Source organism: Kitasatospora sp. NPDC101155, from assembly GCF_044768305.1.
In the GTDB taxonomy this organism is placed as follows: Bacteria; Actinomycetota; Actinomycetes; order Streptomycetales; family Streptomycetaceae; genus Kitasatospora.
The window spans coordinates 1-54,897 of sequence record NZ_JBIWPN010000011.1; the positions used below are offsets into that span (position 1 = coordinate 1).

Annotated in this window: 15 protein-coding genes; 2 read left to right on the plus strand and 13 right to left on the minus strand. The window is 74.4% G+C overall.

The genetic code is table 11. From position 1 onward, the window contains the following. The 7 genes from ACIRYZ_RS18370 to ACIRYZ_RS18400 all read right to left on the minus strand — a co-directional run. The coding region (locus ACIRYZ_RS18370) for a type I polyketide synthase (protein ID WP_402945267.1) at window positions 1-4,040 on the minus strand (4,040 nt) is incomplete at its 3' end. Window positions 4,041-4,068: 28 nt separating this feature from the next. Next, window positions 4,069-9,579 carry a type I polyketide synthase gene (locus tag ACIRYZ_RS18375; protein ID WP_402945269.1) on the minus strand — a complete coding sequence of 1,837 codons (5,511 nt, stop codon included), beginning with the start codon at window positions 9,577-9,579 and terminating at the stop codon, window positions 4,069-4,071. A 56-nt stretch (window positions 9,580-9,635) separates the two neighbouring features. Further along, complete coding sequence (locus ACIRYZ_RS18380) at window positions 9,636-25,682, minus strand: type I polyketide synthase (protein WP_402945272.1); 16,047 nt, start codon at window positions 25,680-25,682, stop codon at window positions 9,636-9,638. 99 nt (window positions 25,683-25,781) lie between these two features. Continuing rightward, window positions 25,782-42,746, minus strand: a complete 16,965-nt coding sequence (locus ACIRYZ_RS18385; RefSeq protein ID WP_402945274.1) for a type I polyketide synthase — start codon at window positions 42,744-42,746, stop codon at window positions 25,782-25,784. A 31-nt stretch (window positions 42,747-42,777) separates the two neighbouring features. After that, window positions 42,778-43,971, minus strand: a complete 1,194-nt coding sequence (locus ACIRYZ_RS18390; protein WP_402945277.1) for a cytochrome P450 — start codon at window positions 43,969-43,971, stop codon at window positions 42,778-42,780. Between the two features lie 209 nt (window positions 43,972-44,180). Further along, the gene (locus ACIRYZ_RS18395; RefSeq protein ID WP_393027507.1) at window positions 44,181-44,813 is read right to left on the minus strand and encodes an FMN-dependent NADH-azoreductase; all 633 of its coding nucleotides are present in this window, start codon (window positions 44,811-44,813) and stop codon (window positions 44,181-44,183) included. Between the two features lie 644 nt (window positions 44,814-45,457). Then, complete coding sequence (locus tag ACIRYZ_RS18400) at window positions 45,458-45,613, minus strand: hypothetical protein (protein WP_402945281.1); 156 nt, start codon at window positions 45,611-45,613, stop codon at window positions 45,458-45,460. Window positions 45,614-45,629: 16 nt separating this feature from the next. Between ACIRYZ_RS18400 and ACIRYZ_RS18405 the strand changes: the two genes are divergently transcribed. Next, on the plus strand, window positions 45,630-46,706 hold the full coding sequence (locus ACIRYZ_RS18405; RefSeq protein WP_402945283.1) for a response regulator transcription factor: 1,077 nt from the start codon (window positions 45,630-45,632) through the stop codon (window positions 46,704-46,706). Between the two features lie 134 nt (window positions 46,707-46,840). On the opposite strand, the gene ACIRYZ_RS18410 is transcribed toward ACIRYZ_RS18405, so the two are convergent. The 5 genes from ACIRYZ_RS18410 to ACIRYZ_RS18430 form a co-directional block, all read right to left on the minus strand. Next, window positions 46,841-47,803, minus strand: a complete 963-nt coding sequence (locus ACIRYZ_RS18410; protein WP_402945288.1) for an NAD-dependent epimerase/dehydratase family protein — start codon at window positions 47,801-47,803, stop codon at window positions 46,841-46,843. Further along, window positions 47,800-49,374: a class I adenylate-forming enzyme family protein gene (locus tag ACIRYZ_RS18415; RefSeq protein ID WP_402945291.1), complete on the minus strand. Its 1,575-nt coding sequence runs from the start codon at window positions 49,372-49,374 to the stop codon at window positions 47,800-47,802. Before ACIRYZ_RS18415 ends, ACIRYZ_RS18410 begins: the two co-directional genes overlap by 4 nt. An 80-nt stretch (window positions 49,375-49,454) precedes the next feature. After that, window positions 49,455-50,630: a cytochrome P450 gene (locus ACIRYZ_RS18420; RefSeq protein ID WP_402945294.1), complete on the minus strand. Its 1,176-nt coding sequence runs from the start codon at window positions 50,628-50,630 to the stop codon at window positions 49,455-49,457. Then, window positions 50,627-51,379 carry a glycosyltransferase family 2 protein gene (locus ACIRYZ_RS18425; protein ID WP_402945297.1) on the minus strand — a complete coding sequence of 251 codons (753 nt, stop codon included), beginning with the start codon at window positions 51,377-51,379 and terminating at the stop codon, window positions 50,627-50,629. Before ACIRYZ_RS18425 ends, ACIRYZ_RS18420 begins: the two co-directional genes overlap by 4 nt. Window positions 51,380-51,437: 58 nt before the next feature. Further along, window positions 51,438-52,496 carry a 3-oxoacyl-ACP synthase III family protein gene (locus tag ACIRYZ_RS18430; protein WP_402945300.1) on the minus strand — a complete coding sequence of 353 codons (1,059 nt, stop codon included), beginning with the start codon at window positions 52,494-52,496 and terminating at the stop codon, window positions 51,438-51,440. Window positions 52,497-52,593: 97 nt separating this feature from the next. Here ACIRYZ_RS18430 and ACIRYZ_RS18435 point away from each other — a divergent pair, with 97 nt between their 5' ends. Next, complete coding sequence (locus ACIRYZ_RS18435) at window positions 52,594-53,775, plus strand: cytochrome P450 (RefSeq protein WP_402945303.1); 1,182 nt, start codon at window positions 52,594-52,596, stop codon at window positions 53,773-53,775. A gap of 92 nt (window positions 53,776-53,867) precedes the next feature. Here the strand turns inward: ACIRYZ_RS18435 and ACIRYZ_RS18440 are convergent, their stop codons facing one another. Next, complete coding sequence (locus tag ACIRYZ_RS18440; RefSeq protein ID WP_402945306.1) at window positions 53,868-54,704, minus strand: class I SAM-dependent methyltransferase; 837 nt, start codon at window positions 54,702-54,704, stop codon at window positions 53,868-53,870. Window positions 54,705-54,897 lie beyond the last annotated feature (193 nt).

The window sequence follows — 54,897 nt, forward strand, 5'->3', positions numbered from 1 at the left end:
TGCTCGATCTCCACCTCGTCCGAGTCCACCAGCACGATCCGGTCCGGATTCTCCGCCTGCGCGGCCCGGACCAGGCCCCAGACCGCCGATCCGGCCGGATCGGTCACCGTCCCGTCACCACCGGCCGGCACCGCACCCCGAGTGACCACGACCAACCGGGCGGCCTCCGCGGGTTCCTCGGCCAGCCAGCTCCGGAGCGCCTCCACGACCCGCGAGGTCAGCGCGAGGGGGGTGTCGCCGTCACCGGTGGTGACGGCCTCCAGGACGGTGACTCCGGACGGCGCCGGGGCGGACGGCTGGGCAGCCTGCGCGGGCAGCTCGGTCCACTCGACCGAGAAGAGCGAGTCGCCGCCCGTCGCACCGGCCGCCGCGGCCTCCAACTGCTCGGCGGAGACGGCACGGGAGACCAGGGACTCCAGCGACAGGACCAGCCCGCCCGCCTCGTCCACCGCCTCCAGGTCGAGGGTGTCCGGGGTGAGCTGGACCACCCGCACCCGGATCGAGCCGGCCCCGGCGGCGTGCAGGGTCAGCCCCTTCCACGCGAACGGCAGGCGGATGACCGGCTGGTCATCCGGCGCGGCGGCACCTGACCCGTCGTCCGTTGAGGTGCCGTCCTTCGACGTGCCGTCGGGCAGCTGGTCGCGGAAGGCGGCGGCCGCGTCGAGCATGCTGGAGTGCAGGGCAGCATCCAGCAGTCCCGGGTGGATACCGAACCGGGCGGCGCTCTCCAGCAGCTGGTCGGGCAACGAGACCTCGGCGAAGACCTCCTCGCCGCGCCGCCAGACCGCGCGCACGCACTGGAACGACGTGCCGTACGCGTAACCCGCGCGCTCCAGCAGCTCGTAGCCGCCGTCGATCTCCATCGACCTGGCGCCGGGCGGGGGCCAGGCGCTGAAGTCGAACTTCGGCGTGGAAGCGGCGAGCGGGGTCGGCGAGAGGAGTCCGGTGGCGTGGCGGGTCCACGCCTCGACGGAGTCGGCGTGCGCGTCCTCGCGGGTGGAATAGACGTCCACCGTGCGTGCACCGTTGGCGTCCGGGCCGCCGACCGCCACCTGGACCCGGACACCGCCCTGCTCGGGAACGACCAGGGGCGCCTCGATCACCAGCTCGTCGAGGGTGCCGCAGCCGACCTCGTCACCGGCACGCACAGCCAGCTCCACCAGGCCGGTGCCAGGAACCAGGACCACACCGCCGACCGCGTGATCGGCCAGCCAGGCATGAGTGCGCAGAGAGAGCCGAGAGGTGAAGACCAGACCGTCCGAGTGCGGCAGACGCACCACCGCGCCCAGCATCGGGTGATCCGCCCGGCCCTGGCCCAGCGAGGTCGCGTCGGTGACAGGAGCGGCGGGGAGCCAGTAGTGCTGGTGGTCGAAGGCGTAGGTCGGCAGGTCCACGTGGCCGGTGGCCGGGACGAGTCGGGACCAGTCCACGGTGGCGCCGCGCACGAAGGCCTCGGCAAGTGCGGTCAGCAGAGTCCGGGCCTCGCCGTGGTCGTCGCGCAGCGCCGCCACACAGGTCGCGCGCTCCCCGGCCGACTCCGCGACCACGCCGGACAGCGCGGCACCCGGGCCCAGTTCGACGAAGACGACCTCACCCGTGCCGGCCGCCGCGGCGACACCGTCGGCGAACCGGACCGGGCGGCGCACGTGCTCCACCCAGTAGGAGGGGTTGGTCAGCTCACCGGCCTCAGCGATCCGGCCGGTCACGTTCGAGATCACCGGGAAGCGCGGCTCCGACCAGCTCACGCCCGCCAGGACCGCCGCGAACTCCTCCAGCATCGGCTCCATCAACGCCGAATGGAAAGCATGCGAGACCGTCAGCCGACGGGTCCTGCGGCCCTGCTCGGCCAGCGTCGCCGCCGCCGCCAGCACCGCGTCCTCCACACCGGAGAGCACCACCGCCTGCGGCCCGTTCACCGCCGCCAGGTCCACACCCTCACCCAGCAACGGCACGACCTCGGCCTCGGAAGCCGCCACCGCCACCATCGCACCACCGGACGGCAGCGCCTGCATCAACCGGCCACGAGCCGCCACCACCGCCGCCGCGTCCTCCAACGACAGCACGCCCGCCACATGCGCCGCCACGATCTCACCGATCGAGTGACCCATCACCGCATCGGGCCGCACACCCCACGACTCCACCAACCGGAACAGCGCCGTCTCCACCGCGAACAACCCGGCCTGCGTGAACACCGTCCGACTCAGATCACCCGAGCGCCCCAGCACCACCTCGGCGACCGGGAACTCCACCGACTCCGCGAGTCGGGCATCCAGCGCCGCACACGCGGCATCGAACGCCTCCGCGAACACCGGGAACCGCTCGTACAACTCCCGGCCCATGCCCACCCGCTGCGAACCCTGCCCCGGGAAGACCACCACCGCCCGCACCGGGCCGGCCGATCCCGACGGGCCGTCAGCGATCCCCCGAAGCCCCGCGATCGCCTCCTCCCGCGTCCCGGCCACCACCACCGCACGCTCGCCCAACACCGCACGCCCGGCCACCAACGCCCCGGCGACGCGAATAAGTGACGCTCCGTCAGCTGTTTCCAGTAGCCCGGCCAGGCGCTCCGCCTGCCTCGTCAGCGCACCAGCGGAGGCCGCCGAGACGACCAGCGGCACCACACCGTCTCCGGCGGGTTCCTCCATCGCCTCGGCCTCGGGGGCCTGCTCCACGATCACGTGGGCGTTGGTCCCGCTCACGCCGAAGCCGGAAATGCCGGCTCGGCGCGGGCGGTCGCTCTCGGGCCAGTCGCGTGCCTCGGTCAGCAGCTGGACGGAACCCGCCGTCCAGTCCACCTGCGAGGAGGGCGCATCCACGTGCAGGGTCGGCGGCAGCACGCCGTGCCGCAGCGCCTGCACCATCTTGATCACACCCGCCACACCGGCCGCAGCCTGGGTGTGACCGATGTTCGACTTCAACGAGCCGAGCCACAAGGGCCGTTCGGCAGTCCGCTCCTGACCGTAGGTCGCCAGCAGCGCCTGCGCCTCGATCGGGTCACCCAGCACCGTCCCGGTGCCATGACCCTCCACCGCGTCCACATCCGCCGTGGTCAGGCCCGCGTTGGCCAGCGCCTTGCGGATCACCCGCTGCTGCGAGGGGCCGTTGGGCGCGGTCAGGCCGTTGGACGCACCGTCCTGGTTGACGGCCGTGCCGCGAACGACCGCCAACACCCGGTGGCCGTTGCGCCGCGCCTCGGAGAGGCGCTCCAGCACGACCACGCCCGCGCCCTCGGCCCACCCCGTGCCGTCGGCACCGTTCGCGTACGACTTGCAGCGGCCGTCCGGGGCGAGCCCCCGCTGCCGGGAGAAGTCGATGAAGAGACCGGGGGTGGCCATCACGGTCGCACCGCCGGCCAGCGCCATCGAGCACTCGCCGCGGCGTAGCGCCTGCACGGCCAGGTGGATGGCGACCAGGGAGGAGGAACAGGCGGTGTCGAGCGTGACCGCCGGGCCCTCGAAGCCGAAGACGTAGGAGACCCGGCCGGACGCCACGCTGGCCGCGGCTCCGGTTCCGGTGAAGCCCTCCAGCTCGGGCGGCACGCTGCCGCCCGCGAAGTAGTCGACTCCCATGATGCCGCTGAACACGCCGACGTCGGTGCCCTTCAGCGTACCGGGGTCGATGCCCGCGCGCTCCAGGGCCTCCCAGGAGGTCTCCAGCAGCAGCCGCTGCTGCGGGTCCATCGCCAGCGCCTCGCGCGGCGAGATCCCGAACAGGCCGCCGTCGAACTGGCCGGCCTCGTGCAGGAAGCCGCCCTGGTCGACGTAGGAGGTGCCGGTCGTCTCCGGGTCCTCGTCGAACAGGCCCGCCAGGTCCCAACCCCGGTCGGTCGGGAAGCCGGAGACGCCGTCCCGGCCTTCACTGACCATCCGCCACAGGTCCTCCGGGCTCGCCACCCCGCCCGGCAGACGACACGCCATGCCGACGATCGCGATCGGCTCCCGGGAGGCGTTGAGCAGGCGACGGTTCGCCTTCTTCAGCGAGCCGACCTCTTCGAGCGACTTCCGCAGCGCCTCGACAAGCTTTTCGTACGACGTACTCACTTGACCGTCCTCACCAATGGGTACCGCATCAGCCTTCGAGGTCCTGACTGTCACCGAGTGCCAGTTGGACGAGGTCGTCCACATCAAGATCGGCGAGCGCGCCGATCAACTCCGCACCGTCCGCTCCGTCCGGCTCGGCACCGGGCGTCCCGGTGTCGAGCGCGGCCAACTCGACCAGTGCGTCGAGCAGTCCGGCCTCCCTGAGTCGGGCCAGCGGGAGCGCGGCCAGGGCGTGCCGCAGCCGCTCCTCGTCGATCTCCTGGCCGGTGCCCGGGCCGCTGCCCGGGCCGTCCGGGACGAGCGCGGCGTGCACGTGCCGGGCCAGTTCCAGCGGGGTCGGGTAGTCGAAGACCACCGTCGCCGGCAGGTTGAGGCCGGTGGCCGCGCGGAGCCGGTTGCGCAGCTCGACCGAGGTCAGCGAGTCGAAGCCCGCATCCCGGAAGCGGGTACCGGCGACGACGCCTTCGGGACCGCTGTGTCCGAGCACCAGCGCCACCTGGCCGCGCAGCAGATCGACCAGCACCGCCTCCTGCTCGGTCCGGGTCAGCCCGGCCAGCCGGCGGAGCAGGCCGTCGCCGGAGGCGGCCCGCACCGCCTGGCGCACGTCGCGTACCAGGTTCCGGAAGAGCTGCGGCACGCCGCCGCCCGCCGCCGCCTCCGTGCGCACGGCCCGGAGATCGAGCCCGACCGGTACGGCCAGGGCCCGTCCGCCGCCGATCGCCGCGTCGAACAGGGCCAGGCCCTCCTTGGCGCGGAGCGGCAGGATGCCGCCGCGCCGGTTGGACCGGGTGCGCTGGGCGGCCTCGGCACCGGTGGTCATGCCCGTGGATTGCTCCCACGGACCCCAGGCCAGCGAGGTCGCGGGTAGACCGGCCGCCCGGCGCTGGTGGGCCAGCGCGTCCAGGTAGGCGTTGGCCGCCGCGTAGTTGCCCTGGCCGGCCGAGCCGAAGAGACCGGAGGCGGAGGAGAAGACCGCGAACACCGCCAGGTCGAGACCGCGGGTCAGCTCGTCCAAATGCTGAACGGCGGTCACCTTCGGCTCGAAGACGTGGGCCAGCCGCTCCGGGGTCAGCGCCCCGATCACACCGTCGTCCAAGACGCCGGCCGTGTGCACCACGCCCGTGAGCGGGTGCTCCGCCGGGACCGCTGCCAGCAGCGCCGCGACGTCGTTCCGGTCGGCCACGTCAGCGGCCGCCACCTGCACTGCAGCACCCAACTCGGCGAGCTCGGCGGTCAGTTCGGCAGCGCCCTCGGCTGCCGGGCCGCGCCGGCTGGCCAGCAGCAGGTGCCGCACGCCGTGCTCGACCACCAGGTGCCGGGCGACCAGCACACCCAGCGAACCGGTACCACCGGTCACCAGCACCGTGCCACCGGCGGCCAGTTCGCCGCCCTGCGGCCCCGCCGCGACCCGCACCAGCCGGGGCACCAGCAGCGCGCCGCGCCGGACTGCCGCCTGGGCCTCGCCGGAGGCCAGCACGGCGGCCAACTCCTGCTCCACGGCCTCCGATTCGGTGTCGAGCAGGACGATCCGGTCCGGATTCTCCGCCATCGCGGTCCGCACCAGACCCCACACCGCAGCCGCAGCCGGATCGGTAACGTCACCGTCACCACCCGCCGCGACCGCACCACGGGTGACCACCACCAGCGTGGACTCCTCGAACGCCCCGTCCGCCAGCCACGCCTGGAGCACTCCGAGTACCCGAGCCGTCAGGGCCAGGGCAGCATCGGTCTCCCCGTCCGGGGCCGTCGCCCGCACCACCAGGGCGGCCGGGGCTTCGCCGCTCCCGGCCAGCGCGGCCAGCGCGGCGGCCGTATCGACCGGTGCCCAGGACGGCACGAATGAGGCGTCCCTGGCAGGAACAGCGGACTGCTCGACCCAGTCCACCCCGTACAGCACGTCGCTGTCCGGTGATCCGGCTGCGGCCTCCAACTGCTCGGCGGAGACCTCGCGGAAGACGAGCGAGTCAGTGGTCAGAACGAGTCCGCCGGTCTCGTCGGCCGCCTGCAGTGCCACCGCGTCCGGCCCCGCCGGCACGATCCGCACCCGCAGGTCGGCGGCACCGACGGCGTGCAGGGCCAGGCCGTTCCACGCGAACGGCAGCACCGTCCGGGCCTCGCCCGCGCCGGCCGTGGCGTCGACCTGGCGGCCGAAGCCGTTGGCATGCAGGGCCGCGTCGAGCAGCGCGGGGTGAATGCCGAAGCCGGTGGCGCCCTCGCGCTGCTGATCGGGCAGAGCGACCTCGGCGAACAGCTCCTCGCCGCGCCGCCAGACCGCGCGCAGGCCCTGGAACGCCGGACCGTACGTGTAGCCCACCCGGATCAGTCCGGCGTAGAACTCGTCCAGGTCCACCTCGACCCGCTGGGCGCCGGGCGGGGGCCAGGCGCTGAAGTCGAACTTCGGCGTGGGAGCGGCGAGCGGGGTCGGCGAGAGGAGTCCGGTGGCGTGGCGGGTCCACGCCTCGACGGAGTCGGCGTGCGCGTCCTCGCGGGTGGAATAGACGTCCACCGTGCGTGCACCGTTGGCGTCCGGGCCGCCGACCGCCACCTGGACCCGGACACCGCCCTGCTCGGGAACGACCAGGGGCGCCTCGATCACCAGCTCGTCGAGGGTGCCGCAGCCGGCCTCGTCACCGGCGCGCACGGCCAGCTCCACCAGGGCGGTTCCGGGGAGGAGGACAACACCGCCGACGGCGTGGTCGGCCAGCCAGGGGTGGGTGCGCAGGGAGAGGCGGGAGGTGAAGACCAGGCCGTCGGAGTGCGGCAGGCGGACCACCGCGCCCAGCATCGGGTGGTCGGCGCGGCCCTGGCCGAGCGAGGTCGCGTCGGTGGCGGGGGTGGCGGGGAGCCAGTAGTGCTGGTGGTCGAAGGCGTAGGTCGGCAGGTCCACGTGGCCGGTGGCCGGGACGAGTCGGGACCAGTCCACGGTGGCGCCGCGCACGAAGGCCTCGGCGAGCGCGGTCAGCAGAGTCCGGGCCTCACCGTGGTCGTCACGCAGCGCCGCCACACAGGTCGCGCGCTCCCCGGCCGACTCCGCGACCACACCGGACAGCGCGGCACCCGGGCCCAGTTCGACGAAGACGACCTCACCCGTACCGGCCGCCGCGGCGACACCGTCGGCGAACCGGACCGGGCGGCGCACGTGCTCCACCCAGTAGGAGGGGTTGGCCAGCTCACCGGCCTCAGCGATCCTTCCGGTCACGTTCGAGATCACCGGGAAGCGCGGCTCCAACCAGCTCACGCCCGCCAGGACCGCCGCGAACTCCTCCAGCATCGGCTCCATCAACACCGAATGGAACGCATGCGAGACCGTCAGCCGACGGGTCCTGCGCCCCTGCTCGGCCAGCGTCGCCGCCGCCGCCAGCACCGCGTCCTCCACACCGGAGAGCACCACCGCCGCCGGCCCGTTCACCGCCGCCAGGTCCACACCCCCACCCAGCAACGGCACGACCTCAGCCTCGGAAGCCGCCACCGCCACCATCGCACCACCGGACGGCAGCGCCTGCATCAACCGGCCACGAGCCGCCACCACCGCCGCCGCGTCCTCCAACGACAGCACGCCCGCCACATGCGCCGCCACGATCTCACCGATCGAGTGACCCATCACCGCATCGGGCCGCACCCCCCACGACTCCACCAACCGGAACAGCGCCGTCTCCACCGCGAACAACCCGGCCTGCGTGAACACCGTCCGACTCAGATCACCCGCCCGTCCCAGCACCACCTCGGCCACCGGGAACTCCACCCAGCCAGCGAGCCGGGCATCCAGCGCCGCACACGCGGCATCGAACGCCCCCGCGAACACCGGGAACCGCTCATACAACTCCCGGCCCATGCCCACCCGCTGCGAACCCTGCCCCGGGAAGACCACCACCGCCCGCACCGCACCCGCCGAACCCGACGGGCCGTCAGCGATCCCCCGAAGCCCCGCGATCGCCTCCTCCCGCGACCCCGCCACCACCACCGCACGCTCACCCAACACCGCACGCCCGGCCACCAACGCACCCGCCACCTGAGGCAGCGCCACCTCACCCGCCGCCAGGAACGCCGCCAGCCGCTCCGCCTGACCGGCCAGCGACTCGGTGCCCTTCGCCGACACCACCAGCGGCACCAGGCCGTCCGACTCGGGAGCCACCACCGCCTCGACCTCCGGCGCCTGCTCCAGGATCAGGTGCGCGTTCGTCCCGCTCACACCGAACGACGACACGCCCGCCCGGCGCGGCCGGCCGTCCGCCGCCTCCGGCCACTCGCGGGACTCCGTGAGCAGTTCCACGGCGCCGGCCGTCCAGTCCACCTGCGAGGACGGCTCGTCCACGTGCAGGGTGGCCGGGAGCACAGCGTGCCGCAGCGCCTGCACCATCTTGATCACGCCCGAGACGCCGGCCGCGGCCTGGGTGTGGCCCACGTTCGACTTCAGGGACCCCAGCCACAGCGGCCGTTCGGCGGAGTGCTCCTGACCGTAGGTCGCGAGCAGCGCCTGGGCCTCGATCGGGTCACCGAGCACCGTGCCGGTGCCGTGTCCTTCGACCACGTCCACCTCGGCCGCTGTCAGGCCGGCGGCCGCCAGCGCCTTGCGGATCACTCGCTGCTGCGCGAGTCCGTTCGGCGCGGTGAGGCCGTTCGACGCACCGTCCTGGTTGACGGCCGAGCCCCGGACCACCGCGAGCACCCGGTGCCCGTTGCGCTGGGCCTCCGAGAGCCGCTCCAGCAGCACCACGCCCGCGCCCTCGGCCCACCCCGTGCCGTCGGCGGCGTCCGAGTAGGACTTGCACCGTCCGTCCGAGGCGAGCCCCCGCTGGCGCGAGAACTCGACGAAGGTGTGCGGGGTGGCCATCACGGTCGAGCCGCCGGCCAGCGCCATCGAGCACTCGCCGCGGCGCAGCGCCTGGGACGCCAGGTGAATGGCCACCAGGGAGGAGGAGCAGGCCGTGTCCACGGTCACCGCCGGACCCTCGAAGCCGAACACGTAGGAGACTCGGCCGGACGCCACGCTGCCGGCCGCGCCCGTTCCGGCGAAGCCCTCCAGCTCCGGCGGCACGTTGCCGCCGAAGAAGTAGTCCACGCCCATGATGCCGTTGAAGACGCCGACGTCCTTGCCCTTGAGCGAGCCGGGGTCGATCCCGGCCCGCTCCAGGGCCTCCCAGGAGGTCTCCAGCAGCAGCCGCTGCTGCGGGTCCATCGCCAGCGCCTCGCGCGGCGAGATCCCGAAGAAGGCGGCGTCGAACTCGCCTGCGCCGTGCAGGAATCCGCCCTGGTCGACGTACGAGGTGCCGGCCTTGTCCGGGTCGGCGTCGAACAGGCCGTCCAGCTCCCAGCCCCGGTCGGTGGGGAAGCCGGAGACGCCGTCCCGGCCTTCGCTGACCATCCGCCACAGGTCCTCCGGGCTCGCCACCCCGCCCGGCAGACGACACGCCATGCCGACGATCGCGATCGGCTCGTCCGCGGTGCGCGCGACCTGCTGGCGCAGGTCGTGGAGCTCGGCGGTGACGCGCTTGAGGTACTTGAGGATCTTGTCGTCCGTGGCCATCTTCAGGTTCCTCACCGGGGTTCGGCAGTGGCAGTCAGTGGAGGCGGTGCAGGCGAGGCAGGAGGGGCAGGTCAGGAGATTCCGAGCTCGTCGTTGATGAAGTCGAGGACCTCATCGGCGGAGGCGGATTCCAGTTGCTGTGCCACTGTCGAGCTCTCCGTCTGCTCGGCGGCTCCACTGATCTTGGCGACCAGTGCCTGAAGGCGGAGCATGACGCCGGACTTCTTGGACTCGTCGGACAGCAGTCCGGCCAGCAGCGATTCGGCCAGCAACGACTCGATGTCCTCGATCTTCGTGTTCACCAGGGACAGGGCGTCGTCGGTGGTACCGAGTTCGGCGTGCAGGTAGCGGGCCAGCGCCAGCGGGGTCGGGTAGTCGAAGACCACCGTCGCCGCCAGCTTCAGGCCGCTGGCCGCGCGGAGCCGGTTGCGCAGCTCGACCGCGGTGAGCGAGTCGAAGCCCGCGTCCCGGAAGGCCGTCTCGACGCCGACGCTCTCCACGCCCGCGTGGCCGAGGACGCTCGCCACGTGACCGCGGACCAGGTCGAGCAGCAGCGCCTCCTGCTGCTCCGGGTCCAGGCCGACCAGCTGGCGGGCCAGCCCGCCGCTCTCAGGCGCGGCCGTGCGGGCGGTCTGCCGGCCGGCGTTGACCAGGCCGCGCAGCAGCGGCTGGGTCGGGCGGCCGGCGGCCGCGTCGGTGCGCAGTGCCCGAAGGTCCAGCTTGACCGGCACCGCGAGGGCCGCGCCGCTCCGCAGTGCCGTGTCGAGCAGCCGCATGCCCTCGGCGGGGGCGATCGGCAGGACACCGCCGCGGCTCATTCGGGCCTGGTCGGCTGCGCCCAGGTGGGCGGTCATGCCGTTGACCTGCTCCCAGAGGCCCCAGGCCAGCGAGGTGGCGGGCAGGCCGGCCGCCCGGCGCTGATGGGCCAGCGCGTCCAGGTAGGCGTTGGCCGCCGCGTAGTTGCCCTGGCCGGCCGAGCCGAAGAGACCGGAGGCGGAGGAGAAGACCGCGAACACCGCCAGGTCGAGACCGCGGGTCAGGTCGTCCAGGTGGCCGACGGCGGCGACCTTCGGAGCGAAGACGTATGCCAGACGCTCCGGGGTCAGCGCCCCGATCACACCGTCGTCCAGCACACCGGCCGTGTGCACCACGCCCGTGAGCGGGTGCTCCGCCGGGACTGCTGCCAGCAGCGCCGCGACGTCCTCCCGGTTGGAGACGTCGGCCGCGACCACGTGCGCATTGGCGCCCAACTCGGCAAGCTCGGCGAGCAGTTCAGCGGCTCCCTCGGCCGCCGGGCCGCTCCTGCTGGCCAGCAACAGGTGCCGCACACCGTGCTCGACCACCAGGTGCCGGGCGACCAGCGCACCCAGCGAACCGGTACCACCGGTCACCAGCACCGTGCCACCGGCGGCCAGTTCGCCGCCCTCTGGGCCCGCCGCGACCCGCACCAGGCGGGGCACCCGCAGCGCCCCGCCCCGGACTGCCACCTGGGCCTCGCCGGAGGCCAGCACGACAGCCAACTCCTGCTCCACGGCCTCCGATTCGGTGTCGAGCAGCACGATCCGGTCCGGATTCTCCGCCATCGCGGTCCGCACCAGACCCCACACCGCAGCCGCAGCCGGATCGGTCACGTCACCGTCATCACCCGCCGCGACCGCACCACGGGTGGCCACCACCAGGGTGGACTCCTCGAACGCCTCGTCGGCCAGCCAGGCCTGGACCACCGACAGCGCACTGGCCGTCAGGGCGAGCACCTCGTCCACGCCGCGGTTTCCGCCGCCGTCGGCCCGCAGGACGGCGACGGCCGGTGCCTCGGCGGCCAGCGCGGCGACGTCGGCCGCGGAGGAGACCGGCGCCCAGGCGGGCTCCGGCTCGGCCGCGCTGCGGGGCACGGACGGCAGTTCGGTCCACTCGACCCGGAACAGCGAGTCGCGGTCGTCCTCGGCCGCGAGCGCGGCCGCGGCGTCCAACTGCGCGACGTCCACCGGGCGGAAGGTCACCGAGCTCACCGAGAGGACCGGGCGACCGGTCTCGTCCACGGCGATCACCGAGCGCGCGTCCGGGCCCTCGGGAGCGATCCGCACCCGCAGCGCGGCGGCGCCCCCGGCGTGCAGCACCAGCTGGTTCCAGGCGAACGGGAGCACGTTGTGGCCCTCGTCCGGCTGAGCAAACGCTTCGGTGTGCAGGGCGGCGTCGAGCAGGGCGGGGTGGAGGCCGAAGCGGGCGGCACTGTCTCGCTGCTCCTCCGGCAGGGCGACCTCGGCGAACAGCTCCTCGCCGCGCCGCCAGACCGCGCGCAGGCCCTGGAACGCCGGGCCGTAGGCGTAGCCGTGGCCGAGCAGCTCCTGGTAGAACCCGGCGACGTCGAGCGGCACCCGCTCGGCGCCGGCCGGCGGCCAGACGCTCACGTCGAAGCCGGTCGCGCCCGCCGCGTTCTCCGCCGGGGCGGCACCGAGGGTGCCCGTGGCGTGCCGGTTCCAGGTGTCCGGACCGATCTCGCCACTGGCGTCCTCGCGCGCCGAGTAGACGGCGACGCTGCGGGTGCCGTGCTCGTCCGGGCCACCGACGGCGACCTGGATCCGGACGCCGCCCTGGTCGGGGACGATCAGCGGGGCCTCGATCACCAGCTCGTCCAGCACCCCGGCGGACACCACGTCACCGGCGCGGACGGCCAGCTCCACCAGGCCGGTGCCGGGCAGCAGGACGACGCCGCCGACCGCGTGGTCGGCCAGCCAGGCGTGGGTGCGCAGCGACAGCCGGGAGGTGCACAGCACACCGCCGGTCTCCGGCACCTCCACCACGGCGCCCAGCAGCGGGTGGTCCGCGGTGGCCTGGCCGAGCGAGGCGGCGTCGATGGTCGGGGCCAGCTGGAGCCAGTAGTGACGGTGGTCGAAGGCGTAGGTCGGCAGGTCCACGTGGCCGGTGGTCGGCACGAGTCGGGACCAGTCCACGGTGGCGCCGCGCACGAACACCTCGGCAAGTGCGGTCAGCAGAGTCTGCGCCTCACCATGGTTGTCACGCAGCGCCGCCACACAGGTCGCGCGCTCGCCCGCCGAGTCGGCGACCACACCGGACAGCGCGGCACCCGGACCGAGTTCGACGAAGACGACCTCACCCGTACCGGCCGCCGCGGCGACACCGTCGGCGAACCGGACCGGGCGGCGCACGTGCTCCACCCAGTAGGAGGGGTTGGCCAGCTCACCGGCCTCAGCGATCCTTCCGGTCACGTTCGAGATCACCGGGAAGCGCGGCTCCAACCAGCTCACGCCCGCCAGAACGGCGGCGAACTCCTCCAGCATCGGCTCCATCAACACCGAATGGAACGCATGCGAGACCGTCAGCCGACGGGTCCTACGCCCCTGCTCGGCCAGCGTCGCCGCCGCCGCCAGCACCGCATCCTCCACACCGGAGAGCACCACCGCCGCCGGTCCGTTCACCGCCGCCAGGTCCACACCCTCACCCAGCAACGGCACGACCTCAGCCTCGGAAGCCGCCACCGCCACCATCGCACCACCGGACGGCAGCGCCTGCATCAACCGGCCACGAGCCGCCACCACCGCCGCCGCGTCCTCCAACGACAGCACGCCCGCCACATGCGCCGCCACGATCTCACCGATCGAGTGACCCATCACCGCATCGGGCCGCACACCCCACGACTCCACCAACCGGAACAGCGCCGTCTCCACCGCGAACAACCCGGCCTGCGTGAACACCGTCTGACTCAGATCACCCGAGCGCCCCAGCACCACCTCGGCGACCGGGAACTCCACCGACTCCGCGAGTCGGGCGTCCAGCGCCGCACACGCGGCATCGAACGCCTCCGCGAACACCGGGAACCGCTCGTACAACTCCCGGCCCATGCCCACCCGCTGCGAACCCTGCCCCGGGAAGACCACCACCGTCCGCACCGCACCCACCGAACCCAACGGGCCGTCAGCGATCCCCCGAAGCCCGGCAATCGCCTCCTCCCGCGTCCCGGCCACCACCACCGCACGCTCGCCCAACACCGCACGCCCGGCCAGCAGCGCACCCGCCACCTGAGGCAGCGCCACCTCACCCGCCGCCAGGAACGCCGCCAGCCGCTCCGCCTGACCGGCCAGCGACTCGGTGCTCTTCGCCGACACCACCAGCGGCACCAGGCCATCCGACTCGGGAGCCTCCACCGCCTCGACCTCCGGCGCCTGCTCCAGGATGACGTGCGCGTTCGTCCCGCTCACGCCGAAGGCGGAAACGCCCGCGCGGCGCGGCCGGCCGGTCTCCGGCCAAACCTGTGCCTGCGTCAGCAGTTCGACCGACCCGGCCGTCCAGTCGACCTCGGTGGACGGTTCGGTGACGTGCAGGGTGGGCGGCAGGACGCCGTGCCGCAGCGCCTCGACGATCTTGATGAGACCGGCGACGCCGGCGGCGGCCTGCGCGTGCCCGATGTTCGACTTGACCGAGCCGAGCCACAGCGGCTGGTCGGCGGGCCGGTCCTGACCGTAGGTCGCCAGCAGCGCCTGCGCCTCGATCGGGTCACCCAGCACCGTGCCGGTGCCGTGCGCCTCCACGGCGTCCACGTCGGAGGTGGTCAGGCCGGCGCCGGCCAGCGCCTTGCGGATCACCCGCTGCTGCGAGGGCCCGTTGGGCGCGGTCAGGCCGTTCGACGCTCCGTCCTGGTTGACGGCCGAGCCGCGGATCACGGCGAGCACCCGGTGGCCTCGGCGCTGTGCCTCGGAGAGCCGCTCCAGCACGACCACGCCCGCGCCCTCGGCCCAGCCGGTGCCGTCGGCGGTCGCGGAGAAGGCCTTGCAGCGTCCGTCGGGCGAGAGCGCCTGCTGGCGGGAGAACTCGACGAAGGTGTAGGGGTTCGCCAGCACAGTGGCGCCGCCCGCGAGGGCCATCGAGCACTCGCCCTGGCGCAGCGCCTGGGCGGCCAGGTGGATGGCGACCAGCGAGGAGGAGCAGGCGGTGTCCACGGTCACCGCGGGGCCCTCGAAGCCGAACACGTAGGAGACCCGGCCGGACGCCACGCTGCCCGCGGAACCGGTGGCGGTGAAGCCGCCGAGTTCGGCCGGTACTTCGCCGCCGAAGCCGTAGCCCTGGGTCATCACGCCGGAGAAGACTCCGACATCGGTGCCCTTCAGCGTGCCGGGGTCGATGCCGGACCGCTCCAGCGCCTCCCAGGAGGTCTCCAGCAGCAGCCGCTGCTGCGGGTCCATGGCGAGCGCCTCGCGCGGCGAGATCCCGAAGAACCCGGCGTCGAACAGGCCCGCGTCGTACAGGAATCCGCCCTGGTTGACGTAGGAGGTGCCGACCCGGCCGGGGTCGGAGTCGAAGAGGCCGTCCAGCTCCCAGCCGCGGTCGGTCGGGAAGCCGGACATCGCGTCGCGGCCCTCGGCGACCAGCCGCCACAGGTCCTCCGGGCTCGCCACCCCGCCCGGCAGGCGACAGGCCATGCCGACGATCGCGATCGGCTCGCCGGGGTCGGCCGGGGCCAGGGCCGGGGCGGCCGGTCCGCCGGTGGCGGCGGGCACGTGGCCGAAGCGCTCCTGCAGGTGGCGGGCCAGGGCGAGCGGGGTCGGGTAGTCGAAGACCACGGTGGTGGGCAGGCTGAGTCCGCTGGCCTCGCGGATCCGGTTGCGCAGCTCGACCGAGGTGAGCGAGTCGAAGCCGGAGTCGCGGAAGGCCTTCTCGGGCCGCACGTCCTCGGCGCCGGCGTGGCCGAGCACGGTGGCCACCTGGCCGCGGACCACGTCGAGGAGCAGTGCCTCCTGCTCCTGCGGGGTCAGCCCGGCGAGCCGGTCGGCGAGGCCGCCGGTGCCGCGCTGGGTGGCGGCCGCACGGGCGCTCTGCCGGCCGCTGCGGACCAGGCCGCGCATCAGCGGCTGCACGGTGCCGCCGGCGGCCGCGTCGGCGCGGGCGGCGCGCAGGTCGAGCTTGATCGGCACGACCAGCGCCTGACCGGCAGTCAGGGCGGTGTCGAAGAGCGCGAAGCCCTCGGCGGGGGTGAGGGCCTGGACGCCGCCGCGGCTCATCCGGGCCTGGTCGCGCTCGCTGAGGTGGGCGGTCAGGCCGGTGGTCTGCTCCCACAGGCCCCAGGCCATGGACACGCCGGGGAGGCCGGCCGCCCGGCGGCGGGCCATCAGGCCGTCCAGGAAGGCGTTGGCGGCCGCGTAGTTGCCCTGGCCGGCGGAGCCGAAGAGGCCGGCGCCCGAGGAGAAGACGGCGAACACCGACAGGTCGAGGCCGCGGGTGAGCTCGTCCAGGTGGCCGGCGGCGGCGACCTTCGGGCCGAACACGTAGGCCAGCCGGTCCGTGGTGAGCGCGGGGATCACGCCGTCGTCCAGCACGCCGGCGGTGTGCACCACGCCGGTCAGCGGGTGCTCGGCCGGCACCGCAGCGAGCAGTGCCGCGACGGCGTCCCGGTCGGTGACGTCTGCCGCCACCACCTGTACGGACGCGCCGGACTCGGTGAGTTCGGCAGCCAGTTCGGCGGCGCCGTCGGCCGCCGGGCCGCTCCGGCTGACCAGCAGCAGGTGCCTGACACCGTGGCCGGCGACCATGTGCCGGGCCAGCTGGGCGCCCAGCGAGCCGGTGCCGCCGGTGACCAGCACGGTGCCCTCGGGGTCGAAGACGGTGCCGGCGTCCGGCGCGGCGCTGCTGCTGTCGCGGACCAGCCGGGGTGCGGAGAGCACCGAGCCGCGCACCGCGACCTGCGGCTCACCGGTGGCCAGCACGGCGGCGAGCAGGGGTTCCAGCTCGATGCCGGTGACGTCGAGGTTGGCGTCGGCGGCGATGTCCAGCAGCACGATCCGGTCCGGGTCCTCGGCCTGCGCAGCGCGGATCAGGCCCCAGACGGCGGCGCCGGCCGGGTCGGTGACGTCGACGTCGCCGCCGGCGGGCACCGCGCCCCGGGTGAGGACGACCAGCCGGGAGGCGGCCAGGCCAGGCGCGGCGAGCCAGGCCTGGACCATGGCCAGAGTCCGGTCGGTCAGGGCCAGGGCGTCGCCGCCGGCGGCCTCGGTCACGGCGATGACGGGGGTGCTGACGTTGGCGGCGAGGATCTCCACCTCGTCGGCGTGGAAGAGCGGCACGCACGGCAGCAGGGTCTCGGATCCCGCGGCGGGTGCGGGCAGTTCGGCCCACTCCACTCGGAAGAGCGAGTCCTGGCCGCCGCCGGCGGCGGCCGAGGCGGAGAGTTGCTCGGCGGAGACCGGCAGGAAGGAGAGCGCGTCCAGGGTGAGGACGGGTTCGCCGGTCTCGTCGGCGGCGGTCAGCGTCAGCCGGTCGGGCCCGGCGGGGGCGAGCTTGACCCGCAGCGTCGCGGCGCCGGCCGCGTGCAGGGTCAGACCGGCCCATTCGGCGGGCTGCCAGAGCCGCTGCGCATCCCCGGCGGGGGTGCCGGCCGCGGTGGCCGCGTGGCGCAGGCCCGACTGCAGGGCGGCGTCCAGCAGCGCCGGGTGCAGGCCGAAGCGGTTGGCGTCGGCCCGCGGCCCGTCCGGGAGGGCGACCTCGGCGAAGACCTGCTCGCCGCGCCGCCACAGTGCCCGGACGCCCTGGAAGGCGGGGCCGTAGGCGTGGCCGAGCCCGAGCAGGTCGTCGTAGAGCTCGTCGGCGCCGGCGCTGCGGGCGCCGGTGGGCGGCCAGACGACCAGGTCGGTGTCGGGCGCGGGGCGGTCGGCGCGGGCGGCGGAGAGCCGGCCGGTGGCATTCCGGGTCCAGGCGTCGGCGCCCGCCTCCTCGTCGGCGCCCTCGCGGATCGAGTAGACCTCGACCGTGCGAATGCCGTCCTCGTCGGTGCCGCCGACGGTGATCTGGACCCGGACGCCGCCCTGCTCGGGCAGGACGAGCGGGGCCTCGATCACCAGCTCTTCGAGGGTGCCGCAGCCGACCTCGTCACCGGCCCGGACGGCCAGTTCGACCAGGCCGCTGCCGGGCAGCAGGGCGACGCCGCCGACCACGTGGTCGGCCAGCCAGGGGTGGGTGCGCAGCGACAGCCGGGAGGTGAAGACCAAGCCGTCGGAGTGCGGCAGCGGGACCACGGCGCCGAGCAGCGGGTGGTCGGTGCCGGTCAGGCCCAGCGAGGCGGCGTCGGTCGCGGGGGCGGTCCGCAGCCAGTAGTGGCGGTGGTCGAAGGCGTAGGTGGGCAGGTTCACGCCCGCCGCGGCCGAGTTGGCCGGCAGCACGCCCGTCCAGTCCACCTCGACACCACGCACGAACAGCTCGGCCATCGAGGTCAGCAGGCGGCGCTGGCCGCCGTCCTCGCGGCGGATCGAGCCCGAGACGATGACCGACGTTCCGTCGATCCCGTCCGCGACCTCGCTGACCGGCTGCACCAGCACGGGGTGGGCGCTGGACTCCAGGAAGACCCCGAAGCCGTCGGCGACCAACTCGGCCACCGCGGTGCCGAATCCGACCCGGTTGCGCAGGTTGCGGTACCAGTAGCCGCCGTCCAGCACGTCGGCGTCCCGGACCCACTCCCCCAGCAGCGTGGAGAAGAACGGCACCAGCGGGGCCGCAGCGGACACACCGCCGAGCACCTCGGTCAACTCGTCTTCCACCGCCGCCACGTGGCGGGTGTGCGAGGCGTAGTCCACGGCGATCCGGCGCACCCGGACGCCCTCGGCGCCGAAGACCTCGGCGAGCTCGTCGAGTGCCTCGGCGTCACCGGCCACCACCACGGAGGAGGGGCTGTTCACGGCCGCGATCTCGACCTTGCCGCCCCACCGTTCCAGACGCTCGGCCAGCCGGTCCTCAGGCAGGCCGACGGACGCCATCCCACCGCGCCCCGCCAGCCCGCGGGCGATCACCTGGCTGCGCACCGCCACCACCCGCGCGGCGTCCTCCAGGGACAGCGCCCCGGCCACGTAAGCCGCGGCGATCTCGCCCTGTGAGTGGCCCACCACCGCATCCGGCAGCACACCCGCCGACGCCCACACCGCCGCCAGGCCCACCATCACGGCGAAACTGGCCGGCTGCAGCACATCGACCCGCTCCAGCAACTCGGCCGGGGCCTCGCCGCGCAGCACCTCGATCAGCGACCAGTCGATCCACGGCGCCAACGCCGCCGCACACTCCGCGATCCGCTCCGCGAACACCGGCGAGGAGTCCAGTAGTTCACGCCCCATCCCGGCCCACTGCGAACCCTGGCCGGGGAAGACGAACGCCACCTTGCCCACCGCGCCCGCGCCCGACTCGCCGCCCGTCACCGCGGCGGGGCTGCTCTCGCCCCGGGCCACGGCGGCCAGTGCGGCCAGCGCCTCGTCGCGGGAGCCGGCCAGCACCACGGCGCGGTCGCCCAGCACCGCACGCCCGGCCACCAGGGCGCCCGCCACGGCGCTCAGCGGAGCCGCGTCGGCGGCCGACAGGAACGCGGCGAGCCGCTCCGCCTGGCCGGCCAGCGAGGCCGCGCTCTTCGCCGACACCACCAGCGGCAGCACGCCGCCGTCGCCGTCCACCGCGGGCTGCTCGACCGGCTCGGTCTCCGGTGCCTGCTCCAGGATCAGGTGCGCGTTGGTGCCGCTGATGCCGAACGAGGAGATGCCGGCCCGACGCGGGCGCCCCTCCTCCGGCCAGTCCCGGGCCTCGGTCAGCAGCTCGACCGCGCCGGCGGTCCAGTCCACCTGCGGGGTCGGCTCGGTCACGTTGAGGGTGGGCGGCATGACGCCGTGGCGCAGCGCCTGCACCATCTTGATCACGGCAGCGACGCCGGCCGCGGCCTGGGCGTGGCCGAAGTTGGACTTGATCGAGCCGAGCCAGAGCGGGTGCTCGGGGTCACGGTCCCGGCCGTAGGTGGCCAGCAGTGCCTGGGCCTCGATCGGGTCGCCGAGTTCGGTGCCGGTGCCGTGCGCCTCGACCACGTCGATGTCGGCGGTGGCCAGGCCGGCGTTGGCGAGCGCCTTGCGGATCACCCGCTGCTGCGCCGGGCCGTTGGGCGCGGTGAGCCCGTTGGAGGCGCCGTCCTGGTTGACCGCGGAGCCGCGGACCACCGCGAGCACCTGGTGGCCGTTGCGCCGCGCCTCGGAAAGGCGTTCCAGCACGACGATGCCGACGCCCTCGGAGAGCACGGTGCCGTCGGCTCCGGCGGAGAAGGCCTTGACCCGGCCGTCGGCGGCCAGGCCGCGCTGGCGGGACATGCCGCGCAGGCCGATCGGGGAGCCCATGACGGCGACGCCGCCGGCCAGCGCCAGCGAGCACTCGCCCTGGCGCAGCGCCTGGGTGGCGAGGTGCATGGCGACCAGCGAGGAGGAGCAGGCGGTGTCGACGGTCACCGCCGGGCCCTCGAAGCCGAACACGTAGGAGACCCGGCCGGAGGCGACGCTGCCCGCGGTGGCCGTGGTGACGAAGCCTTCGAGCTCGTCGGGCATGTCGCTGAGGGACTCGACGTAGTCGTGGATGGACATGCCGGAGAAGACGCCGATGTTGCCGCCGCGCGCCTTGTCGGGATCGATGCCCGCGCGCTCCAGGGCCTCCCAGGAGGTTTCCAGGAGCAGCCGCTGCTGCGGGTCCATGGCGAGCGCCTCGCGCGGCGAGATGCCGAAGAAGCCGGCGTCGAACTCGCCTGCGCCCTGCAGGAATCCGCCCTTGTGGACGTAGGCCGTGCCGGCCTTGTCCGGGTCGGTGTCGAAGAGGCCTTCGAGGTCCCAGCCGCGGTCGTCCGGCAGCGGCGACATGCCGTCGCGGCCCTCGACCACCAGGCTCCACAGGCCGTCGGGGTCGGCGACGCCGCCGGGCAGCCGGCAGGCCATGCCGACGATGGCGATCGGCTCGTCCGGATCGGCGGCGACCACGGTGCTGGTGGCGGCCGCGCCGGCCGAGCTCTCGCCGAGTTCCTCGCGCAGGTAGCGGGCGAGCGCCACCGGCGTGGGGTAGTCGAAGATCAGGGTGGCGGGGAGCTTGACGCCGGTGACGGCGCCGAGCCGGTTGCGCAACTCGACGGCGGTCAGCGAGTCGAACCCGATCTCGCTGAACCCGCGGATGCCCTGGGCGAGTTCGGCGGCGTTGAAGCCGAGCACGGCGGTCGCCTCGGCCTGCACGATGCCGAGCAGCACGCGCTCCTGCTCGGCCTCGGGCAGCCCGGCGAGCCGGCGGACCAGGCCGCCGGCGTCGCCCGCACCGGCCCGGGCGAGTCGGCGTCCGGTGCGGACCAGGCCGCGCAGCATGTGCGGCACGGAGCCCCCGGAGGTGGCCTCCGCGCGGACGGCGCGCAGGTCGAGCTTGATCGGCACCAGCAGGGCGTGCCGGCCCTGCAGGCCGGTGCCCAGGAAGCCGAGGGCCTCGGCGGGGGTGAGCGCCAGCACGCCGCCGCGGCTCATCCGGGCCTGGTCCACCTCGCTGAGGTGGGCGGTCAGGCCGGTGCTCTGCTGCCACAGGCCCCAGGCCAGCGAGACGCCGGGCAGCCCGGCGGCCCGCCGGTGCGCCATCAGCGCGTCGAGGTAGGAGTTGGCGGCCGCGTAGCTGCCCTGGCCGGCCGAGCCGAGCAGCGCGGCGGCGGACGAGAAGACGGTGAACGTCCGCAGGGCGGGCGCCAGTTCGCGGGTCAGCTGGTCCAGGTGGCGGACGCCTTCGACCTTCGGTCGGAAGACCTGGGCGAGGCGCTCCGGGGTCAGCGCGCCGAGCACACCGTCGTCGAGCACGCCCGCGAGGTGGAGCACCCCGGTGAGCGGGTGCTCGGCCGGTACGGCCGCGAGCAGTGCCGCGACCGCCTCCCGGTCGGCCACGTCGGCCGCCACCACCTGCACCGAGGCTCCCAACTCGGCTAGCTCGGCGGTCAGTTCGGCAGCACCCTCGGCCGCCGGGCCGCGTCGGCCGGCCACCAGCAGGTGTCGCACGCCGTGCTCGACCACCAGGTGCCGGGCGACCATCACGCCCAGCGAGCCGGTGCCGCCGGTGACCAGCACGGTGCCCTCCGGGGCGAACGCCTCCTCGGCGGACTCGGCCCCGGCCTCGGTCTCGGTGACGGCGCGCACCAGGCGCGGGGCGGACAGCGTGGTACCGCGGACGGCGACCAGCGGTTCCCCGGCGGCGAGCACCGGGCCGAGCACAGGGCCGGCCCCGGCGGAGCCGGCGGGGTCGAGGTCGAGCAGCACGATCCGGTCGGGGTTCTCGGCCTGGGCGGCCCGGAGCAGGCCCCAGACGGCGGCGCCGGCCGGGTCGGTCACGTCCGCGTCGCCGCCCGCGGGGACGGCGCCGCAGGTGGCGACGACCAGCGGGATGGCGTCCACGCCCGGTGCGGTCAGCCAGGCCTGGACCGCGGCCAGCACCCGGGCGGTCAGCGCGAGCGGCTCCTCGCCCTCGCCGCTGGTCGCGGTGAGCACGGCGACCGGCGGCAGGGTCTCCCGGGCGGCGAGCGCGGCCACCTCGGCGGCGCCGGCGACGGGCGCCCAGGAGGCCGGGGCAGCGGCGCCCTCGGGGGCGGGCAGCCGGGTCCACTCGACCCGGAACAGCGAGTCGCGACCCTCCTGGCCGGCCGGGCCGGCGCCGAGTTGCTCGGCGGTGACCGGCAGCGACACCAGCGAGTCCATGGTCAGCACCAGGTCGCCGGTCTCGTCGGCCGCCTGGAAGGAGAGCGCGTCCGGGCCGGTCGGGGCCACCCGTACCCGCAGCGCGGAGGCGCCCTGAGCGTGCAGCACCAGGCCGTTCCAGGCGAACGGCAGCACGTTGCGGTCGTCGTCCGGGTTGGCGAAGGCATTGGTGTGCAGGGCGGCGTCGAGCAGCGCCGGGTGGATGCCGTACCGGTCGGCGGTGTCCCGCTGCTCCGGCGGCAGCACGGCCTCGGCGAACAGCTCGGTGCCGCGCCGCCAGACGGCGCGCAGGCCCTGGAAGGCCGGGCCGTAGGAGTACCCGCGGGCGACCAGGTCGGTGTAGAAGTCCTCGATGGCGACGGGGGTTGCGCCGGCCGGGGGCCAGACGGCGAAGTCGATGGCGGGCGCGGCTGCGGCGGTCCGGGCGGCGGAGAGCAGACCGGTGGCGTGCCGGGTCCACTCCCCCTGCCCGGCGGCGTCGGCGGCGTCCTCGCGCAGCGAGTAGACGTCGACGGTGCGCGAGCCGTTCTGCGCGGCGCCGCCGACGGCGACCTGGACCCGGACGCCGCCCTGCTCGGGCAGGATCAGCGGGGCCTCGATGACCAGTTCCTCCAGCACACCACAGCCGAATTCGTCGCCGGCCCGGACGGCCAGGTCGACGTAGGCGGTGCCGGGGACGATCACCACGCCCTGCATGGCGTGGTCGGCCAGCCAGGGGTGGGTGCGCAGCGACAGCCGGGAGGTGAAGACCAGGCCGTCGGAGTGCGGCAGCGGGACCACGGCGCCGAGCAGCGGGTGGTCGGTGCCGGTCAGGCCCAGCGAGGCGGCGTCGTTCGCGCCGCCGGTCAGCTGGATCCAGTAGTGCTGGTGGTCGAAGGCGTAGGTCGGCAGGTCCACCCGGGCGCCGGCGGCGCCGTCCGGCAGCATCCCGGTCCAGTCGATCCCGACGCCCTGGACGAACAGCTGGGCCATCGACTGCAGCAGCCGGCGCGGGCCACCCTCGTCGCGGCGCAGCGAGCCGGTCACCACGGTGTCGGCCTCGGCGCGGTCCACGATCTCGCTGATCGGCTGGACCAGCACGGGGTGGGCGCTGGCCTCCACAAAGACGGTGTGGCCGTCGGCCAGCAGCTCGGCGACGGCGGGGCCGAAGCGGACCTGCCGGCGCAGGTTGCGGTACCAGTAGCCGCCGTCCAGGGCGCCGGCCTCGCGGATCCAGTCGCCGGTCACGGTGGACCGGAACGGCACGGCGGGGGCCTGGCTGCGGATGTCGGCGAAGGCCTCGCCCAGGGTCTCCTGGACGGCCTCCACGTGGCGCGAGTGCGAGGCGTAGTCCACGGCGATCCGGCGGACCCGGACGCCCTGGTCCTCCAGCGTGTCGAGCGCCTCGTCGAGCGCCTCGGCATCACCGGCCACCACCACCGAGGACGGGCCGTTGACGGCCGCGACCTCCACCCGGTCCGACCAGCGCTCCAGCCGCGCCACCACCTCGTCCTCGGGCAGGGCCACCGAGGCCATGCCGCCGCGCCCGGCGAGCTGGGCGGCGATCACCTGGCTGCGGACGGCGACGATCCGGGCGGCGCTCTCCAGGGTGAGCGCGCCGGAGACGCAGGCGGCGGCGATCTCGCCCTGCGAGTGGCCGATGACGGCGTCCGGCTGCATGCCGACCGACTGCCAGACGGCCGCCAGCGCGACCATCACGGCGAAGCTGGCGGGCTGCACGACGTCCACCCGCTCCAGCAGCTCGGCCGGGGCCTCACCGCGCAGCACCTCGGTCAGCGACCAGTCGGTCCAGCGTTCCAGGGCGGCCGCGCACTCGGCGATCCGGTCGGCGAACACCGGTGAGGAGTCCAGGAGTTCACGGCCCATGCCGATCCACTGCGAGCCCTGGCCGGGGAAGACCAGCACCACCTTGCCGCCGCCGGCGGCGGCGGCCGCCGCGCCGGCCACGGCGACCGAGGGCGCGGACTGGCCGAGCGCCACGGCGCCCAGCCCGGCCAGCGCCTCCTCGGTCGAGCCGGCGATCACCACCGCGCGCTCGCCGAGCACCGCCCGGCCGGCGGTCAGCGCGCCGGACACCTCGGTGAGCGTCGGCGCCTCGCCGGTGGCCGCTTCGAGGAAGGCAGCCAGCCGCTCGGCCTGTCCGGTGAGCGAGGCGGCGGAGGCGGCGGAGAGCACCAGCGGCACAACGCCGCCGGCCGCCTCGGCCACCTCGGCCGGCTCGGTCTGCGGCGCCTGCTCCAGGATCACGTGCGCGTTGGTGCCGCTGGCGCCGAACGAGGAGACGCCGGCCCGGCGCGGCCGGTCCTGCTCCGTCGCCCACTGCCGAGCCTGCGTCAGCAGCTGCACCGCGCCGGCCGACCAGTCGACCTGCGGGGTGGGCGCGTCGACGTGCCGGGTGGCCGGCATGACGCCGTTGCGCAGCGCCTGCACCATGTTGATCACGCCGGCCACGCCGGAGGCGGCCTGGGTGTGGCCGATCACCGACTTGACCGAGCCCAGCCGCAGCGGCCGGTCCGCGGGGCGGTCCTGGCCGTAGGTGGCGAGCAGCGCCTGCACCTCGATCGGGTCGCCGAGCACCGTGCCGGTGCCGTGGCCCTCGACCATGTCGATGTCGGTGGCGGCCAGGTCGGCGCCGGCCAGCGCCTTGCGGATCACCCGCTGCTGGGCGGGGCCGTTGGGGGCGGTCAGGCCGTTGGAGGCGCCGTCCTGGTTGAGCGCGGAGCCGCGGATCACCGCGAGCACCTGGTGGCCGTTGCGGCGGGCTTCGGAGAGCCGCTCCAGCAGGATCACGCCGGCGCCCTCGGCCCAGCTGGACCCGTCGGCCGCGGCGGCGTACGACTTGCAGCGGCCGTCGAAGGCGAGGCCGCGCTGCCGGGCGAAGCCGACGAATCCGCCGGGCGTGGACATCACGGTCGCGCCACCGGCCAGCGCCATCGAGCACTCGCCGCGCCGCAGTGCCTGGGCGGCCAGGTGGATGGCGACCAGCGAGGAGGAGCACATGGTGTCGACGGTGACGGCGGGGCCCTCCAGGCCGAGGGTGTAGGCGACCCGGCCGGAGGCGACGCCGCCCGCGGTACCGAGCGCCCGCTCCAGGCTCAGGAAGCCTTCGAGACCGGCCAGGTCGGGCGCGTAGTCCTGGTGGACGATGCCCGCGAAGACGCCGATGTCGGTGCCGCGGACCGAGTGCGGGTCGATGCCGGCCCGCTCCAGCGCCTCCCAGGAGACCTCCAGGAGCTGGCGCTGCTGCGGGTCCATGGCGAGCGCCTCGCGCGGCGAGATGCCGAAGAAGGCGGCGTCGAACTGGCCGGCGTCGTGCAGGAAGGCGCCCTCGCGGACATAGGTGGTGCCGGGGTTGTCGGGATCCGGGTGGTAGAGGCCCTCCAGGTCCCAGCCGCGGTCCTCGGGGAAGGCGGTGTAGACGTCGGTGCCGTCGGTCACCACCCGCCAGAGGTCCTCGGGTGTGCGGATGCCGCCCGCGTACCGGCAGGCCATCGAGACGATCGCGATGGGTTCGGCCGAGGCGTCGGCGAGGCGCTGGTTCTCCTGCTGCAGCCTCGCGTTCTCCTTCAGCGAGGCACGCAGTGCGTTGACGATCTGCTCGTCCTGCGCCGTCATCTCGGTCCGTCCTCCGTGTGTCCGCGAACGTCAGTGGTCAGGTAGATCACTTGGTCGTGCTGGTCGCTCGGTGGTGCGGGTCGGTCGGTGGTGCGTGGGTCACTCGGTGGTGCCGAGGGCGCGCTGCACCAGGCCGGCGATGTCCATCGCGTCGATCAGGTCGAGGTCGTCCCCGGCCTGCGGCTGTGCCGGATCGGCGGCCGCCCCGGAGTCGGGGCCGTCCTCGGGTGCGGCGAGCGCGAGCAGGGTGTCCAGTACCCCTGCCTCCCGGAACCGGGCGAGCGGGACCTGCGCGAGTGCCCGCCGCAGGTCCTCCTCCCGGCCGTCCGGGAGCTCGCCGGCCGGCTCGGTCAGCAGCTCCGAGCGGAGGTAGCCGACCAGGGCGCCGGGTGTCGGGTAGTCGAAGATCAGCGTGGCGGGCAGTCTCAGGCCGGTGGCCACGTGCAGGCTGTTGCGCAGGTTGATGGCGGCGAGCGAGTCGAAGCCGACCTCCTGGAAGGCCTGCTGCGCCCCGATGCTCTCCCCGCTGCTGTGGCCCAGGACGGTCGCCGCTTGCCCGCACACCAGCCGGAGCAGGATGCGGTTCTGCTCGGCTTCCGGGACGTCCCGCAGCGAGTCCGACAGCGAGGCGGCGGTGCCGGTGTCCTCGGTGTCGGGCTGGGCGGCGCGCAGCGCGGCCGCGGCCTCCGGCAGGTCGGCGAGCAGCGGGCTGACCCGCGCCGAGGTGAACGCCGGGACGAACGCCGCCCAGTCCATGTCCACCACCGTGACGGCCTTCTCCCGGGCCTCGACGGCCTGTTCGAGGGCGGCCGTGGCGAGCTGCGCGGCCATCGGCAGCACGCCGCGGCGGCGCAGCTGGGTGAGGGTCTCCTGGTCCATGCCGGTGCCGACCTCGTCCAGCGCACCCCAGGCGATCGAGGTGGCGGCCAGACCACGGCCGCGCCGGCGCTCCACCAGGGCGTCGAGCACGGCGTTGGCCGCACCCGAGACGCCCTGCCCGCCACCGCCCCAGATACCGGCGATGGAGGAGAAGACGACGAACGCGTCGAGCGGGCCGTCCGGGTCGGCGAACCGCTCGTCGAGCCAGGCGGCGGTCTCCACCTTCCCGGCGAACACCTCGGCGAGGTCGGCGAGGCCGGTGTCGGCGACGCTGCTGGTCCAGCTGGTGTCGGCGGCGTGCACGACGGCCGTGACCGGCTGGTCCGCCGGGGCCCGGTCGATCAGCCGGGCCAGTTCGGCCCGGTCGCCGTCCGCGCACCAGTCGACGGTGGTGGCCAGCCCGTCGGCCGCGAGCGTGGCACGCAGGGTGTCCACGGCGTCGGCGGGTGCGGGCGCGGTGGTGGTGACGATCAGGTGCTGGGCGCCGGACCGGGCCAGCCAGAGCGAGGCGTGCCGGCCGAGCGCCTCCGCGCCGCCGGTGACCAGCACGGTGCCGCTGGGCTGCCAGCCGCTGGTGCTCGGTTCGGGTGCGGGCTTGCGGGTGAGCCGGCGACTGTAGACGCCGGAGCGGCGGACGGCGAGCTGGTCGTCGTCGTTGGCGCCGTTCAGCACGCCCACCAGGTACTGGGCGGTCCGGGCGTCGGCGGTCGCGGCCGGCAGGTCGACCAGGCCGCCCCAGCGGTCCGGGTGTTCGAGCGCGGCCGCCCGGCCCAGGCCCCAGAGTGCGGCGGCGCCGGGCGCCGTGACGCTGTCCTGGACGCCGGTGTTGACGGCGCCCCGGGTCAGGCACCAGAGGGGTCCGTCCACCGCGGCGTCGCCGAGGGCCTGGACCAGGGCGAGGGTCTGCGCGGTGAGTGCGGGGGCGGCGGCCGCGTCGGCCGCCTGCTCGGTGACGGCCAGCAGCGAGAGCACCCCGGCCGGGGCGTGCTCGGATCGGGCCTCGGCCAGCCGTTCGGCCAGTCCCGCGCGGGTCGGCTCGGCGGGCGCCGACTCCAGCGGCACCACGTCCAGGCCCTGCGCGGTGAGCGCCGCGAGCAGCTCGCCCGCCGGGGAGCCGGCGGCCTCGGCCGAGGCGCCGGCCGGGAGGACGGCGAGCCAGCGGCCCGCGGGCACTCCGGCCGCCTCGCGCTCCAGCGGCCGCCAGGTCACGCCGTAGCGCAGCCGTTCGGCGCTGGAGCGCTGCCGTTGCTTGCCGCGCCAGTCCGCGAGGACGGGCACCACCGTGCGCAGCGCCTCCCGCAGGCCGGCCGAGTCGGGCGCGAGGAGCCCGGCGAGCGAGTCGGCGTCGGCCTGCTCGACCGCGGTCCAGAAGTCGGCGTCCGCTCCCTCGGCGGCCGCGCTGCCGTCCTCGGTGCCCTCGGCCTCCTGGAGCCAGTAGTGCCGGCGCTCGAAGGCGTAGGTGGGCAGGTCGACATGGCCGGCGGTCGGCAGTTCGGCCGACCAGTCGACCGGGACGCCGCGCACGAACAGCTCGGCCATCGAGGCCAGCAGCCGGCGCGAGCCACCGTCCTCGCGGCGCAGTGAACCGGAGACGACGACCGACGCTCCGTCGATTCCGTCCGCGACCTCGCTGACCGGCTGCACCAGCACCGGGTGGGCGCTGGACTCCACGAACACCCCGAAGCCCTGGGCCGCCAGCTCCGCTACGGCAGCGCCGAATCCGACCCGGCCGCGCAGGTTGCGGTACCAGTACCCGCCGTCCAGCACACCGGCGTCCCGGACCCACTCCCCCAGCAGCGTGGAGAAGAACGGCACCAGCGGCGCCGCAGCGGTCACCCCCGCCAGCGCCTCGCCCAACTCCTGCTCCACCGCCTCGACATGGCGGGTGTGCGAGGCATAGTCCACCGCGATCCGGCGCACCCGGACACCCTCGGCGCCCCAGGCTTCGACCAGTTCGTCCAGCGCCTCGGCGTCACCGGCCACCACCACCGAGGACGGGCTGTTCACGGCCGCGATCTCGACCCGACCGCCCCAGCGCTCCAGCCGCTCCGCCAGCTGATCCTCCGACAGCGCCACCGACGCCATCCCGCCACGCCCCGCCAGCCCACGGGCGATCACCTGGCTCCGCACCGCCACCACCCGCGCGGCGTCCTCCAGGGACAGCGCCCCAGCCACGCACGCCGCCGCGATCTCACCCTGCGAGTGACCCACCACCGCATCCGGCACCACACCCACCGACGCCCACACAGCCGCCAGGCCCACCATCACCGCGAAACTGGCCGGCTGCAGCACATCGACCCGCTCCAGCAACTCCGCAGGAGCATCGCCACGCAACACCTCGATCAGCGACCAGTCGATCCACGGCGCCAACGCCACCGCGCACTCCGCGATCCGCTCCGCGAACACCGGCGAGGAGTCCAGCAGCTCACGCCCCATACCGGCCCACTGCGACCCCTGACCCGGGAAGACGAACGCGGCCTTGCCCAGCGCGGCCGCCCCGCCGCTCACCACACCCGGGTGCGACTCGCCCCGCGCCAGCGCACCCAACCCGGCCAGCGCCTCCTCCCGCGACCCCGCCACCACCACCGCACGCTCACCCAGCACCGCACGCCCGGCCACCAACGCGGCCGCCACCAGCGGCAGCGGGGCCCGGTCCGCCTCCGCGAAGGCGGCCAGCCGCTCGGCCTGCGCGACCAGCGAACCCGCGCTCTTCGCCGACACCACCAGCGGCACCACACCGTCCACGGCGGGCACCTCGGGAGCCTCGACCTCCGGCGCCTGCTCCAGGATCACGTGCGCGTTCGTCCCGCTCGCACCGAAGGAGGAGACGGCGGCCCGGCGCGGCCGCCCGTCGGCCGGCCACTCCCGCGCCTCGGTCAGCAACTCGACGGCGCCGGCCGTCCAGTCCACCTGCGGGGTCGGGGTGTCGACGTGCAGGGTGGCCGGCATGACGCCGTGCCGCATCGCCTGCACCATCTTGATGACGCCCGCGACACCGGCCGCGGCCTGGGTGTGACCGATGTTCGACTTCAACGAGCCCAGCCACAGCGGCCGCTCGGCGGGCCGCTGCTGGCCGTAGGTCGCCAGCAGGGCCTGCACCTCGATGGGGTCGCCCAGCGAGGTGCCGGTGCCGTGGCCCTCCACCACGTCCACGTCAGCCGGGGTGAGTCCGGCGTCGGCCAGCGCGCGGCGGATCACCCGCTGCTGCGAGGGCCCGTTGGGCGCGGTCAGGCCGTTGGAGGCGCCGTCCTGGTTGACGGCGCTGCCGCGCAGCACGGCGAGGATCCGGCGCCCGTTGCGCTGGGCCTCGGAGAGCCGCTCCAGCAGCACCACGCCCACGCCCTCGGCCCAGCCCGTGCCGTCGGCGGTCGAGGAGTAGGCCTTGCACCGGCCGTCGGCGGAGAGGCCGCGCTGGCGGGCGAACTCCACGAAGGCGTCGGGGCTGGCCATCACGGTGGCGCCGCCGGCCAGCGCCAGCGAGCACTCGCCGCGCCGCAGCGCCTGGGCCGCGAGGTGCATGGCCACCAGCGAGGAGGAGCAGGCCGTGTCCACGGTCACCGCCGGGCCCTCGAACCCGAACACGTACGACACCCGGCCCGAGGCCACGCTGGACGAGGTGCCGGTCATCACGTAGCCCTGGACGTCGTCCGGGACCTGCCGCAGCCGGGTGACGTAGTCGTGGTGCACGATGCCGGTGAAGACGCCGATGTCCTGGCCTCGGGTGGCGAGCGGGTTGAGGCCCGCGCGCTCCAGCGCCTCCCAGGAGGTCTCCAGCAGCAGCCGCTGCTGCGGGTCCATGGCGAGCGCCTCGCGCGGCGAGATCCCGAAGAACCCGGCGTCGAACTGCGCCGCGTCGTGCAGGAATCCGCCGACCCGGGTGTAGGTGGTGCCGGGGTGGGCCGGGTCCGGGTGGTAGAGCTTGTCCACGTCCCAGTCCCGGTCCTGGGGGAAGCCGGAGAGCGCGTCGCGCTGCTCGGCCACCAGGTTCCACAGCTCTTCGGGGGTGCTCACACCGCCGGGCAGCCGGGTGCTCATGGCGATGATGGCGATCGGCTCGTCCGGGTCGGCCTTGCGTTGCGGCGACGGGTCACCCGTGGCGGCCTCGTCGCCGAGGAGTTCGGTGCGCAGATGGCGGACCAGGGCGGCCGGGGTCGGGTAGTCGAACACCAGACTGCTGGGCAGGCTCATGCCGGTGTAGTCGTGCAGCCGGTTGCGCAGCCGGACGGCGCTCAGCGAGTCGAAGCCGAGGTCCCGGAAGGACTGGCTCTCGGCCAGCGCCCCGGTGCCGGTGTGGCCGAGCACCACGGCGGCGCTCTCCTGCACCAACTCCATGAGCAGGCGCAGCTGTTCGGTCTCGCCGAGGGCGGCGAGCCGGTCGGCCAGCGGGCTGCTCCCAACGGTCGGCCGGCCGACCGCGCGCCGGACCAGTGGCCCGGCGGCGGCGTCGGCAGCGTCGGCGCAGGCGGGCTCGACGGGGGCGGCGGCCTCCGTCGGGCCGGCCGCGGCGAGCTGATCCAGCGTCAGCGGCCCCAGCGCGGCAACCGGTTCGCCGGTGTGGTCGGCGAGCTCCACGAAGTGGCGGCCGCCTTCGACGGGCGTGACCCGCATCCGCAGTGCGACGGCGCCCTCGGCGTAGACGGCGAGGTCGGCGCAGGCGGTCAGCTCGAACCCGGCGCCGAATTCGCCGGTGCGGGCGGCGAGCAGCCGCAGCACGCGGTCGACCAGCACCGGGTGGAGCGCGAACGCCTCGGCGCTGTCGCCGAGTTCGGCGGGCAGCGCGAGGTCGGCGAAGAGCCGGCCGTCGTGCTCCAGCAGGCCGCCGCCGGCCGCCGCGGTGTCCGGGCGGTCCCGCAGGTCGAAGGCGGGGTGGGGCAGGCCGGGACGGAGCAGGGCCCCGGCGTGCCGGGTCCAGCCGCCGTCCGGCGCGGCCTCGTCCGCCCGGTGCGCCCTGCTGTGCACGGCGACCCGGCGCAGCCCGTCGGCACCCGGGGTCTCGACCCGGACCCGGAGCTGCAGGTGGCCGTGCTCGGGCACGGTGAGCGGCGCGTCGACGGCGATCTGCTCGACGGCGCCGCTGCCCGCCTCGGTGCCGGCGTGCACCAGCAGGTCGAGCAGCAGGGCGGCGGAGGCGGTCCCGGTGGCGGGGTCGATCAGGCCGCCGAGCTTCTCCAGCGCACCCCGGTCGATCCGCCCGGTGAGCACCACCTGCGTGCTGTCGGGCCCGTCGGGCAGTTCGACGGCCGTGCCGAGCAGCGGGTGGCCGGTGCTGCGGGCGCCGAGCGCCTCCGCGTCCACGGCCGAGGGCTCGACGTCGACCCAGAAGCGCTGGTGCTGGAAGGCGTAGGTGGGCAGTTCGGTGCCGACGGCCTCGGCCGGGGCGCCGAGCACGGCGGTCCAGTCGATCTGCGCGGCACCGCGCACGTGCAGTTCGGCAAGTGCGGTGAGCACGGCGGCCGACTCGGAGCCGTCCTGGCGCAGGGTGGCGACGCAGCCGCGGTGGTCGGGGCCGAGCGTGCCGAGGGCCAGCGCGGTCAGCGCGCCGCCGGGCCCGATCTCCAGGAAGGTGCCGACACCCTGTTCGCGCAGCGCGGCGACCGCGTCGGCGAACCGTACGGTCCCGCACACCTGGTCGGCCCAGTACTCGGGGGTGCCGAACCGGCCCTGCTCGGCGGGTCCGCCGGTCAGGGTGGACACCACGGGGATGCCGGCCGGCCGGGGCCGCAGGCCCGCGAGGGCAGTGCGGAACCCGTCGAGCATGGGCGCCATCAGCGGCGAGTGGAAGGCGTGACTCACAGCCAACCTCTTGGTTTTTCGGCCGAGTTCGGCCAGCTGGGCGGCGGCGGTCAGCACGGCCGCCTCGGTGCCGGAGAGCACCACGGAGTCGGGGCTGTTGACGGCGGCGATCGCCAGCTCGCCCTCGGCCGCGGCCACCAGCGGCGCGACCTCGGCCTCGCTCGCCTGGACCGCCACCATCGCGCCGTCCTCTGGCAGGGCCTGCATCGACCGGGCGCGGTGGGCGACCAGTCGGCCCGCCTCCGCGAGGTCCAGCAGGCCGGCCGCGTGGGCGGCCGCGATCTCGCCGACCGAGTGCCCGGCGACCAGGTCGGGGCGCACGCCCCAGGAGCCGAGCAGCTCGAACAGCGCGGTCTCCAGGGCGAACAGGCCGGCCTGGGTGTAGAGGGTGCGGTCGAGCAGTGCGGCCTCGGCGCTTCCCGGCTCGGCGAACACCACCTCGCGCAGCGGCCGCACCGGCTCGCCGTCCAACCGAGCGTCGGCCAGGTGGAGTTCGACGGCCGCGCAGGCGGCGGCGAAGGCCTCCCGGAACACCGGGTGGCGGTCGGCGAGTTCCCGGCCCATGCCGGCCCACTGGCTGCCCTGGCCGGTGAAGAGGAAGGCCAGCTTGCCCTCCTGGGGCGTGCCGGTCACGGCGGCTGCGGTGGGCGTGCCGGCGGCGAGGTCTCGCAGCCCGTCGGCGAGTTGCTGCCGGTCGGCGGCGAGCAGCACGGCCCGGTGGTCGAGCCGGGCCCGGCCGGTGGCCAGGGCGTGGGCGGTGTCGGCCAGCGGGAGTTCGGGGCGGGCTTCGAGGAACCGGGCGAGCCGCTCGGCCTGCCCGTGCAGGGCGGTCGCGGTCCGGGCCGACAACGGGACCGGGAACACGGCCGGGTCCTGCGGAAGCGCAAGCGGAGCTGACGGCTCGCCAATCGGCGAGGAATGGGTAGACGGCTCGTCAACCTGCGCGGAGTCCACCGCCGGCGCCTGCTGGATCACCACGTGGGCGTTGGTGCCGCCGATGCCGAAGGAGGAGATCCCGGCGCGGCGTGGGTGCCCGCTCTCCGGCCATTCCCGGGCCTCGGTGAGGAGTTCCACCGCGCCCGCCGACCAGTCCACCTGGCTGGACGGCCGGTCCACGTGCAGCGTCCGGGGCAGCATGCCGTGCCTGATCGCCATGACCATCTTGATGATCCCGGCGACACCGGCGGCCGCCTGGGTGTGGCCGATGTTGGACTTCACCGAGCCGAGCCAGAGCGGGTGCTCGGGGTCGCGGTCCCGGCCGTAGGTCGCCAGCAGCGCCTGCGCCTCGATCGGGTCGCCCAGCACGGTGCCCGTGCCGTGCGCCTCCACCGCGTCCACCTCCGCGGCGGACAGGCCGGCGTCGGCGAGCGCCCGGCGGATCACCCGCTGCTGGGAGAGCCCGTTGGGCGCGGTGAGCCCGTTGGACGCGCCGTCCTGGTTGACGGCCGAGCCGCTGACCACCGCGAGCACCTGGTGGCCGTTGCGGCGGGCGTCCGAGAGCCGCTCAACCAGCAGCACGCCGACGCCCTCGGACCAGCCGGTGCCGTCCGCCGCGTCCGCGAAGGCCTTGCACCGGCCGTCCTGGGAGAGGCCGCGCTGCCGGGAGAACTCGACGAAGGTCTCCAGGTTGCCCATCACCATCACGCCGCCGACCAGAGCCATCGAGCACTCGCCTTGCCGCAGCGCCCGGGTCGCCAGGTGCAGCGCGACCAGCGAGGAGGAGCAGGCCGTGTCGATCGTGATGGCCGGGCCCTCGAAGCCGAACTGGTAGGCGATCCGGCCGGAGAGCACGCTGCCGGAGTTGCCGGTCAGCCGGAAGCCCTCGACGCCGGAGGCGTGGTGCGTGCGCACCGTGTAGTCCTGGCTGTTGACGCCGACGAAAACGCCGACGTCCTGGCCGCCGAGCCCGCTCGGGTCGATCGCGGCGCGCTCCAGGGCCTCCCAGGAGGTCTCCAGGAGCAGCCGCTGCTGCGGGTCCATGGCGAGCGCCTCGCGCGGCGAGATGCCGAAGAACGCGGCGTCGAACCCGGTCGCGTCGGCGAGGAAACCGCCGTGCCGCACATAGGTCTTGCCGGTGCTGTCCGGGTCGGCGTCGTAGTGCCGGTCGATGTCCCAACCCCGGTCCGCGGGGAACTCGCCGACGGCATCGACGCCGTCGGCCACCAGCCGCCACAGGTCCTCGGGGCCGGCCACGCCGCCGGGGAACCGGCAGGCCATCGAGACGATCGCGATCGGGTCGTCGGCGCCGGCCGCCGGGCGCGGCGGAGCCTGGTCCGCGGCGCGGCCCGCGGACTCCGCCGCCCCGAAGAACCGCTCGCGCAGGTGCTCGGCGAGCGCCACCGGCTTCGGGTAGTCGAAGACCAGGGTGGCGGAGAGGGTGAGCCCGGTCGCGGCGGCGAGCCGATTGCGCAGCTCGACGGCGGTCAGCGAGTCGAACCCGGCGTCCTTGAACGCGCGGTCGGCCCGGACCGCCTCGGCCGTCGCGTGGCCCAGCACCTGGGCAGCGCTCGACCGCACCAGCTCCACCAGCGCGTCGGTCCGCTGCCGGCTGCCCAGCTGCTCCAGGCGCTCGCGCAGGGCGCCGGTCCGGGCGGCCTGCGCGGGGTTGGCGGTGCGCCGGGGCGCGGGGGCAAGGCCGCGCAGCAGGGGTGCCACGGGTGCCCCGGAGCGGGCGGCGGCGCGCAGGGCGGGCAGGTCGAACCGGGCGGCAACCAGGGCGGCGCTCTCGCCGTCCGCGTGCTCGGCACGCAGGGCCGTGTCGAGGATCGCCGTCCCCTCGGCCGCGGTCAGCCCGACCATGCCGAGGCGTCGGGTGCGCTGCAGGTCGGCGGCACCGAGATGCCGGGTCATGCCGCTGACCTCGCTCCAGTAGCCCCAGGCGAGCGAGACGCCCGGCAGGCCGAGCCGGCGGCGGTGAACGGCGAGCGCGTCCAACGCGGCGTTGGCCGCCGCGTAGTTGCCCTGGCCGGGATTGCCGAGCACGCCGGCGGCCGAGGAGAACAGCACGAAGGCGGCGAGGTCCGCGTCCCGGGTCAGCTCGTGCAGGTGCAGCGCGGCGTCCAGCTTCGGCCGCAGCACGGTGTCGACCCGCTCGGCGCTCAGCGCGGTGACCACCCCGTCGTCGAGCACGCCGGCGGTGTGCACGACGGCGGTCAGCGGATGCGTGGTCGGCACGGTGGCGAGCAGCGCCGCGACGGCATCCCGGTCGGCCACGTCGCACGCGGCGACGGTGACGGTGGCGCCCAGCGCGGTCAGTTCCTCGCGCAGCTCGGTCGCGCCTTCGGCGTCCGGGCCCTTCCGGCTGACCAGCAGCAGGTGCCGGGCGCCGTATGCGTCAACCAGGTGGCGGGCCGTCAGGGCACCGAGCGTCCCGCTGCCGCCGGTGATCAGCACCGTTCCCTCGGGGTCGAGTTCCCCGCGCGGCTCGTCCGGCACGGCGGCGCGGACCAGCCGCGGGACGGAGACCGCCCCGCCGCGCACCCGCACCCGCGGCTCACCGGCAGCGCTCGCCGCGGCGACCGCGACCAGCAGCGCCTCGTCGTCGGCCTGGTCGCACTCGACCAGCGTGATCCGGTCCGGGTGCTCGGACTGGGCCGAGCGCAACAGACCCGCGACGGCCGCCTCGGCGAGGTCCTCGGGGTCCCCGGAGAGCGTGACCACCAGCCGGGTGGACGCCAACTCGGGCTCGGCCAGCCAGGCCTGCAGCACCGCGAGCGCGGCGGCGACCGCCCCGCGCGGGTCGCCGGGGGCCCGCTCGGCCCGGTACTGCACCAGGTCCGGCGGGCTCGCGCCGGCCGCAGCGAGCTCGGGCAGCTCGGCGGCGGCCGCGACCTCGGCGACGGTCAGCTCCGACTCGCGCTCGGCCGTGGGAAGTTCGACCCAGTCCACGCGGAACAGGCCGTCCCGGCCGGCCTCCTCGGCGAGCCCCGCACCGACGGGTGAGAACGGCTCGGTGAGCACCGCGTGCACGGTCAGCACAGGCGCGCCGGTGCCGTCGGCCAGCTCAAGCCGGGTGGTGTCGTCCGCCGTGCGCACCGAGCGCACCCGGACGGCGGCGGCACCGGCGGCCAGCAGGGTCACGCCCTGCCAGCGGGTGGCGGCCGTGCCTTCGGGGACGGCCGTGCGGACCGCCGCGTCCAGCAGCGCCGGGTGCAGGCCGTAGCGGTCGGCGTCGCCGAGCGCCTCGTCCAGCGCGACCTCGGCCTCGGTGGCCGGCTGGTCGGCGGCGGCCACGCCGCTCGGGGCGGCCACGACAGTCAGGGTGCCGGTCGCGTGGCGGGTCCACTCGGCGTCCAACGCCGAGTTCTCCGCCCGCGAGTACACCTCGATCGAGCGCCGACCCTGTCCGTCGGGCTCGCCGACGGACGCCTGGACGACCCTGCTGCCACGCAGCGGCAGCGCCACGGGCCGGTCGACGGTCAGCTCCTCCAGGACCGGGCTGCCGACCTCGTCGCCGAGCCGGACGGCCAGCTCGACCAGCGCCGCGCTCGGCACGATGACGGCGCTGCCGACGGCGTACTCGGCCAGCCACGGGTGCGTGCGCACGGACCAGCGGGAGGTGGTCAGGAAACCGCCGGGGTCCGGCCGGCCGATCAGCGCGCCGATCAGCGGGTGGTCGGCCGCGGCCTGGCCCAGCGAGGCCGCATCCGTCTCGGGCGCGGTCTGCAGCCAGTAGTGCTGGTGGTCGAAGGCGTAGGTGGGCAGGTCCAGGTGCCCGTCGGTGGCGCCGGCCGGCAGGACGGCGGTCCAGTCGACCGGGACGCCACGCACGAACAGTTCGGCCATCGAGGCCAGCAGCCGGCGCGGGCCGCCGTCCTCGCGACGCAGTGAACCGGAGACGACGACCGATGCTCCGTCGATTCCGTCCGCGACCTCGCTGACCGGCTGCACCAGCACCGGGTGGGCGCTGGACTCCACGAACACCCCGAAGCCCTGGGCCGCCAGCTCCGCTACGGCAGCGCCGAATCCGACCCGGCCGCGCAGGTTGCGGTACCAGTACCCGCCGTCCAGCACACCGGCGTCCCGGACCCACTCCCCCAGCAGCGTGGAGAAGAACGGCACCAGCGGCGCCGCAGCGGTCACCCCCGCCAGCGCCTCGCCCAACTCCTGCTCCACCAGCTCGACATGGCGGGTGTGCGAGGCATAGTCCACCGCGATCCGGCGCACCCGGACGCCCTCGGCGCCCCAGGCTTCGACCAGTTCGTCCAGCGCCTCCGCGTCACCGGCCACCACCACCGAGGACGGGCTGTTCACGGCCGCGATCTCGACCCGACCGCCCCAGCGCTCCAGCCGCTCCGCCAGCTGATCCTCCGACAGCGCCACCGACGCCATCCCGCCACGCCCCGCCAGCCCACGGGCGATCACCTGGCTGCGCACCGCCACCACCCGCGCGGCGTCCTCCAGCGAGAGCGCCCCGGCCACGTGGGCCGCCGCGATCTCACCCTGCGAGTGGCCCACCACGGCGTCCGGTACGACACCGACCGACTGCCACACAGCCGCCAGGCCCACCATCACGGCGAAACTGGCCGGCTGCAGCACATCGACCCGCTCCAGCAGCTCGGCCGGGGCCTCGCCGCGCAGCACCTCGATCAGCGACCAGTCGATCCACGGCGCCAACGCCACCGCGCACTCCGCGATCCGCTCCGCGAACACCGGCGAGGAGTCCAGCAGTTCACGACCCATCCCGGCCCACTGCGACCCCTGACCCGGGAACACCAGCACGGTCCGGCCCTCAGCGGCCGCACCCGGCACGACCTCGCCACGAGCAACCGCGCGGAGCCCGGCCAGCGCCTCGTCCCGCGAGCCCGCCACCACGACAGCACGCTCACCCAGCACCGCGCGCCCGGCCACCAGCGCCCCTGCCACCAGCGGCAACGCAGCCTCGTCCGTGGCCTCCACGAAGGCGGCCAGCCGCTCCGCCTGCCCGGCGAGCGACGCCACGCTCTTCGCCGACACCACCAGCGGCACCACACCGTCCACGGCGGGCACCTCGGGAGCCTCGACCTCCGGCGCCTGCTCCAGGATCACGTGCGCGTTCGTGCCACTCACGCCGAACGACGACACACCCGCCCGGCGCGGCCGACCGACGGTCGACCACTCCTGGGTCTCCGTCAGAAGCTGTACTGCACCGGCCGTCCAGTCCACCTGCGAGGAGGGCTCGTCCACGTGCAGAGTGGCCGGCATGACGCCGTGCCGCATCGCCTGCACCATCTTGATCACGCCCGCGACACCGGCCGCGGCCTGGGTGTGACCGATGTTCGACTTCAACGAGCCCAGCCACAGCGGCCGTTCGGCGGGCCGCTCCTGACCGTACGTGGCCAGCAGCGCCTGCGCCTCGATCGGGTCGCCCAGCACCGTCCCGGTGCCATGGCCCTCCACCACGTCCACATCCGCCGTGGACAGCCCCGCGTTGGCGAGCGCCCGGCGGATCACCCGCTGCTGCGCCGGACCGCTCGGCGCCGTCAGCCCGTTCGAGGCACCGTCCTGGTTGACCGCCGAACCCCGCACCACCACCAGCACCTTGTGGCCCTTGCGCCGCGCCTCCGACAACCGCTCCAGCACGACCACACCCGCGCCCTCGGCCCACCCGGTGCCGTCCGCAGCCTCCGCGTACGACTTGCAGCGGCCGTCCGCCGCGAGCGCCCGCTGCCGCGAGAACTCGACGAACGTTCCCGGCGTGGCCATCACGGTGGCGCCGCCGGCCAGCGCCAGCGAGCACTCGCCCTGCCGCAGCGCCTGGGCCGCCAGGTGCATGGCCACCAGCGAGGAGGAGCACGCGGTGTCGACCGTCACCGCCGGGCCCTCGAACCCGAACACGTACGACACCCGCCCGGACGCCACGCTGGAGGCGGTGCCGGTGGCGACGAAGCCTTCGAGTTCGGCGGGAGCCGTGCCGGTCGGCCCGTACCCCTGGCCCATCAGGCCGGAGAAGACGCCGACATCACTGCCTTTCAGCGTGCCGGGGTCGATGCCCGCACGCTCCAGGGCCTCCCAGGAGGCCTCCAGGAGCAACCGCTGCTGCGGGTCCATCGCCACCGCCTCGCGCGGCGAGACACCGAAGAAGGCGGCGTCGAACTCGCCTGCGCCGTCCAGGAATCCGCCCCGGTTGGCGTAGGAGGTGCCGGCCTTCTGCGGGTCCTCGTCGAAGAGGCCCTCCAGATCCCAGCCCCGGTCGGTCGGGAAGGCGGAGACCGCGTCCCGGCTCTCCGCGACCAGCCGCCACAGGTCCTCCGGGCTCGCCACCCCGCCCGGCAGGCGACAGGCCATGCCGACGATCGCGATCGGCTCGTCCGGATCGGCGAGCCGGCGCGACGGACCGTCAACTGTTGTGTCCAGGCCTAGGATACGGGCCCGCAGGTGGCCGGCGAGGGCCTCCGGGGTCGGGTGGTCGAAGGTCACGGTGGTGGGCAGGCGCAGACCGGTGCGCCCAGTCAGGCGGTTGCGTAGCTGCACCACGGCGAGCGAGCCGAGGCCGAGGTCGCGGAAGGCGCGCCCGGCCAGGACCGGCTCGGTGCTCGCGGGGGTGAGCACGGCGGCGGCCTGCTCGCAGACCAGGGCCGCGAGCTGGGCCAGTTGGGCGCGCTCGTCCAGGCCCGAGAGTCGGGCCCGCAGGGCGGCGGTGACGGTCTCGTCGGCCTCGGCGGCGGGCCCGGCGGCCGGCTGCTCGATCAGCCCGTCGAGCAGGGTGTCGAGCGGGGTCCGCTCCGGGTCGCCCGGGTCGGTCGCGGTCGGCCGGACGGCGAGCAGTGCCGTGGCGTCGGCGCGGACCAGCAGGTCGAAGGCGGCGGCCGCCTGCTCAGGTCCGGCGGTCGCGAGCTGGACGCCGGGCAGCCGGCGCTGCCGGCGGGTGCGGGCGACGGCCTCGGTGAGGGCGGCGTTGACGGCTGCGGCGGGGTCCTCGGGCACGGCGCCGAGGGTCGCGGCGGCATCGGTCACCACGACGAACGAGGCAATCTGCTGATCATCGGTCAACTCGTCGAGCATGCGGCCGAGTTTGTGGTCCGAGGCGGCGTGCACCACGGCAGTCACGGGGTGGCCCAGCCCGGCCAGCGCGGCCCGGAGCTTCCCGGGGTCGGTGCTGTCGGCGACCAGGTGGGTGGTCTCCGCGCCTTCCACCGTCAGCTCGTCGGCCGACGCACTCACCAGGACCAGGCGCCGGGCGCCGTGCGCGGCGACCAGGTGCCGGGCCAGGGCGGTGCCGGTGGCGGTGTCGGCGCCGGTGAGCAGCACGGTGCCGTCGAGTCCGGGCGCGGCCGGGTCCGGCCGGTCCACGACCGGCACGCGGACCAGCCGGAGGTGCAGCAACGCGCCGTCCCGAAGCGCGACCTGGGGCAGCCCGGCAGCGACGGCGGCCAGCACGGCGGCGGCTTGGGCGGCGTCCGCCGTGTGGGGGTCGAGATCCAGCAGGGCCAGGTTCTCGCCGTTCGCCTGCGCGGCCCGGGCCGCGCTCCAGAGCGCGAGCTGGGCCGGCTCGGGGGCGGCGTCCCGCTCGCCTGCGGCGACCGCTCCCCGGGTGAGGACGAGCAGCCGCGCCTTCGGGTGCGGCCGGACCGCCTCGGCCCACTCGGCCGCCGCATCCGCGCCCACGAGGACGGTCAGATCGGGTGCGGCCGCACCATCGTCCAGGGCCGCCCGGAGGGCCGCCGGGTCCGGGTAGTGCCGCAGCTCGGCGACGCCCGCCGCGCGCAGGTCGGCAGCCAGTGCGTCGGTGGTCCCGGCCGGACCGGCCAGGCCCCACCGCAGACCGTCCGCCACCGCTGCCGCCACCGCGTCCGCCGCCTCCGGCGCTTCCGGTGCGGGGATCCACTCCGGCCGGTAGAGGCCGTCGTGGTGACCGTCGGCCGCGTACCGCAGCCGGGCCTGCAGCTCGCCGAGCAGGCGGCGAATGATCTTTCCGGAGGGGGTCCGGGGGATACTGCCGGTCTCCAGGATCCGCTCGGGCAGCTTGTACGCGGAGAGCGCGCCGCGGCAGTGGTCGAGCAGCCGGGCGAGGTCGATGCCCTCGGGCCCGGGGACCACCCAGGCGACCGGGACCTCGCCGAGGGTGGCGTGCGGCCGGGCGGCGACTCCGGCGTCGGCCACGCCCTCGGCGGCGCGCAGCACGGACTCGATCTCGTCGGGGTGGATGTTCTCGCCGCCGCGGATGACCAGGTCCTTGAGGCGGCCGCAGATGGTGAAGTAGCCGTCCTCGTCGCGGCGGGCGAGGTCGCCGGTGTGGAACCAGCCGTCCCGCAGCGCCTGGGCGGTGGCCTCGGGGCTGTTGTGATAGCCGAGCATGACGTTGGGGCCGCTGACCCAGACCTCGCCCTCCTGCCCGGCGGGCTGCTCCTCGCCGGTGCGGGGGTCGACGATCCGTACGTCGACGCCGGGCACGGGCAGGCCGCAGGAGCCCTCGACGTGCTGACCGTCGGGCGGGTTGATGGTGATCGCGCCGCAGGTCTCGGTGCTGCCGTAGGCGTCCACCAGGGGCACGCCGAAGCTGCTCTCGAAGGAGCGGCGCAGCTCGGGTCCGGTGACGGCGCCGCCGACCAGGCCGATCCGCAGGTCGGGCAGGGCGAGGCCGGTGCGCCGGGCGGTGCTGACCAGGTGGTGGTAGGTGGTGGGGACGCCGGCCAGGAAGGTGGAGCGGTCCTCGCGCAGCGCGGTCAGGATGTCGTCGGCGGAGCTGCCGTCCATGATCCGGGCGGTGGCGCCGGACACGGTGACGGAGAGCACGCAGGCGATGTGCGAGAGGCTGTGGAAGAGCGGCAGCGGCCAGAGCACCCGGTCGTGCTCGCTGAGCCCGGGCACGGGGATGTAGCAGTTGGCCACGGACCAGAGGCAGTTGCGCTGGGTGGAGAGCACGCCCTTGGGCCGGCCGGTGGTGCCGGAGGTGTAGAACATCCAGGCCACCTCGTCGAGTCCGAGGTCGTCGGGTGCCTGGGTGGCGGGCTCGGTGGTGGCGAGATCCTGGTAGCGGGCGGTACCCGGGGCCGGTGTGCCCTCGGAGCCGGTGGCGATCACGGAAACGGTGTCCGAGGGCCGCCCGAGCAACTGCAGAAACGTTTCAGCACGCCCCGTGTCGGTGAAGGCGAACACCGCACCACTGTCGGCCAGCAGGTACTCCGTCTCGGCCGGGCCGGCCTGCGGGTTGACCGGCACGCCGACACCACCGGCCCGGACCACGGCCAGGTAGGCCTCCACCATCTCGACCGAGTTGCCGAGGCAGAGCGCGACGCGGTCGCCGCGCCGCACACCGAGACCGGCCAGGTGGCCGGCCAGCCTCCGCGTGCGGGCTTCGAGTTCTGCGTAGCTGACCGCGTTCCGGCCGTCCTGGAAAGCCGTCTTGTCCGGGAACCGGACAGCGTTCTCCCGCAGGACGACCGGGAGCGGGGCGATCACGTCGGGGCGCACCTTGCCGCGAGCTCCTTCCGGAGGTCAGGGGTTACCAGGAGACGGGCAGACTCTTGACCGAGAACACGGACCCCTTGGTCCGCAGCGGAACCTCGTTCGCGGGAACGGCCAGCCGCAGGCCCGGGAAGGCCTCGATCAGGGCGAGAAGGCCGATCTTCAGCTGCAGCCGGGCCAGGTTCTGCCCCAGGCACTGGTGGACGCCGTAGCCGAAGGCGACGTGGCCGGCGGTGTCGCGGCCGAGGTCCAGGTCGGCGGGGCAGCCGAACTTGGCGGGGTCGCGGTTGGCCGCGGGCAGCGAGACCGTGACGGTCTCGCCCTTCTTCACCGTCTCACCGCCGAGTTCGAGGTCCTCCAGCGCGGTGCGGAAGATCTCGTACTGGTTGACGGTGACGTAGCGCAGGATCTCCTCGACCGCCTCGTCGATCTTCGACGGGTCGGCCCGCAGGGCGGCCAGCTGCTCGGTGTGGTGCAGCAGCGCGAAGATGCCCACGGCGAGCGCGCCCTCGGTGGTCTCGAAGCCCGCGAACAGCAGCAGCGCCGTGATGTTGCCGAGTTCCTCGTCGGTGAGCTCGCCGCTGGCGATCAGCCGGCTGATGATGTCGTCGCCCGGTTCGGCCTTCTTGCCCGCGATGATCTCGTGGATGAACGCGCCGACCTGCTGGAACGCGGCCATCGAGGCCTGCGCGTCGCCGAACGGGTCGTTCATCACGGCCGGAGCCTCGGCGAACCGGTCCCGCTCGCTGTACGGCAGGCCGATCAGCGGGGCGAGCACCCTCAGCACGAACGGCTTGGCGAACTCCTCCAGCAGGTCGGCGGAGCTGCCCCGGGAGCGCAGCTCGGCGATCTGCTCGGCGGCCGCGGCCTCGATCACCGGCGCCAGCCGGGCCACGCCACGGCTGGTGAACTCCTTGGTCAGCAGCTTGCGGAAGCGGGTCTGCTCCGGCGGGTCCATGTGGATGAACATGCCCGGCATGGCCGGGAACTGCGGCACCGGGCCGCCGTACTTGGTGACCGGGAAGTGCCCGATCTCCAGGTTGTGGCTGAACCGGGGGTCGCCGAGCACCTGCCGGACCAGTTCGTGGCTGGTGGCGATCCAGCCGACGTGCCCGTCGGGGTAGGTCATCCGGGCCAGCGGACGCTCCCTGCGCAACTCCTCGAAGAGCGCGGGTGGTTCGAACTTGTCCGTGCGGGCCCAGGCGTCCTCGTACGAGATCGCTTCAGTCATGAAGCCCGTTCTCCGTTCCATCCGTATCGGGTCGGCCGTGCCCGTGCCGCAGTGCCCGAGAGGACGGCGCAGGGCCGCGGCACGGACTCGGTTCTGCTTCCGGAGCATGGGGTCGTGCCGCGGGGCGGCCGCGCCGCCCCGCCGGAGCGGTCCGGTGGGGCGGCGGGCCGTTGGCCCCGCGTATGGGGTGCGGCGGGTGCCGCGCTGACTCAGGCGGACAGCCGGGTCAGCGTCTCCTGAGCGGTCGCCAGGGACTTCTCACCCACCGGCTTGAGCGCGGCCATGGCCGGCACGATCGCGGCCAGGGTCAGCTCGGCGTGCGCGAAGGTCAGGTCGTCGGCGAGGCCGATGGAGCTCAACACGGCCCGCAGGTAGGGCTCCTGGTAGTCCCAGCCCTCGCGCGGGGTGCCCGGCGCGTAGGAGCCGCCGCGGGCGGTGACCACGATGACCGACTTACCGCTGAGCGGACCGGACTCGGCGCCGGGCGGAACCATGTGGGCCGGGGTGACCAGGAGGTCGATCCACGCCTTGACGCTGGACGGGATCGTGTAGTTGTACATCGGCACGCCCAGCAGGATCGTGTCGGCGGCCCGCACCTCGGCGGTCACGGCATCGGCCAGGGCCTTCTCCTCGGCCGTCTGGCCGTGGTCGCGGCTGGGGTCGAGCAGGTACTCGCGGACGGCATGGGTGATGTGCGGGATCGGCTCGGCGGACAGGTCGCGGTAGACGTAGTCGGCGCCGGGGTGGTTCTGCCGCCACTGGGTGGCGAAGTACGACGTCAGCTGTCGCGACGTGGAGCCGTCGGTCCTGATGCTCGCGTCGATGTGGAGAAGAGAAGGCACAGAAGACCTCTGATTTTACCGGGTGAAAGGACTGCCGACCTGACTGCGGAAGCACGGTGTCGGCTTCAGCGAGTCTAGGCAGGCTCGGCCGCCGGCGGGCATCCCTCACCCTGGTAGCCCGGCCGGTGGCAGGAGTTGCCCGTTCGGGCATCGCCCGCACCGCAGGGTGGCGGGGTCCGAACGGGCACTCACTGCACACTTTCGGCCTACTTTCCGGCCATCATGCTCCGGCCAACCGGACGCACGGCGGGCGGCAGCGGGGCGCAAAATCGGGGCGCGCGCCGAGAACAGTACGGATGACCGGATTCCGCTCTCCAGAAAAACTCGCCAACTCACCAAGTTTTCCTACGAGTTAACTTTTCGTCAGAACACCGTTCGCCCCGCGCGCACGCTCCTTGAGCTGCTTGACAGACTCAGGTCCCAATCGCAACCTGAAACGACCTCTGAACAGCCCGCACGACGGAATGTCACCCGACCCACACCAGGGAACAACGGGGCGACGGACCGCATTCACCCGCATGCGGCCGTCGCCAAGCAGCACCCGGTTTCGATTCGGAGTCTAGAGTGTCACTTCAGACAACTACCGTCCCCGGCCCCTCTCTTGAGGCGTCGAATGAAGTACATCGAATACTCGCGGCATCCGTTCAGTCCTGGCTCGACGGCCAGTTGGGAAAGAGCATGAGCCTCGCCGCCAGCGCCGCGGCGAAGGAGGCCACCGGCCACCGGAGGAGTGACACTCCGAGGGCGAAGCTCTGGTACGCGACCCTGCTGACCCGGACCCGGGGTCTGGCGTCAGCCACCAGGATGATAACTGGCGTGACATCACTTGCCTACGCCTCGGACAAACTTGACGGGCAGCCCCACGCCCTGATCTGCCGGGCGGAGGCCGATCTGGCCCGCGGCGACCTGGACGCGGCGACCAGCGCGGCCGAGGCCGGCCTACTGCTGGCCCACCAGCTCGGCGACCGCCGGCCGGTGTCCAGCGGGAACCTGGTGATGACGGTCAGCGCCACCCGCCGGCTGGACACCGCCACCAGCATCCGCTACGCCAACGACCTGCGGAACAACGCCCTGATGGGCCACTCCAAGCTGATGCCCGGCCAGTGCGTCTGGGCGGTCACCCAGGCCCTGGAGGCGCGGGACGGTCCGGCCAGCGTCGCCAGCCTGATCAGCGACCTGACCATGGACGAGGCGATGACCAGGGAACTGCTGGTCTCGCAACCGGCCGCCGCCGCCTGGCTGGTCCGCACCTCGCAGCAGCTGGACGACGAGGGCATCGCCCTGCGCATCGTCTCTCTGGTCGATCGACTGAGCGCCCACAACCGCACCTTCCGGATGATCCAGGCCTCCTCCGCGCACGCCAAGGGCCTGCACGAGAAGAACGCCGACGCCTTGGAACGGGCCTCGGCGCTGCACCTGGACGGCTGGGCGAGCGCCTCCGCCCTGGAGGACGCGAGTGCGGTGCGGATCACCCGCCGACCCGAGCAGGACCGGGCGGCCGACCTGCTCAAGCGGGCCGCGCACGGCTACAACGCCGTCGGGGCCCGGCGCGACGCCCTCCGGGTGGCCAGCAAGCTCCGCGAGCTGGAAGGCAACGGCGGCCGGGTCCCGCTCGGCGCCGGCCGTGTGCGCAGCACGGTGAACCAGCTGACCGACACCGAGTACACGGTCGCCGAACTGGTCAGCCAGGGCCTCACCAACGGGCGGGTGGCCCGCCAACTCTTCATCTCCCCGCACACCGTGGCGTTCCATCTGAAGAAGATCTTCCGCAAACTCGACGTCTCCTCGCGGGTCGAACTGGCCACCACCTGGAACCGCCGCCCGGAGGAACCGGCCGCAGCCGTCAGCCCGCTCCGGGCCGCCGCCGCGGGCCGGACCAGAGTCCCGGTGTGAGACGGGCCGGGCTCGGCATCCGGTCGGCGCAGCCCGCGATCAACGCCCCTACCTGGGCGGGCTGGAGAGACATCCACAGACCTTGGGTGACTCCCAGGAGCTGATCGCGCCGATCCCACTGCGGGGAGTCTGCGTCAGTTCCGGCGCAGGGCAGGCCCGAGGTCCGTCGGCGCCGGCCGGTAGTCCAGGTGGGTTCGGGCAGCCGTGAGGTCGAGGGTGCGTTCGTGGGCCAGGTGGCGGACGGCGTAGACGGTCAGGCGGGGGCGACGGGCGGATCGGGCGGTCCGGGTCAGGAGTTCGGTGGTGCGGGCCAGCGGGAGGGCGAGGGCGAGCGGGAGGTAGACGGGTGCGGCCGAGAGGTTGTGGGCTGTCAGGACCTGGCGCAGCACGTCGTCCAGCACGACCGGCTCCCGGTCGGTGACGTTGAAGGTGCCGGAGGAACGGCCCTCAGCGGCGAGCAGGCAGGCGTCGACCAGGTTCGCCATGCTGGTCAGGCTCAGCCGCTGCCTGCCGTCGCCGATCGCGAACAGCCTTGGCCCGAAAGGCGTTTCGCGCACCGCCTGGAGGACGCGCGGCAGCAGTGTGGTGTCCCCGGGACCGTACACGGCGTGCGGCCGCAGGATCACCGCCTCCGGGCGGACCCGGCGCACCCACTCCTCCGCCAGCGCCTTGGAGCGCCCGTAGGCGTCGCTGTGGCGGACCGCGTCGGCCTCGCCCTCCCGGGCCATGACGGTCGGCCGGCGCGGGTCGTAGACGCTCGCGGTCGACAGGTGCACGAAGCGCGCCGCCTCGGGGAACCCCGCCAGCGCGCCCCTGGTGGTCAGCACGTTGCCGCGGTGGAACGCCTCGGGGCGGGCCCAGTCGGTCGCCAGGCCCGCGCAGTGGATCACCGCGTCAGGGCGGGTGAACGGGGCCGGGAGGGCCGGCCGGACCGCGGGGTCCGCCAAGTCCCAGGAGAGATAGGGCGCGCCACCGATCAGGTCGGCGGGGACGGTGCGGCGCCGCCCCAACGCCAGCACCTGGTGCCCGGCGGCCCGCGCCGTGCGGCACAGGGCACTGCCGACGAAGCCGCTGGCCCCGGTGACGACGATGATCACGACGCCTCCTTCGTGACCAGCGCGCGGAGTTGTTCGCGGTCGGGTTTCTCGGTCCGGCCCCGCCGGGGGATCGCCGCAAGGCAGTGGATCCGGTCCGGAAGTGCCGCGTGGTCGATCGTGCGGGGCAGTTCGCGGGACAGGGAGCGGAGCAGTTCCGGTTCCGGCACCGCGCCGTCCGGGCGCACGGCCAGCACCACCGCCTCGTCGGCGGTCACCAGGTCGGGGACACCCACGATGACGGCCTCGGCGATGCCCGGGAGGGCGGCTATCGCGGGTTCGTACAGGCCCGGGTAGAGGTTGAAGGAGCCGCGGATCAGCATGTCCTTGGTCCGGCCGAGCAGCACGATCCGGCCATCGGCATCGATCCGGGCCCGGTCACCGGTGTTGAGCTCGCCGATCGGTCCGTCGCCGAGGTAGCCGGTCGCCAGGTGGGCGCCACGCAGCAGGAGTTCGCCCTCTTCGTTGAGGCGCGCCGTGACTCCGGGCAGGGGGTGGCCGGCCAGGTCGCCGTGGGGTGCGTGGTCGAGCTTCTCCTCGGCCTCGGTCACGGCGATCGGCAGCATCTCGGTCGCGCCGTAGATCACCGCGATCCGGGCCGAGGGGAGCGCGGTCCGCAGGCGGCGCAGGATCGGGGGTGGCACGGGAGCGGCGCCGAGCAGCACCGTGCCCAGGGTGTCCGGGAGTTGGCCGGCGGCGAGCAGGCGGGCCAGGGCGGCCGGGGTGCCGAAGGTGTGGGTGGCCCGGCGGCGCCGCAGGTCCCGCAGGAACCGCTTCGGACGCACCGGGAGCGGCGCCGCCGACCAGGTGGCGCCGGCGGCGAGGAAGGCGAAGGCGATCATCAGCTGCTCGGAGTGCACGACCACAGGGCCGGGGGCGGCGGGCAGGCCCAGGCTTTCGCCGAGCAGGTCGGCGCCGGCGAGCAGCGTGGCCTGGCTGTGCACGACCGCGCGAGGCCGGGCGGTGGTGCCGGAGGTGAACACGACCAGGGCCGGACGGTCCGGGTCCCCCGCGGGCGCGGGTGCCGGTGCCGGTGTGAGCGCGGGCGCGGTACGTGCCAGGGTGGCGGCGGAGAGCGCGTTCGCGGGCACGCCCGGGAGCCGCGGGCCGGTGTGGATCAAGCGCAGGGTCGGGTCGGAGAGCGCGGGCAGGTTCAGACCGAGGCGGCGCAGCAGCGTGCGTCCCGCCTTGCGGGCGGAGAGCGCGCAGAGCCAGGACTCGGCGGCCAACCAACGCGGCGCGGCGAGACGCTCGGCGACGAGCCGCCCGCGCGCGGCGTCGAGCTCGGCACCCGCACCCGGGTCGGCCACCACCACGGCGGCGCCGACCGTCATGACGGCCAGACCGAGTACCAGGGCGTCCCGGCCGGGGCGGACCGCGAACAGCACCGTGTCACCGGCGGACATGCCCACGGCGCGCAGCCCGCTCGCGGTGGTGGCGATCCGCTGGGCGAGTTCGGCGTAGGTGAGTGCGCCGTGCGCGTCGAGCAGGGCGACCGCATCGGGCGTCCGGCGCGCATGCTCCGCGATCCGCCCGACCACCCCGGCGACGCCGCGGTCCGGCGTGCCACTCACGAGGCTGTGGTCGCGCTCACCGCGGTCATGGCGGTCACCGCCATCCTCATGTGCTCCGCGCATCTCCGAATACTCACCACTCATCCGCCCGCCACCTCCAGCCTCGCGTACGTCGGTATCAGCACCCGCCGCTTGACCCGTCGCCGCACGATTCGCTCCGCCCCCGCCGTCAGCACCGCCTGCATCAGCACCCGTATCTCGGCCAGCGCGAGCGGCGCACCGATGCAGTAGTGCGGCCCGGCCCCGAACCACAGGCGCTTGGGATCGTGTGCCGGGCACCGGCCCAAGGCCGCCGCCCGGTCGAACGGCCCCGCCGCCAGGTCGCACCTTGCCGTGGCGATGAGCACCCGGTCCCCCTCGCGCACCGTCGTCGCGCCCAGCAGGCCCGGCCGCGCGGCCCGGCGCAGCATCGCCGGGCTCGGGGTGATCACCCGCATGGCCTCGTCGAGCGCCCCGTCGAGCGCCGCGCCGCCCGTCTCCAGGTCGGCCCGCAGCGCAGGCAGCAGCCCGGAGTCGTGCCAGAGCGCGAAGACCCGGGGCACCGTGGTCGCCACCGTCTCCGTTCCGGTGAGCAGGAACGCCGCTGCCAGCCCGAGCGCCTGTTCCCGGTCGAGCCCGTAGCCGCGCAGGCGCCCCATCATCGAGCCTGCCTCCGCCCGGTCGTAGGCTTCGCCCGCCGCCGCCACCAGACCGGCCAACACGCCCTTTGCTTGAACTACTTGACGTTGTGTCAGCTCTTTGGTCCGCAGTCCGACCATCCGCACGATCCGCTCGCCCCGCTCGAACACCTCCGCGCCCGCGGCGTCGGGCACCCCGAGCAGCTCGCCGATCACCGTGCCGGCCGCCGTCCTGGTGAGTGCGACCAGGTCCACCGCGCCGCCCGCACCCAGCCGGTCGGTGGCCTCGCCCAGCACCGGCCCGAGCACCCGGGTGCACAACTCCATGGCCTGGGACCGGGTGAACAGGCCGCCCAGCGCGGCCCGCAGTCGCCGGTGTTCCTCGCCCTCCATGTTCAGCAGCACGGCGGGCCCCAGAATCGGCGTCCACAGCGCGCCGGAGGAGCCGGGCCCGTCCTTGCGGAACCCCTCGTGGTCGAGCAGTACCTGCCGGGCCAGCTCCGGATCGCTGACCACGACCCCGATCCCCGGCACCCGCACGGCGGGTCCGCGCCGGGCCACGGCGGCGATGAACGGGTACGCCAACGGGTGGGCGGCCAGCTGCACCCGTCGTTCCCAGAGCTGTTCCCGGCGTTTCATCGGATGTCGACCACGTCCGGCCGGTACCGGTGGTCCGCGTACCAGGCCAGCGTGTTGCGCAGTCCGAACGCGCGCAGCCGCCGCACCGAGCCGTAGACCTTCATGCCCGGGACCTGCCCGTAGGCGGTGGTGAGCTTGCGCACCTGGTTCACCAGGGCACGGTCCTCGTGCACTTCCTCGATCGCGGTGCGCGGGAAGCCGCCGCAGCGCTGGTAGAGGTCGGCGGTGATGGCCAGGTTGCAGCCGGGGCACATCAGGTACGGGCCGAGGTACTGCGGGTCCCGGTTGCCGGGCCGGAACCTGCCGAACCGAGCCGCCAACGCGACCACCGCCGGCAGCAGCCAACTCTCCCACAGCTTGAGCGCGAACTCGTCGGTGCGCGGCTGCAGTTGACCGGTGACCAGTTCCAGCCCGCCGGCCAGGCCGCGGCGTACGGCTGCCGTCCAGCCGGGTACCGGGAGGCAGTCGGCGTCGGTGCGGGCCAGGTACCGGGCGCCGGCCTCGATCGCGAACCGCATCCCGGTGTCCGCCGCCGCGCCGGTGCCCTTGCGCGCCTCGGTGATCAGGTGCAGCGGGAAGCCGGCGGTGACCGCGAACTCCCGGACCACCTCGGCGGTCCGGTCGGTCGAGGTGTTGTCCACCACCACACACTCGAAGTCCGCGTCGGTCTGCTCCGCCAGCGCGCGCAGCGTGGCCGGCAGCGAGACTTCCTCGTTGTAGGCCGGCACGACCACCCACAGGTCGGTCACTGGTGTTCCCTCACAATCGAGCTCACGATGGCGCTCACGGTCGAGCTCACGATCGGACTCACAGCTGCGCGAAGACGACGCCGAGCGAGACCCCGCCGGCCAGGCCGATCAGCGCCACCCGGTCGCCCGGCCCGCAGCGGCCCTGCTCCAACGCCCGGGCGAGTTGGAACGGCAGCGAGGCGGAGGCGAGGTTGCCGTGCTCGGGCAGCACCGGCACCAGCGACCCGGCGGTCAGGCCGGTCCTGCGCAGGAACGCCTCCAGCAGCGGCACGGTCACCTGGTGCACCGCCACCACCGCGAAGTCCGCCCAGGTCAGCCCGTGTTCGGCCAGCGCTTGGTGGATCAGCTCGGGGCCGAGCGCCTCGAAAGCCGCGTGCAGCCGCGCGCCGTCCATCCGGAAGTAGGTCGCCTCCGGGTCCCGCGGGTACGCGGTGCCGCCGCCGGGCAGGGTGCCGACCTCCCAGGCCGAGGAGTCCGCGGTGAAGGCCCGGTGGAAGATCCCGTCCGGCGCCGCTCCCGCCTCCACCAGCACGGCCGCGCCACTGTCGGACAAGGTGTAGCCGGGGAACGACTCGGCGAACTGGATCCGGTCCCGGACCGACCAGCGGATCGCCCGCGACGGCAGCTCCCCCGTGCAGACCAGGACCCTGTGGTACTGCCCGCCGGCGATCAGCGCCTCGGCGACCTGGATCCCGTTGAGCACGCTGTTGCAGGCGTTCTTCACGTCGAACACCGGGCAGCGCGCCCCGATCTTCGAAGCCAGGATGTGCGCGGTAGCGGGCTCGACCATGTCCTGCGAGGCGCTGGCGAAGATCAGCAGGTCGAGGTCCCGCGCGTCAAGGCCGGCGTTGGCCAGCAGCTTCCGGGCGGCTGCCGCGGCCAGGTCGGAGGCCTGCCAGCCGTCGGGGGCGACGTGCCGCATGGCGATTCCGGTGACCGCCTCGATCAGCCCGGGGCGCGGCCGGTAGGGACCGCTGTCGGCGATCCGCTGCTCCACCTCGCGTGAGGTGAGCGATTCCTCCGGCAGGTGCACCGCCACCGCGGCGATCACCGCGCGCGCCCCGCCGCCTTGCCCGACCAACTGTCCACTGCCCCCGACACTGCGCTCAAGCCTCACCCGAGCTCCCCGATCATCCGACGATCTTATAGCCCAACCTGCCGCGATACGGTTTCTCGCACGGACATTCGATGTGACGATGGGGGCGGCGATGGGCATGACAACGGCAGAACGGCACGAGAGCAGACTGCTGTGGGCCAGCCGGCCCGCCCTGTGGACGCTGACCAGGATCGCCATGGCACGGCCCTTCGGACCGATCCGGCGGGTACCCCGACTGGGCTGGGTGGCGAGCGAACCCACCCTGATCCGGGCCGTGCTCAACGACCACGAGCACTTCACCCTCCTCGGCGAGGGCGGTGTGGGCCACCTGTGGGAGCAGATCCTCGGGCCGTACGTCACCCGGCTCTTCGACGGCGCCGGCCACGCGGACCTGCGCCGACGCGCGCGTGACCTGTTCACCGAGGAGAACTCCGCCGCCCTGGTCGAGCGGGCCGCCGGGCCGGTCTACGCCGATGTCACGGCGCGCCTCGCCGCCGGGGACCAGGTCGACGTGGCCGCAGCCGCCCGGCTCGTCGTCGGCCGCCTGATGGCCGACCTGCTGGGCCTCCAACTCCCGCCGGACAGCCCGGACTCCACGTACCTGGAAACCTTCGCTGCCGGCGAGCGGCTGGCCGCGCTGGCGCTCGACACGGCTGCCTCGACCGAGCTGCCGCCGGAGCGGATCGAAGCGGCCAAGGAGATCGTCAGGTCACTGACCAGCGGCGTCCCGGCAGCGTACGCCAGTGCCGAACCCGACACCCTGCTCGGCCGCTGTCGCGAGGCCGGGATCACGCTGGAGGAGGCCGGCGGCCTTGCCTCGCTGCTGCTCGTCGCGGGCACCGAGACCGCGGCCAGCGCGATGGCCCGCACGGTCGCGCTGATCCACGACACCGGGCAGCAGGAACCGCTGCTCGCCGACCCAGGGCTGATCCGCGACGCGGTCCGCGAGGGACTGCGGGTGACCACGCCCGCGCCGGTGATCGGACGGCACGTCAGCGCGGACGTCACCGTGGCCGGCCGCCGGCTGCGCAGGGACGAGCGGATCCTGCTCGTCACCTACGCGGCCGACAACCTGGCCGGCGGCTTCGACCTGGCCCGCCCGTACGACCCGCGCTCGCGCCAGCTCTGGTTCGGCGCCGGTCGGCACCTGTGCCTGGGCGCGCCCGTCGCACGGGCCGAGATCGCCCGGATGGTCGAGGCGGTCCGCGCCGCGGGACGCCCGTACCGCATCGTCTCGCGCAGCTACGCCCGGAAGGTGATGATCCCCTCCTACGCCTCGCTCGTCGTCGAGCTGGACTGACGGAGTGCCGGCCGACGGCCGGACCGGAGGCGAGCGTCGGCAAGTGCTGCTGCTCTTGGCGGACCCGCGCGTGGCGGCCCGCCGCCCACCGGCTATGACCGTTCGGGCTGCCCGGCGAACTCCAGGACGGTGACCGAGGGACGACGGTTGGCCACCAGCGGGACGGTGAGCGCGAGCGGTAGCAGTTCGCCGAGCAACCCACGCCCGCCGACCGGCCGGACGTCCCGCACCGTGGCGATCGCCGGACTGGCGGTGCGGAGCTTGTCGCGCTCGCCCGCGTCCATCGCCCACGGCATCGGCGGCGGCTGGTAGCCGTGGGCACGCAGCTTCCCGTTCAGGGTGAGTCGGCTGAACCAGCGTGGCACGGCGTCCAGCACGAGCGAGCCACCCGGGAACCGATCCGCGCAGCCGGCGATCAGGGATCTCACCCGGGCCGGCGGAAGATACATCAACAATCCCTGTGCGCTGAGCAATACCTCACGGTTGCGGTCCACCTCGTCGGCCCACCCCAGTTCGGTGGCGTCGGCGGCCAGGTAGCGCTGGCGCGGGCCGGGCGGCAACAGTTCCTCGCGCAGCGCCACCGACTCCGGCAGGTCCACGCTCAGCCAGCGGGCCCGCCCGTTGTCGACCCGCCAGTACTGGGTCTCCAGGCCCTCACCCAGGCAGACCACGGTGCCGCGCGGCTCCCGGGCCAGGAAGTCCGCCACCTCCCGGTCGAAGCAGGCCGCGCGCAGGGCCTGGAGCTGGGCCTGGCTGCCACTGGTGCCGAACCGCTCGGCGAAGGGGTAGTCGATCCGGTCGACCAACTCCACCGCCTTCGGGTCGTGCAGCAGCCCGTCCGGCCGCCGGGCCTCCACCGCCCGGTACCACAGCGTCCACAGCGCCGTCTCCGGCACCTGTCCCAACTCGGGCCGCTCCCCGCCGCTCATCGCTCACTCCCTCGGACGTGCACCACACTCCGGCATGAACCCGCCGATTCTGACACCCCGGGCACGGCGGGGGCCCGGGCCCCCCCCCGCGCCGCCCCGGCCCCCCCCCCGCCCCCCCCCCGCCCCCCCCCCGGCCCCCCCCCCCCCCCCCCCAAGGAGAATGGCCCGGCCGGCCGGGGCGGGGGGTAGGTGG

Excerpts from the sequence above, each read along its gene's own strand:
- ACIRYZ_RS18380 (WP_402945272.1), bottom strand. The coding sequence starts at position 25,682 with ATGACGGCGCAGGACGAGCAGATCGTCAACGCACTGCGTGCCTCGCTG.
- ACIRYZ_RS18390 (WP_402945277.1), bottom strand. The coding sequence starts at position 43,971 with ATGACTGAAGCGATCTCGTACGAGGACGCCTGGGCCCGCACGGACAAG.
- ACIRYZ_RS18420 (WP_402945294.1), bottom strand. The coding sequence starts at position 50,630 with ATGAAACGCCGGGAACAGCTCTGGGAACGACGGGTGCAGCTGGCCGCC.
- ACIRYZ_RS18435 (WP_402945303.1), top strand. The coding sequence starts at position 52,594 with ATGACAACGGCAGAACGGCACGAGAGCAGACTGCTGTGGGCCAGCCGG.
- ACIRYZ_RS18440 (WP_402945306.1), bottom strand. The coding sequence starts at position 54,704 with ATGAGCGGCGGGGAGCGGCCCGAGTTGGGACAGGTGCCGGAGACGGCG.